The sequence below is a fragment of the Microbulbifer aggregans genome (genome assembly GCF_001750105.1).
GTDB lineage: Bacteria > Pseudomonadota > Gammaproteobacteria > Pseudomonadales > Cellvibrionaceae > Microbulbifer > Microbulbifer aggregans.
Map to the genome: position 1 here is coordinate 3,540,930 of NZ_CP014143.1, position 57,671 is coordinate 3,598,600.

The 57,671-nt window shown below is 60.4% G+C and carries 59 protein-coding genes (2 of these 59 cut by a window edge); 21 read left to right on the plus strand and 38 right to left on the minus strand.

Annotation, left to right across the window (positions count from 1 at the left end; genetic code table 11):
- The 15 genes from prfB to ffh all read right to left on the minus strand — a co-directional run.
- A protein-coding gene (gene prfB, locus AUP74_RS15500) for a peptide chain release factor 2 (protein ID WP_145924428.1) occupies positions 1-289 on the minus strand; the annotation gives its coding sequence in 2 pieces (ribosomal slippage) (positions 1-216 and positions 218-289; 1,095 coding nt in all) (it extends 807 nt beyond the left edge of the window).
- Between the two features lie 133 nt (positions 290-422).
- Complete coding sequence (locus AUP74_RS15505) at positions 423-866, minus strand: hypothetical protein (RefSeq protein ID WP_145924429.1); 444 nt, start codon at positions 864-866, stop codon at positions 423-425.
- Between the two features lie 90 nt (positions 867-956).
- A complete protein-coding gene (locus tag AUP74_RS15510; RefSeq protein ID WP_069948347.1) occupies positions 957-1,445 on the minus strand; it encodes a hypothetical protein in 489 nt (162 codons plus the stop codon).
- A gap of 36 nt (positions 1,446-1,481) precedes the next feature.
- Complete coding sequence (locus AUP74_RS15515) at positions 1,482-2,120, minus strand: LysE family translocator (RefSeq protein WP_069948348.1); 639 nt, start codon at positions 2,118-2,120, stop codon at positions 1,482-1,484.
- Complete coding sequence (locus AUP74_RS15520) at positions 2,120-3,028, minus strand: DMT family transporter (RefSeq protein WP_069948349.1); 909 nt, start codon at positions 3,026-3,028, stop codon at positions 2,120-2,122. Before AUP74_RS15520 ends, AUP74_RS15515 begins: the two co-directional genes overlap by 1 nt.
- Before the next feature lie 152 nt (positions 3,029-3,180).
- Entirely contained in the window at positions 3,181-4,908 is a 1,728-nt protein-coding gene (gene recJ, locus AUP74_RS15525; protein ID WP_069948350.1) for a single-stranded-DNA-specific exonuclease RecJ, read from the minus strand.
- Between the two features lie 67 nt (positions 4,909-4,975).
- A complete protein-coding gene (thrC, locus tag AUP74_RS15530; protein ID WP_069948351.1) occupies positions 4,976-6,373 on the minus strand; it encodes a threonine synthase in 1,398 nt (465 codons plus the stop codon).
- A gap of 98 nt (positions 6,374-6,471) precedes the next feature.
- The gene (locus AUP74_RS15535) at positions 6,472-7,812 is read right to left on the minus strand and encodes a homoserine dehydrogenase (protein WP_069948955.1); all 1,341 of its coding nucleotides are present in this window, start codon (positions 7,810-7,812) and stop codon (positions 6,472-6,474) included.
- A gap of 311 nt (positions 7,813-8,123) precedes the next feature.
- Positions 8,124-8,870 carry a thioredoxin fold domain-containing protein gene (locus AUP74_RS15540; RefSeq protein ID WP_069948352.1) on the minus strand — a complete coding sequence of 249 codons (747 nt, stop codon included), beginning with the start codon at positions 8,868-8,870 and terminating at the stop codon, positions 8,124-8,126.
- 129 nt (positions 8,871-8,999) lie between these two features.
- Positions 9,000-9,902, minus strand: a complete 903-nt coding sequence (xerD, locus tag AUP74_RS15545; protein ID WP_069948353.1) for a site-specific tyrosine recombinase XerD — start codon at positions 9,900-9,902, stop codon at positions 9,000-9,002.
- A 109-nt stretch (positions 9,903-10,011) separates the two neighbouring features.
- Positions 10,012-10,362 carry a 50S ribosomal protein L19 gene (gene rplS, locus AUP74_RS15550; protein ID WP_069948354.1) on the minus strand — a complete coding sequence of 117 codons (351 nt, stop codon included), beginning with the start codon at positions 10,360-10,362 and terminating at the stop codon, positions 10,012-10,014.
- 80 nt (positions 10,363-10,442) lie between these two features.
- Entirely contained in the window at positions 10,443-11,210 is a 768-nt protein-coding gene (gene trmD / locus AUP74_RS15555) for a tRNA (guanosine(37)-N1)-methyltransferase TrmD (protein ID WP_069948355.1), read from the minus strand.
- Between the two features lie 4 nt (positions 11,211-11,214).
- Positions 11,215-11,754 carry a ribosome maturation factor RimM gene (rimM, locus tag AUP74_RS15560; RefSeq protein ID WP_069948356.1) on the minus strand — a complete coding sequence of 180 codons (540 nt, stop codon included), beginning with the start codon at positions 11,752-11,754 and terminating at the stop codon, positions 11,215-11,217.
- Between the two features lie 28 nt (positions 11,755-11,782).
- Complete coding sequence (gene rpsP, locus AUP74_RS15565; protein ID WP_069948357.1) at positions 11,783-12,022, minus strand: 30S ribosomal protein S16; 240 nt, start codon at positions 12,020-12,022, stop codon at positions 11,783-11,785.
- A 149-nt stretch (positions 12,023-12,171) separates the two neighbouring features.
- On the minus strand, positions 12,172-13,584 hold the full coding sequence (ffh, locus tag AUP74_RS15570) for a signal recognition particle protein (RefSeq protein WP_069948358.1): 1,413 nt from the start codon (positions 13,582-13,584) through the stop codon (positions 12,172-12,174).
- 176 nt (positions 13,585-13,760) lie between these two features.
- Between ffh and AUP74_RS15575 the strand changes: the two genes are divergently transcribed.
- A complete protein-coding gene (locus tag AUP74_RS15575; protein WP_069948359.1) occupies positions 13,761-14,561 on the plus strand; it encodes a cytochrome C assembly family protein in 801 nt (266 codons plus the stop codon).
- 81 nt (positions 14,562-14,642) lie between these two features.
- Positions 14,643-15,914, plus strand: coding sequence for an HlyC/CorC family transporter (locus AUP74_RS15580; protein WP_069948360.1), 1,272 nt, complete (start codon positions 14,643-14,645; stop codon positions 15,912-15,914).
- Between the two features lie 42 nt (positions 15,915-15,956).
- Here the strand turns inward: AUP74_RS15580 and rnhB are convergent, their stop codons facing one another.
- The 15 genes from rnhB to rpsB all read right to left on the minus strand — a co-directional run bounded on the left by rnhB (position 15,957) and on the right by rpsB (position 31,054).
- Positions 15,957-16,571, minus strand: a complete 615-nt coding sequence (gene rnhB, locus AUP74_RS15585; RefSeq protein WP_069948361.1) for a ribonuclease HII — start codon at positions 16,569-16,571, stop codon at positions 15,957-15,959.
- Entirely contained in the window at positions 16,568-17,725 is a 1,158-nt protein-coding gene (lpxB, locus tag AUP74_RS15590; protein ID WP_069948362.1) for a lipid-A-disaccharide synthase, read from the minus strand. The genes rnhB and lpxB overlap by 4 nt, the downstream gene beginning before the upstream one ends.
- Positions 17,726-17,762: 37 nt before the next feature.
- Positions 17,763-18,542: an acyl-ACP--UDP-N-acetylglucosamine O-acyltransferase gene (gene lpxA, locus AUP74_RS15595; protein WP_069948363.1), complete on the minus strand. Its 780-nt coding sequence runs from the start codon at positions 18,540-18,542 to the stop codon at positions 17,763-17,765.
- A 106-nt stretch (positions 18,543-18,648) separates the two neighbouring features.
- Positions 18,649-19,086 carry a 3-hydroxyacyl-ACP dehydratase FabZ gene (gene fabZ / locus AUP74_RS15600; protein ID WP_069948364.1) on the minus strand — a complete coding sequence of 146 codons (438 nt, stop codon included), beginning with the start codon at positions 19,084-19,086 and terminating at the stop codon, positions 18,649-18,651.
- A 126-nt stretch (positions 19,087-19,212) separates the two neighbouring features.
- Positions 19,213-20,268: a UDP-3-O-(3-hydroxymyristoyl)glucosamine N-acyltransferase gene (gene lpxD, locus AUP74_RS15605; protein WP_069948365.1), complete on the minus strand. Its 1,056-nt coding sequence runs from the start codon at positions 20,266-20,268 to the stop codon at positions 19,213-19,215.
- 17 nt (positions 20,269-20,285) lie between these two features.
- The gene (locus AUP74_RS15610; protein WP_069948366.1) at positions 20,286-20,801 is read right to left on the minus strand and encodes an OmpH/Skp family outer membrane protein; all 516 of its coding nucleotides are present in this window, start codon (positions 20,799-20,801) and stop codon (positions 20,286-20,288) included.
- A 76-nt stretch (positions 20,802-20,877) separates the two neighbouring features.
- Positions 20,878-23,445, minus strand: a complete 2,568-nt coding sequence (gene bamA, locus AUP74_RS15615; protein ID WP_069948367.1) for an outer membrane protein assembly factor BamA — start codon at positions 23,443-23,445, stop codon at positions 20,878-20,880.
- Positions 23,446-23,513: 68 nt separating this feature from the next.
- Complete coding sequence (gene rseP / locus AUP74_RS15620) at positions 23,514-24,869, minus strand: RIP metalloprotease RseP (protein WP_069948368.1); 1,356 nt, start codon at positions 24,867-24,869, stop codon at positions 23,514-23,516.
- An 86-nt stretch (positions 24,870-24,955) separates the two neighbouring features.
- Complete coding sequence (gene ispC, locus AUP74_RS15625; protein ID WP_226999822.1) at positions 24,956-26,173, minus strand: 1-deoxy-D-xylulose-5-phosphate reductoisomerase; 1,218 nt, start codon at positions 26,171-26,173, stop codon at positions 24,956-24,958.
- 30 nt (positions 26,174-26,203) lie between these two features.
- Positions 26,204-27,049 carry a phosphatidate cytidylyltransferase gene (locus AUP74_RS15630; protein WP_069948369.1) on the minus strand — a complete coding sequence of 282 codons (846 nt, stop codon included), beginning with the start codon at positions 27,047-27,049 and terminating at the stop codon, positions 26,204-26,206.
- 30 nt (positions 27,050-27,079) lie between these two features.
- The gene (gene uppS, locus AUP74_RS15635) at positions 27,080-27,835 is read right to left on the minus strand and encodes a polyprenyl diphosphate synthase (protein ID WP_069948370.1); all 756 of its coding nucleotides are present in this window, start codon (positions 27,833-27,835) and stop codon (positions 27,080-27,082) included.
- On the minus strand, positions 27,835-28,392 hold the full coding sequence (frr, locus tag AUP74_RS15640; RefSeq protein WP_069948371.1) for a ribosome recycling factor: 558 nt from the start codon (positions 28,390-28,392) through the stop codon (positions 27,835-27,837). The genes uppS and frr overlap by 1 nt, the downstream gene beginning before the upstream one ends.
- Complete coding sequence (gene pyrH, locus AUP74_RS15645; RefSeq protein WP_069948372.1) at positions 28,389-29,126, minus strand: UMP kinase; 738 nt, start codon at positions 29,124-29,126, stop codon at positions 28,389-28,391. The genes frr and pyrH overlap by 4 nt, the downstream gene beginning before the upstream one ends.
- 193 nt (positions 29,127-29,319) lie before the next feature.
- Positions 29,320-30,183 (minus strand): translation elongation factor Ts, encoded by an 864-nt coding sequence (tsf, locus tag AUP74_RS15650; RefSeq protein ID WP_069948373.1) that lies wholly within the window; start codon positions 30,181-30,183, stop codon positions 29,320-29,322.
- 121 nt (positions 30,184-30,304) lie between these two features.
- Complete coding sequence (rpsB, locus tag AUP74_RS15655; RefSeq protein WP_069948374.1) at positions 30,305-31,054, minus strand: 30S ribosomal protein S2; 750 nt, start codon at positions 31,052-31,054, stop codon at positions 30,305-30,307.
- Positions 31,055-31,370: 316 nt separating this feature from the next.
- Between rpsB and map the strand changes: the two genes are divergently transcribed.
- The 8 genes from map to AUP74_RS15695 all read left to right on the plus strand — a co-directional run bounded on the left by map (position 31,371) and on the right by AUP74_RS15695 (position 41,624).
- Positions 31,371-32,141: a type I methionyl aminopeptidase gene (map, locus tag AUP74_RS15660; RefSeq protein WP_069948375.1), complete on the plus strand. Its 771-nt coding sequence runs from the start codon at positions 31,371-31,373 to the stop codon at positions 32,139-32,141.
- Between the two features lie 111 nt (positions 32,142-32,252).
- Complete coding sequence (locus tag AUP74_RS15665) at positions 32,253-34,976, plus strand: [protein-PII] uridylyltransferase (protein ID WP_069948376.1); 2,724 nt, start codon at positions 32,253-32,255, stop codon at positions 34,974-34,976.
- A gap of 32 nt (positions 34,977-35,008) precedes the next feature.
- Positions 35,009-36,181 (plus strand): succinyldiaminopimelate transaminase, encoded by a 1,173-nt coding sequence (gene dapC, locus AUP74_RS15670; protein WP_069948377.1) that lies wholly within the window; start codon positions 35,009-35,011, stop codon positions 36,179-36,181.
- 46 nt (positions 36,182-36,227) lie between these two features.
- Positions 36,228-36,902 carry an endonuclease III gene (nth, locus tag AUP74_RS15675; RefSeq protein WP_069948957.1) on the plus strand — a complete coding sequence of 225 codons (675 nt, stop codon included), beginning with the start codon at positions 36,228-36,230 and terminating at the stop codon, positions 36,900-36,902.
- Entirely contained in the window at positions 36,899-37,255 is a 357-nt protein-coding gene (locus tag AUP74_RS15680) for an ArsC family reductase (protein ID WP_069948378.1), read from the plus strand. Before nth ends, AUP74_RS15680 begins: the two co-directional genes overlap by 4 nt.
- Positions 37,255-38,286, plus strand: coding sequence for a 2,3,4,5-tetrahydropyridine-2,6-dicarboxylate N-succinyltransferase (gene dapD, locus AUP74_RS15685; protein ID WP_193427341.1), 1,032 nt, complete (start codon positions 37,255-37,257; stop codon positions 38,284-38,286). Before AUP74_RS15680 ends, dapD begins: the two co-directional genes overlap by 1 nt.
- 137 nt (positions 38,287-38,423) lie before the next feature.
- Positions 38,424-39,557: a succinyl-diaminopimelate desuccinylase gene (dapE, locus tag AUP74_RS15690; RefSeq protein ID WP_069948380.1), complete on the plus strand. Its 1,134-nt coding sequence runs from the start codon at positions 38,424-38,426 to the stop codon at positions 39,555-39,557.
- A gap of 96 nt (positions 39,558-39,653) precedes the next feature.
- Entirely contained in the window at positions 39,654-41,624 is a 1,971-nt protein-coding gene (locus AUP74_RS15695; protein ID WP_083261045.1) for an alpha/beta hydrolase family protein, read from the plus strand.
- A 90-nt stretch (positions 41,625-41,714) separates the two neighbouring features.
- On the opposite strand, the gene AUP74_RS15700 is transcribed toward AUP74_RS15695, so the two are convergent.
- The 3 genes from AUP74_RS15700 to AUP74_RS15710 form a co-directional block, all read right to left on the minus strand.
- Positions 41,715-42,107: a hypothetical protein gene (locus AUP74_RS15700; protein ID WP_069948381.1), complete on the minus strand. Its 393-nt coding sequence runs from the start codon at positions 42,105-42,107 to the stop codon at positions 41,715-41,717.
- 5 nt (positions 42,108-42,112) lie between these two features.
- Complete coding sequence (locus AUP74_RS15705) at positions 42,113-42,664, minus strand: flavodoxin (protein WP_069948382.1); 552 nt, start codon at positions 42,662-42,664, stop codon at positions 42,113-42,115.
- Between the two features lie 219 nt (positions 42,665-42,883).
- Positions 42,884-43,378: a Spy/CpxP family protein refolding chaperone gene (locus AUP74_RS15710; protein WP_069948383.1), complete on the minus strand. Its 495-nt coding sequence runs from the start codon at positions 43,376-43,378 to the stop codon at positions 42,884-42,886.
- Positions 43,379-43,554: 176 nt separating this feature from the next.
- On the opposite strand from AUP74_RS15710, the gene AUP74_RS15715 reads away from it, so the two are divergent.
- From AUP74_RS15715 to AUP74_RS15725, 3 genes are all read left to right on the plus strand, one after another.
- Positions 43,555-44,262, plus strand: coding sequence for a response regulator transcription factor (locus tag AUP74_RS15715; RefSeq protein WP_069948384.1), 708 nt, complete (start codon positions 43,555-43,557; stop codon positions 44,260-44,262).
- The gene (locus AUP74_RS15720) at positions 44,262-45,638 is read left to right on the plus strand and encodes an ATP-binding protein (RefSeq protein WP_069948385.1); all 1,377 of its coding nucleotides are present in this window, start codon (positions 44,262-44,264) and stop codon (positions 45,636-45,638) included. The genes AUP74_RS15715 and AUP74_RS15720 overlap by 1 nt, the downstream gene beginning before the upstream one ends.
- A 90-nt stretch (positions 45,639-45,728) precedes the next feature.
- Positions 45,729-46,451 carry an SRPBCC family protein gene (locus tag AUP74_RS15725; protein ID WP_069948386.1) on the plus strand — a complete coding sequence of 241 codons (723 nt, stop codon included), beginning with the start codon at positions 45,729-45,731 and terminating at the stop codon, positions 46,449-46,451.
- Between the two features lie 65 nt (positions 46,452-46,516).
- Here AUP74_RS15725 and rluB read toward each other — a convergent pair whose 3' ends face one another.
- From rluB to AUP74_RS15750, 5 genes are read right to left on the minus strand one after another with little or no spacing between them, the layout of a single operon-like run.
- A complete protein-coding gene (rluB, locus tag AUP74_RS15730; RefSeq protein WP_069948387.1) occupies positions 46,517-47,371 on the minus strand; it encodes a 23S rRNA pseudouridine(2605) synthase RluB in 855 nt (284 codons plus the stop codon).
- On the minus strand, positions 47,371-48,510 hold the full coding sequence (gene scpB, locus AUP74_RS15735; RefSeq protein ID WP_069948388.1) for an SMC-Scp complex subunit ScpB: 1,140 nt from the start codon (positions 48,508-48,510) through the stop codon (positions 47,371-47,373). Before scpB ends, rluB begins: the two co-directional genes overlap by 1 nt.
- Positions 48,511-48,562: 52 nt before the next feature.
- Complete coding sequence (locus tag AUP74_RS15740; RefSeq protein ID WP_069948389.1) at positions 48,563-49,630, minus strand: segregation and condensation protein A; 1,068 nt, start codon at positions 49,628-49,630, stop codon at positions 48,563-48,565.
- Positions 49,631-49,688: 58 nt separating this feature from the next.
- Positions 49,689-50,312: an L-threonylcarbamoyladenylate synthase gene (locus AUP74_RS15745; RefSeq protein WP_069948390.1), complete on the minus strand. Its 624-nt coding sequence runs from the start codon at positions 50,310-50,312 to the stop codon at positions 49,689-49,691.
- Between the two features lie 43 nt (positions 50,313-50,355).
- A complete protein-coding gene (locus tag AUP74_RS15750) occupies positions 50,356-51,429 on the minus strand; it encodes a PHP domain-containing protein (RefSeq protein ID WP_083261046.1) in 1,074 nt (357 codons plus the stop codon).
- 17 nt (positions 51,430-51,446) lie between these two features.
- Between AUP74_RS15750 and AUP74_RS15755 the strand changes: the two genes are divergently transcribed.
- From AUP74_RS15755 to AUP74_RS15790, 8 genes are all read left to right on the plus strand, one after another.
- A complete protein-coding gene (locus AUP74_RS15755; protein WP_069948391.1) occupies positions 51,447-52,163 on the plus strand; it encodes a VC0807 family protein in 717 nt (238 codons plus the stop codon).
- Between the two features lie 43 nt (positions 52,164-52,206).
- Positions 52,207-52,506 (plus strand): YciI family protein, encoded by a 300-nt coding sequence (locus tag AUP74_RS15760; RefSeq protein WP_069948392.1) that lies wholly within the window; start codon positions 52,207-52,209, stop codon positions 52,504-52,506.
- 40 nt (positions 52,507-52,546) lie between these two features.
- Entirely contained in the window at positions 52,547-53,233 is a 687-nt protein-coding gene (locus AUP74_RS15765; protein ID WP_069948393.1) for a TIGR04211 family SH3 domain-containing protein, read from the plus strand.
- Positions 53,234-53,298: 65 nt separating this feature from the next.
- Complete coding sequence (locus AUP74_RS15770; RefSeq protein ID WP_069948394.1) at positions 53,299-53,883, plus strand: peptidylprolyl isomerase; 585 nt, start codon at positions 53,299-53,301, stop codon at positions 53,881-53,883.
- Between the two features lie 3 nt (positions 53,884-53,886).
- Positions 53,887-54,645, plus strand: coding sequence for a pyridoxine 5'-phosphate synthase (locus AUP74_RS15775; protein ID WP_069948395.1), 759 nt, complete (start codon positions 53,887-53,889; stop codon positions 54,643-54,645).
- Positions 54,646-54,703: 58 nt separating this feature from the next.
- Positions 54,704-55,642 carry a Rossmann-like and DUF2520 domain-containing protein gene (locus tag AUP74_RS15780; RefSeq protein WP_083261047.1) on the plus strand — a complete coding sequence of 313 codons (939 nt, stop codon included), beginning with the start codon at positions 54,704-54,706 and terminating at the stop codon, positions 55,640-55,642.
- Positions 55,639-56,406, plus strand: a complete 768-nt coding sequence (locus AUP74_RS15785) for a TrmH family RNA methyltransferase (RefSeq protein ID WP_069948396.1) — start codon at positions 55,639-55,641, stop codon at positions 56,404-56,406. The genes AUP74_RS15780 and AUP74_RS15785 overlap by 4 nt, the downstream gene beginning before the upstream one ends.
- A gap of 223 nt (positions 56,407-56,629) precedes the next feature.
- Positions 56,630-57,671: the 5' portion of an OmpA family protein gene (locus tag AUP74_RS15790; RefSeq protein ID WP_069948397.1), read on the plus strand. The gene runs 29 nt beyond the window's last position; 1,042 of the gene's 1,071 nt are visible here — the first part of the coding sequence; the start codon lies at positions 56,630-56,632; its stop codon lies off the right edge, out of view.

Genomic DNA, 57,671 nt, shown 5'->3' on the forward strand with positions numbered 1-57,671 from the left:
GTCCACGGAGTCTTCGTCATTCTCCTCCACGGCCATATCCAGCAGCTCGCGGCAATCCGCGATCCCTGAATCCAGGTTCTCGATGGTGGTAACGACAGCTTCCAGAGAGGCACGCTCACGGCCCAGCTCCTGGGCGCGGTCCGGATTGTCCCAGACGGAGGGCTCGGCCAGTTCCAGCTCGACTTCGGTCAGTCGCTCTTTCTTGCTGGCGTAGTCAAAGATACCCCCTAAGAACGCCTGTGCGCTCTTCGAGGTCTTTCAGCTGGTTCAGGAGAGGGTTGATTTCCATGATCTCTCGGCTTCCGGGCAAATTTAAGGCGGCGCGCATTCTACCGTAGCGCGGCGGGGTACTGCCAGTGGCGGCATACGGCCGGGGTCTGCGCCCCGGCCAGGCTCGGGAAGCGAGGTGACGTCCTGCTGGCTCAATTCTCGCCGCTGGGGCAATCCTTGCTCTGGTATTGCGCCTGCTGGGCGGGATCGAAACCAAGCTGCAGGGCGGCATCCAGGGATCTCTTGTCGATCAGGTGTAGGTGAATGTCACCGGTCTTGCCGCCACAGACGGCGGGATACATACGGTCTGTGCGGACGCCGCAGCGGGATTGATGGATTGTCACTCCCTCTGCTGACAGCCGGGAGCTGCTCTCTGCGAGGGTTGTGCCTCCCCCTTCACACTGCAGGCTGCCCCGGCTCTCGAATACCCAGATCAGCTCCTCCGCCCTGGCAGGAGGCTGTTCCTCTTTTTCCTCAGGCTTTTCAGGCGTTGCGACCTGCTCTTCCCTGGCAGGTTTCTCGACCTCTTTCGGCCCACAGGCCGTCACGCCCAGCACCACAGCCAGCAGCATCAGTAAAAGAGTGTTCCTAGTCACTTGCGCTTCCTCCATAAAGCCAATTCATCAAATCCCTCGGGAAGCCCGAAGCCCGTCAATGCGCCCGCCGCCCTGTGATGATTCACTGGACTATTCAGGGGACTCGGGAGTGGAAGCCCCGGAGCCATCCTTCGGGCACTCCACCTTCTGGTGTTGAATCTGTTCTGCCGGGCCATACCCCTCCGACAGGGCAGCATCCAGCGCATGGCCCCGTATCAGGTGCAGCAGGATGTCCCCTGTAGGCTCGCTGCAACCGGACGTGTAAACCACGTCAGTGCGCAAGCCGCAGTGGGACTGGTGCACGGCCACGCCCGCACCCTTCAGCTTGGTAACACTCTCCTCGAGTGACATATCGTCACCGTAGCACTGCTTGGCGCGGCGGTGCCGAAATACCCAGATCAGTGGTTCCTGGTCACCTGATGCCTGAGCAGCTGGTTCGTCCGTTGATTCGGCAACTGGCGCCTTCGCTTGTTCCGGGCTACCTGAGGCTTGCTCTGCGTCTTTCTCGACGCGCTGCTCACACCCCACCGCGCCCAGAGCGAGAATCAGTGCCAGAAAAATCAAAGATGTGCGTTTCATGTGTGAGCTTCCTCCGTGAAGCTTGTGACGGCCCGATCAGCCAAAGGCCAACCAGGCTCCTACCGACAGCATCAGTGTGCCGGCAACGCGGTTAACCAGGCGGACGTTTTCACCCCGCTCCAACAGGCGACTCAGGGTGCGACCGCCAGTGGCGTAGATCAACATGCACAGGGTTTCCAATAGCAGAATGATAGCAATCAGCACCGCAAGCTGGGGCGCCAGGGGGCGGTCATCGCTGATAAACGGCGGCAACAGGGCAATAAAAAACGCCCAGCCTTTGGGATTGGCCACCGCAGTGAGGAAACCCTGCAGCGCCAGCGCGGAGCGCGCAGGCGGTGGCCCTTTTGCCCGCTCATCTGGTGCCACCATCACCATGCGCCCACGGGCGCGCCACATCTGCACACCCAGCCACGCAAGATAGGCACCACCGGCATACTTGAACAACTGAAAGGCTTCGGGATAACGGAGCATCAAGGCGGCGATACCCAGCACCGCGGATACGGCCACCAGGGCCACACCGGCGAGCTCCCCAAGCATCATCCAGGCAGTACGACGGACCCCAACAGTCATGCCCAACGTCAGGGCCAGGGTCATACACATGCCCGGGGTGATCGAGACAAAGAAAAAGGTCGGCACGAACAGCGCCAAAACGGACAGGTCGATTACCTCCAGCATCAGTGGTGACTCCCCGCATGGGCACCGTAGCGACTGAGCAGCATCCCCGCCAGCATCAGGCTGCAGCCGATCAGCTCCTTCAATGCGAGCACCTCATTGAGGATCAGCCAGCCCGCAACCAGTGCGAATACCGCCTCCAGGCTCATGATTACCGTCGCATGTGAAGTCGCCGCGTGACGCAGGCCCAACAGCTGGAAAGTAAAAGCAACCGCGGTGGAGAAGATCATCATGTAGGCAATCGGCCAGGCGGCATCCACTGCACCCTGCAAGGAGGCGTCCTCAACAATCAGCGAGGCAATTGCCGACAGGATACCGCAGCAGAGAAACTGCACCACCGCCAGGCGCAGCGCGTGGAATCCGCGCACCAGCCGGTCGGCCGTCAACACCTGGATGGCGAAAGCGAAAGCACCGGCAAACACGAGCAAGTCGCCGATAAGCTGTGCTTCTTCGGTGAAATCACTGAGCCAGTAGAGCCCCAGTAAGGCGATGGCGATACCGCCCCAAGTCCAGCGATTGGTCGGCTTGCCGAGGGAGAGACCGATTACCGAAACCAGCAACATTTCCATTCCGGAAATAAATCCAGCCCGCCCGGCGCTGGTGTAGACCAGCCCCCCCTGCTGTAACGCGGCCCCCAGGAAGAGCCAGAACCCGAGGATGGCGCCACCGCCGAAGCAGTCCCGCCAGCGACTGCGGATCGGCACACCGGGTTGCGGGGTAGCCACTTCGCGGCGTGAAGACAGCCAGTAGACGATCGGTATCAGGATCAATCCGCCCAGGATAAATCGCCAGGCATTGAATGCCAGCGGTGGCAGGTGGTCCATGGCAATCTTCTGGGGCACAAATGCCAGGCCCCAGAAAAACGCAGCCAGCAACAGCAGCAGCTCCGCTCTTGCCTGTTCTGTTTTCATGATCAGTTCCAGATTTTTAACGTTACAACAAAAGAAGGGTCTCGCCGGGGCAGCAAATAACTGCCTCCAGTTTGCGCAGGGGGATTCGGCAAGCTTCGTGCCTGTATCCGCGAGAGAGCGAGCAACCACTCACCCTCCGCGGGGTAAGCCCCTCAAGCAGGCTCCAGGTAATTCACCAGCAACTGCAGCGATTCCCTGCCACGAAACTCGTTGATATCCAGCTTGTAAGCCAGGCGCACGCGCTCTGTGGGCTGAGGCCACTGGTCCGTATCCACATTGAAGGCGATGGCATCCAGGGCCTGCTGCGGACTGGACTCCGGCGCCACCACCATTTTCAGGTGCCGCTCACCGACGATGCGCTGCTGCAACAGCAGAAACTCGCCATCGAAAGTAGGCTCCGGGAAAGCCTGCCCCCAGGGCGCCAGTGCACGCAGCGCTGCTGCCGTCTGCAGGGTGAAATCCGCAGGCTGTAACGCGCCGTCCGAATCGATCACCGCCTGCAACTGCGCCTCGGTGAGACGCGCACGCACTGCCGCTTCGAAGGCCTCCGTAAACGCCGGCAGATTGTCCCGTGGCAAACTGAGGCCGGCCGCCATGGCGTGGCCGCCAAACTTGGTGATCAGGTCAGGGCGGGTGGCCGCGACATCACTCAGGGCGTCGCGGATATGCAGGCCCGGGATCGAGCGGGCCGAGCCCTTGATCAGGCCGTTGTCCCCCTCGGCAAATGCAATGACCGGGCGGTGGAATTTTTCCTTGATGCGGCTGGCGAGAATACCCACCACCCCCTGGTGCCACTGCTCGTCATAGAGACACAGGCTCCAGGGAACCTCACCCTCCAGCTGCAGTTTCTCCAGCGCCGCCATGGCCTCCCGCTGCATACCCTGCTCGATGGCCTTGCGGTCCCGGTTCAGCGCATCCAACTCCGCGGCCAGTTCCCTCGCCTCGCTGGGGTCCCGGGTCATCAGACAGCGGATGCCGGTGCCGATATCGTCCAGGCGACCGGCGGCGTTGATACGCGGACCGAGGATAAAACCAATATCGGTGGTGGACAGTCGCCGCTGATCCCGCCCCGCCACCTCGAGCAGCGCCTCGATACCCGGTCGACAGCGGCCGGCGCGGATACGGGCAATGCCCTGATGCACCAGGATGCGGTTGTTGCGATCCAGCGGGACCAGATCCGCCACGGTGCCGAGCGCCACCAGATCCAGGTACTCCGCCATATTCGGCGGTGCGATGCCGGATTCCGCAAACCAGCCGCCCTGCTCCAGTGCGCTCTTCAAACGGCTGAGCAGATAGAAAATCACCCCCACTCCGGCCAGATTCTTGCTCGGGAACTCACAGTCCGGCTGATTGGGATTGACGATGGCATCGGCATCCGGGAGTTCGCTGCCGGGCAGGTGATGGTCGGTAACCACGACTTTCATACCGGCAGCGCGGGCCGCGGCCACACCGTCGATACTGGAGATTCCATTGTCCACGGTGATCAGCAGATCCGGTCCGTAGTCCTTCGCCACCTCGACGATTTCCGGGGTGAGGCCGTAGCCGTAATCGAAGCGATTCGGCACCAGGAAATCCACACCAGCGGCGCCCATGGCGCCCAGGGCCAACACGGCCAATGTGCTGCTGGTAGCCCCGTCAGCGTCGAAGTCACCCACAATGAGGATTTTTTCTCCGGCACGCACGGACTGTTCGAGGATACGCACAGCATCGGAGAGGCCGCGCATTGCCTCAGGAGCGTGCAGCCGGTTGAGCCGGTGATCCAGCTCCTCTTCACTGGTAACACCGCGCCCCAGCAGCACGCGCTGCAGAATTTCGGGAGTGTCAGAAGCAAAACGGCCAGTGGACAAGTCCACTGGCCGTCGCTGAATTTTTGTGTTCATCTCGCTCAGCTTATCGGTTGTACCGAGGGGCCCGCTGGCCGCTCACTCAGCGAATTGAGTGACCGGCTCAGCCTGCCCCCAGTGCCGTCGCCATAAAGTCATGAACCTTGGCCAGCTCGTTGGGCAGCACTTTCATGCGCTCCTCACGCTGGAACAGGTCCTGCATATGCGCAGGCAGGGGGATCTGTTTGGTTGGCAGCGCACGGGCTACCGCATCCGGGAATTTTGCCGGGTGCGCGGTAGATAAGCAAACCATCGGCTGCTCTTGTGAGCGGCGCACCTGTCGTGCCGCCTCCACGCCGATGGCGGTGTGGGGGTCGAGGATGTAACCGCAAGATTCGTAGACTTCCCGAATAACTGAGACTGTGCGCTGATCGTCCACAGTCCAGGAGGAGAAGACCTCCCGTGCTCTCTTCAACGCATCCTCGCTCAGGTGCATGGGTGCAGAGCGGTCAGCAAGCAGATCGGCTACCGCCGCGCCGTCGCGGTCGTAGAGGTCAAAGAGCAGCCGTTCGAAATTGCTCGACACCATGATATCCATGCTCGGCGACAGACTGTGCACCAGCTCTTTTGGCGTGTGGTCGTTGCCACTGATGCAGCGATGCAGGATGTCATTGGCATTGGTGGCAATCACCAGCTGATCGATCGGCAAGCCCATCTTGCGGGCCAGGTAACCGGCAAAGATATCGCCGAAGTTGCCGGTCGGCACCGAGAAATTCACCGTACGGTCCGGCGCACCCAGGCTCACTGCTGAGTAAAAATAATAAACGATCTGGGCCATGATCCGGGCCCAGTTGATGGAGTTCACCGCTACCAGCCGGCGCCCGTCCGGCAGGAAAGACTGATCGGCAAAACTGGCTTTGACCATATTCTGGCAATCGTCGAAGTTGCCTTCGAGGGCGATATTGAAAACATTGTCCGACAGCACCGTGGTCATCTGGCGCCGCTGCACCTCAGATACCCGGTTGTGGGGATGCAGGATAAAGATATCGATATTTTCACAGTGACGGCAGCCTTCGATGGCCGCGGAGCCCGTATCCCCCGACGTCGCCCCCATGACCACTACCCGCTCACCGCGCTTCTTCAGCAGGTGATCAAACAGCTGGCCGAGGAACTGCAGGGCGAAGTCCTTGAATGCCAGCGTCGGCCCCTGGAAGAGCTCCAGAATCCATTCGCCGCTGCCGGTCTGCACCAGCGGTGCCACCGCGCCGTGGCGGAAATTTCGGTAAGCGCGCTCAATGATTCCGCGCAGCTCCTCGTCCATAAGCTCGCCGCCCACGAACGGCTGGATGATGCGGAATGCCAACTCGCGGTAGTCCAGACCGGACATCGCGCGGATCTCTTCGACGGAAAAACTCGGCAGGGATTCCGGCACATAAAGGCCGCCGTCGCTGGCGAGTCCGGCGAGGACGGTATCGGAAAAAGAGAGCGACGGCGCACGGCCGCGGGTACTGATAAATTTCACGGTGGTTCTGCTAGCTGGTTGGAACAGGAAACGGGGCTTGTGAGGGGATAAGGGAAGCCCGCATCAGCAGGGCATCCCCATCATCGGGTCAACGTGCCTCAGCCCAGCGGCTCGACTCGAATACGCACGACTTCACCCTCGACAGTATCCAGGGCCTCGATCTGGCTGACAGCCTCCCGCAGCCGCGCCTCTTTGGCACGACTGGTGAGAATGACGACCGGCACCAGCGCCTCGCCCTCGGCGGGCTCGTGCTGGATCAGCGCTTCGATACTGATGCCCTGGTCACTGCAGATCTTCGCCACCTGCGACATAACGCCGGGTTTGTCATGTGCGGAGATCCGCAAGTAATAACTGGTCACCACTTCGTCCATCGGCAGTACGCAGTTCTGCCCCTGCCCACCGGCGGCCACGCCTGCGAGGGGTACCCGCTGGTCGGGAGTGGCCTCGAGGGTACGGGCCACATCGACAATGTCGGCGATCACCGCCGATGCTGTCGCCTCGGCCCCTGCGCCCGCGCCGTAATAGAGTGTCGGCCCCACGGCATCACCGCTGACCATCACGGCATTCATTACGCCGTTGACGCTGGCAATCAGGCGGCGCTGGGGAATCAGGGTCGGATGCACCCGCAACTCGACGCCCTGCTCTGTGCCGCGAGCAATGCCCAGGTGCTTGATGCGGTAGCCCAGTTCGTCCGCGTAGCGAATATCCTCGATGGAGATCCCGCTGATGCCCTCGGTATAGACCTTGTCGAACGCCAGCGGCATGCGGAAAGCCAGTGATGCCATGATCACAAGCTTGTGAGCCGCATCAATACCTTCAACATCGAAGGTGGGGTCGGCTTCGGCATATCCCAGTGCCTGTGCCTGTGCCAGGGCCTCCTCGAAGGTGCGCCCTTTCTCCCGCATCTCTGTGAGGATGTAGTTGCCGGTGCCGTTGATGATCCCGGCGAGCCACTGAATACGGTTGCCGACAAGCCCCTCGCGAAGAGACTTGATGATAGGAATGCCACCGGCCACAGCGCCCTCGTAGGCGATGGTCACACCTTTGCTCGCTGCAGCCTCGAACAACTCATTGCCGTGCTCGGCAATAAGGGCTTTGTTGGCGGTGACGATATGCTTGCCATTTTCGATGGCAGTGAGGATCAGTTCGCGAGCAACAGTAGTGCCGCCGATGAGCTCCACCAGAATATCCACCTCGGGATTGGTGGCTACGTCGAAAATCTCCCGGGAAACCTGCATCTGGCTGGTATCGCAGGCGGGGTTATCCCGCCGGGCACCGACCTGCACGATCTCCACCGGGCGGCCGCAGCGCGCGGTAATTTCCGCAGCATTACGGCTCATCACATTGACCGTGCCGCTTCCCACGGTGCCCAGGCCACAGATGCCAACACGTACGGTGCGCCTCGGGCTATCCGGACTTTCCTGTGATGCGTATTGAATGGTTTCTTCGACGGTTGCGCTCACAACTTCCCCCCGCGCAAACGGCTTCCCTCTCCCGCCGGATCTGCCGCTATTGATAAGTAGCGGGGCCACAGCCGGGATTGCAGCCAGGTAACAGCGCAATAAATGATTTTAAAAACAGAAAAAGGAAGTCAACCTTACTGACTGGAAGGGCAAAATGTCAATAAAATTGCGCAGTTAGGACAGGGGCACACCGGCGGCTCGCGGCTCATGTCTTCAATGCGACAAGAGAGGCAGCCGGCGACCAGGAAAGGGGAATGCCCGGACGGTATCACCGCCCGGGAAAGACATCAGATACCGAGGGCTTTTACCAGGGTATCCGGCGGCAGGTAGCCGGGGACAACGGTACCGTCCTCCATCACAATAGTCGGGGTACCGCGGACATCAATCGCGTCATTACCCAATTGGTATTGGGCGGCCACCGGGTTGTCCTTGCAGACTTTCAGCGGCACATTCTCGCGGTTCTTCAGTGCGGTCAGGGTCTTGTTCGGATCATCGGCACACCAGGCGGTGGCGACCTTGCGGTACCCGACCGAGTTCAGCCCCGCACGCGGGAATGCCAGATAACGCACCTCGATACCGCGCTTGTTGAGCTCCGGCACGTCATTGTGCAGCTTGCGGCAATAACCACAGTCCACATCGGTAAACACATAAATATGTGCCTTCTTTTTCCCTTTCGGGGAGAAGACGATCATGTCATCCAGGTTCTGCGTGGCCATTACCTTGGCCCGCTGTCCGGCACGGCGCTGCTCAGAGACGTTCACCAGGCTGCCCGCCTCTACCTGATAGAGATCACCAAAAATGAAGTGCTTGCCGTCCTCTGACACGAACAGCGTGTTGCCACCGTCCACTTCCACCTCATAGACCCCCTTCATCGGGCTCTCTAGGACTTCGCCGTAGGTGGCCTTGGGATTGCCTTCCTTGAGGCGCGCCTTGATCGCCTTGGCGGTCTCCGCATCGACCTCCGCATGGGCGGCACCGCCGAGCAGGGCCAGCACCGTGCCGACCAGCACCAGCGGCTTCTTGACATACTTCATTCTGGATAGCTCCTCTTTCGATTCATGGCTTCGACGTTGCCGCCAGCACACAGTTCCCGCGAGTATGGCATCAAACGGCGCCCTTTGTCGCCGCTGACGCCGAACTCCCTGCACCATACAGTCACACAATCATCCGCGGGGGTGATGCTCCCGATGCAGGGACTTGAGACGGGCCTTGGCCACCTGGGTGTAAATCTGGGTTGTGGAGAGATCCGTGTGCCCCAGCAATAACTGCACAACGCGCAGGTCGGCACCGTGATTCAACAAGTGGGTGGCAAAGGCGTGGCGCAGGGTGTGTGGCGAGAGCGGCTTTTCAATACCAGCAACCTTCGCCCAGTGTTTGATTCGATACCAGAAGGCCTGACGGGTCATTGACTGTCCAGCCCGGCCAGGGAAACAGACGTCGCTCTGCCCGAGCGGGAGCAGCAATGGGCGGGTTTCGCTCAGATAGCCCTGCAGCCAGGACTGCGCCGTTTCCCCCATCGGCACCAGCCGCTCCTTGCGACCCTTGCCCGTCACCCGGACGACACCCTGGCGAAGATTGACCTGCGACACCCGCAGGTCCACCAGCTCTGTCACCCGCAGACCACAGGCATAGAGCAGCTCCAACATGGTCCGGTCCCGCATGCCCAGTTCCGTCTCGACATCCGGTGCCTCCAGGAGGGCCTCCACATCGGCCTCCGACAGGGATTTCGGCAGGGGTTTTGGCAGTCTGGGGTTTTCTACCAGGGCGACAGGATCCTCCTGAATCAACCCCTGCCGGAGGCAGTACTGGTAAAACCCTCTGAGCGCCGCCAGGGCGCGGGCGGTGGAGCGGGCAGAGATCCCCTCCCGGTGACGATCGGCGAGAAACCGCTGCACATGCTCGCGCCCGACCGCCAATAGCCCGATGCCCACCGCTGCGCAGAATCCGGCGAAGGTCCGCAGATCACGCCCATACGCAGCGCGCGTGTGCTCACTGGCGCCGCGCTCGGCCCAGAGCATATCCAGCCAGCGCGCGATGTAAGCTTCCTGTTGCTGTAAGTCCTGCATCGGCCTATTTAACCACATCCTCCGGTGTGCAAATCGACAAGCACTTTTCACCGGCAAAAAAAAACCGGAGCTCTTGAGCTCCGGTTTTTTTGCATCGCGCGGGAGAAGCTTAGTTAAGCTTCTCTTTAATACGCGCCGCTTTACCAGTCAGGTTGCGCAGGTAGTACAGCTTGGCCTGACGCACGTCACCGCGACGCTTGACAGAGATGCTGTCAACCAGCGGGCTGTGAGTCTGGAAGGTACGCTCTACGCCCACGCCGTGGGAGATTTTGCGCACGGTGAAGGAGGAGTTCAGGCCGCGGTTACGCTTGCCGATCACCACACCTTCGAACGCCTGCAGACGCTCGCGGTTACCTTCCTTTACCTTTACCTGAACGATAACGGTGTCGCCCGGGGCAAAGGCAGGAACTTCGCTTTTCAGCTGTTCCTGTTCCAGCTGCTGAATGATTTTGTTGGTCATTTGGAATACTCCCAAATAAGAGTTTGTGTAGCTTCACAGCTAGTTCACCGAACTACTCACGCCTCCCGGCGAATTCGGCATCAACTTTCTTCGGAGCTGCGCGCCTGCCGGATTTCCTCCAGCAATTGTGCCTGCTCCTCGCTGAGCGCCAACCCGCTTAAAAGATCGGGCCGCCGGTCCAGCGTGCGCGCCAGCGACTGCTTGAGACGCCAGCGACGAATTCTCTCGTGATTACCGGACAAAAGTACTTCCGGCACCACCCTGCCACGATACTCCTCGGGCCGGGTGTAGTGCGGGCAGTCCAGCAATCCCTGGGCGAAGGAGTCCTCCACAGCGGACTGATCGTGCCCCAGAGCCCCGGGGATCAGTCGCGTAATGGCATCCACCATCACCATGGCAGCAAGTTCGCCACCACTTAAAACATAGTCGCCGATGGACCACTCTTCGTCGATGAGCATCTCGATCAAGCGCTCATCGACACCCTCATAACGACCAGCCAACAACACCAGGTTGCCGGCATCGGAGAGCTCCTCGACTCCCGGCTGATCCAGCTGTCGCCCCTGCGGGGACAGGTAGATGGACCGCGCGGGTTCACCGCCCTCTTCCGCCCAGGCTCGCGCTTCGCTGAGAGCCTGGTATAGAGGCTCCGCCAGCATCACCATGCCCGGACCGCCTCCATAGGGGCGATCGTCCACAGTGCGATGGCGGTCACTGGTGAAATCCCTGGGATTCCAGCAGCGCACTTCCAGCAAGCCGTCTTTGACAGCGCGGCCACTGATGCCGTAGTCAGTCAGTGCCGCGAACATCTCCGGAAAGATGGTCACAAGCGCAATTCGCTTGGCGCCCATCAGCTCAGAAGTCCGGATCCCAGTCGACGGTGATCACACCGGCTTCCAGGTCGATATCAGTGACGAACTCCCCGGGAATATAGGGGATCAAGCGCTCGCGCCGGTCACTGCCACCGCGCACCACCAGAACATCGTTGGCGCCGGTTTCCATCAACCGTGCCACTTTGCCAAAGTCGTGCTCGGAGCCACCAAAACGACTGATCACCTGCAGGCCTTCCAGCTGGTGCCAGTAGTATTCGCCCTCCTGCAAGGAAGGCATCTCCGCTCGGGAGACGGCGACATCCCGCTGACAGAAGCGGGCAGCCAGATCGCGATCATCCACATCCTTGATGTGCACGATCAACCCCTTGCCATGGCGTTTACCGCCATCGATAGCCAGGGGCTCCCAGCCACTTTCGCCCCGCAGCCACCATTTCTGGAACTGCAGGATATTGTCCATCGGGTCGGTAAAGGAGTGGACCTTGACCCAACCCCGGACCCCATACACAGCGGTAATACGCCCAACTGTGACCAGTTCTCCGGTTTCGGGACTGTTATCAGCCACAGGCGTACTCGCTCGCAGGGACAATAAATTAAGCGGCTTCTTTCAGCAGCTTGCTGACGCGATCAGAAACCTGCGCGCCCTGGCTTACCCAGTAATCAACGCGCTCACGGTCGATGCGCAGACGCTCTTCCTGACCACGGGCAACCGGGTTGAAGAAGCCAACGCGCTCGATAAAACGACCGTCGCGGGATTTGCGGCTGTCAGTGACTGTCAGGTGATAGAACGGGCGCTTCTTAGCACCGCCACGAGCCAAACGAATGGTTACCATGTAGCTTTCCTGTAGTTTCAATACTGGGCAGTCGCGATCGGCGACCACCTACAACAACTTTGCCGGTAGCTCACCCGGCTGAAAGGCGGCGTATTCTAATGTACCGCCTGAATTTTGTATAGCGTGTAATTGAACGGTTTTTCCCGCCCTTATTTCTTGCGGAAACCCGGGGGTAAACCGCCGGGCATACCGCCGAGACCACCCATGTCACCGCCGCCCATGCCGGGCATTCCGCCCATACCGCGCATCAGCTTGCTCATGCCGCCGCCTTTGAGCTTCTTCATCATCTTGCCCATCTGCTTGTGCTGTTTGAGCAGGCGGTTCAGGTCCTGGATCTGGGTGCCAGAACCCGCCGTAATACGGCGTTTGCGGGAGCCGGTCAGGATATCCGGGTTACGGCGCTCGGCAGGCGTCATGGAGCTGATAATGGCATCCATACGCTTGAACTCCTTACCCATATCGGCCTGTTGAGCCATCTGGGCCATGTTGCCCATGCCGGGCATCTTCTCCAGCAGGGAGCCAAAGCCGCCCATATTTTGCATCTGTTGCAGCTGGTCGCGCAGATCCTCGAGATCAAAGCCCTTGCCCTTCTGCACCTTTTTGACCAGCTTTTCAGCCTTGGTCTTGTCGATCTTCTGCTCGGCCTCCTCGATCAGGGAGAGCAGGTCACCCATACCGAGGATGCGCGAGGCGATCCGGTCAGGGTGGAAGGTTTCCAGGGCATCGGTCTTCTCGCCGACACCGATAAACTTGATCGGCTTGCCGGTCACATGCCGCACAGACAACGCAGCACCGCCGCGGGCATCACCGTCCGCCTTGGTGAGGATGACACCGGTGAGCGGCAGGGCCTCATCGAAAGCCTTGGCGGTATTCACCGCGTCCTGACCAATCATGGCGTCGATTACGAACAGGGTTTCAGCGGGATCGAGGGTACCGTGCAATTCACGGATCTCATCCATCAGCTGCTCGTCGATATGCAGGCGGCCGGCGGTATCCACGATCAGGACGTCGGCAAACTGCTTCCGCGCAGCATCCATCGCGCTCTTGGCGATATCCAGCGGCTTCTGCTCCGGTGTCGAGGGATGGAACAGTGCATCCACCTCCCCTGCGAGCGTCTCCAGCTGCTTGATGGCCGCGGGACGATAGACGTCCGCACTCACCACCATCACCTTCTTTTTCTCGCGGGTCTGCAGGTACTTGGCCAGCTTTGCCACACTGGTGGTTTTACCTGCACCCTGGAGGCCAGCCATGAGGATCACGGCCGGCGGCTGCACAGCCAGGTTCAACGGCGTCGCCGCTTCACCCATCACTTTGACCAGCTCGTCCTGGACGATCTTGACGAACTGCTGGCCCGGGTTCAGCGCCTTGCTGACTTTCTGACCTACCGCAGCGGTGCGCACCTGCTGAACGAAGGCCTTGACCACAGGCAGCGCCACGTCCGCCTCCAGCAGTGCCTTGCGCACTTCCCGCAGGGTATCGCGGATGTTGTCATCCGTGAGGCGGGCCTTGCCGGTGACTTTCTTGAGCGCCGACGAGAGGCGGTCACTGAGATTGTCGAACATAGATACGTCTCGGTATTTCTGGTGACGGCTTTACTGCGCGCCGTCGGTGCGGTCTCTGAGGCGCGGCAGTATAGCTCAGGAGGGGGTGCGGCAGAAACTCCCGCGGGGCGGGCTTTCCTGCCACCGCGGCCTGTGACACACTGCCGCCCTATCGCAAACGAGACACGGACTTATCGATGGCGGCTCTGGCCCACTGGACGGCAATCTTCCTCTACCTGGCGACCACAGTCGTGGCCGCGCTGGCAGTCTCGCAAAAGCGCCAACCCGACAACCGCCTGCTCTTGGGGCTGCTCACTGGTGCGCTACTGACCCATGGTGCCTCGCTGGTCAACACCCTGATCTCCCCCGCCGGCTACCGCTTCGATTTTACCGCCATGCTGTCGCTGGTCGCCTGGACGGTGAACCTGCTGATTCTGATCCTGGCGATCAAGCGCCCCTTGCACCTGCTAATCCTGATTGTCGGGCCCCTGGCTGCCCTGGCTGAGCTGGCCGCAGTCAATGGCTGGGGCGGAAGCGTTCCCCGCGAACAGCTCTCCGCTGGCGTGGCCGTGCATGCCCTGCTCTCCATTTCTGCCTACGCGCTGCTGACTCTAGCCACTCTGCAGGCCATCTACCTCTACTACCAGAACCAGCAGCTGCACAATCACCGCCCGGGCGCCATCAGCCGTTTCCTGCCACCGCTGCAGACCATGGAATCGCTGTTGTTCGGCCTGATCGCCTTCGGCCAGCTGCTGCTCACCGCATCGCTAATCACCGGCTTCCTGTTTCTGGATGATCTCTTCGCCCAGCATCTGGTGCACAAGACAACCCTGTCGATCCTCGCCTGGCTGCTGTACAGCATTCTGCTGTGGGGCCACTGGAAATGGGGCTGGCGCGGTAACACGGCGGTACGCTGGACACTGGCCGCGTTTGCCGCGCTGCTGCTGGCCTATTTCGGCAGCAAACTGGTGCTCGAGGTGATCCTGCAGCGCAACTGACAGACTGGGGCGGCCGGCTGCACTTGCGACTGCCGGAATTCTGTTTCACTATCCCCGTTCGTCCATAGATAGAGTTCCACCTTGAACGACATACCGCCCGGCCTGGTGTTCGGCCTGCTGGCCCTGCTAATTGCCATTTCCGCTTTTTTCTCCAGCTCCGAAACCAGCATGATGACGCTGAATCGCTACCGCCTGCGCCATCAGGCCAAGAGCGGGCACCGCGGCGCCAAGCGGGCGATGGAACTACTCTCGCGGCCGGACAAGCTGATTGGGGTGATCCTGATCGGCAACAACCTGGTTAACGTCCTCGCCTCCATGATCGCCGGCGCCATTGCCACCCGGCTGTATGGCGACGCCGGCCTCGCCTACGCCGGTATCATCCTGACCCTGGTGATTTTGATTTTTGCCGAAGTCACCCCGAAAACCATCGCCGCCCTGCACCCGGAGAAAATCGCGTTTCCCGCCTCGGTCGTTCTCAAGCCCCTGCTGTGGTTGCTGGCCCCGGTGGTCTGGTTGGTCGGCAGTATTTCCAACGGCCTCGCCCGATTGGTGGGCGTCGAGGCGACCGCCGGCTCCGACGCCGAGCACCTGGCACCGGAAGAGCTGCGCACGGTGGTATTCGAGTCCGGAGCGCTGCTTCCCAGCAAGCACAAAGGCATGTTGCTGAACGTGCTCGACCTGGACCAGGCCACGGTGGAGGACATCATGATCCCCCGCAATGAGGTGGTCGGTGTCGACCTGGAAGACACCGGCGACGAGATCCTGCAGCAGCTGGCGGAGAGCAGTTATACACGCCTGCCGGTCTTTCAGGGAGATATCAACCGGGTGGTGGGTGTCCTGCATCTCCGACGGGCTGCGCAGATCCTGAGGGGCGGCCCGCAGGAATTCAGTACAGACCTCCTCAAGAGCTACACCGACGAACCCTACTTCGTACCCGAGGCGACCCCCCTGCCCACGCTGCTGATGAACTTCCAGAAGCAGAAGCGCCGCATGGGTCTGGTGGTGGATGAGTATGGCGAGGTCATGGGGATTGTCACCCTGGAAGACCTGCTGGAGGAGATTGTCGGCGATTTCACCGCGAGTCCGGTACCCAGCGAGGACGAGGAGATTACCGCGCTCGGCGATGGCTGGTACCTGATCGAGGGTGGCACCTCAATCCGCGACATCAACCGCACCCTGCACTGGGAGCTGCCCACGGACGGCCCCAAGACCTTCAACGGGCTGGCCATGGAGCACCTGGAAAGCATCCCCGACGGCAATATCAGCTTTTACATCCTCGACTACCTGGTAGAGATCGTCGAAGTCTCCGACAAGATGATCACCCGCGCCCGGGTGCGCAAGATGGGTCAATAAGCTGGAAGCCTGCCGGCACCGGCAGGCAGTTCGAGCGATCGCTCAGACCAGATCCATGGAAAGCTGTTTGACGGGCGCGAAGCTCTGGCGGTGTATCGGACTCGGCCCCAGCCTCTCCAGCGCCGCCATGTGCGCTTTGGTCGGGTAGCCCTTGTGACCTGCCAGGCCATAGCCCGGATAACGCGTATCCAGCTCTACCATTTCCCGGTCCCGGGTCACCTTGGCCAGAATCGAGGCGGCACCGATCGCGGCCACCCGCCCATCTCCCTTCACCACGGTATCGCAGGCATAGGACCAGTCCGGCTTGCGATTGCCGTCCACCAGCACGAACTCCGGCTGCACAGAGAGCTGCTCCACCGCGCGGCGCATGGCCAACAGGCTGGCCTGCAGGATATTGAGCCGGTCGATCTCTTCGACTGTCGCCCTGGCAATGGCGAAGGACAGAGCCCGCTCGCGGATCTCATCAAAAAGGCGCTCGCGCTTTTTCTCGGTCAGCTTCTTGGAATCCGCCAACCCCTCGATGGGCCGCGCCGGATCGAGGATGACGGCAGCCGCCACCACGTCACCGGCCAGCGGGCCGCGACCGACCTCATCGACACCGGCGAGCAGATTGCCCTCATAGGGACAGACATAGGGAGGAAGTTCGACTTTGCTCATTGCTTTGGTTTGATCAGTGCGCAGACTGCATCTGCCGCCCTTGCGGAGGCGTTGCGACGCAGCTGCTGGTGAATATCGTTAAACTCCCGCTGCAGCTGATCGCGCAGCAGGGGATCCTGGAAAAACTTCAGCAGCTCCGCACCGAGACTTTCGGGTGTTGCGGCGTCCTGAAGTATCTCTGGTACCAGCTCCCGGCGCGCCAGCAGGTTGGGCAGGGAAACCCATGGGGTCTGCAGCAACCGCGAGAAGATGGCGTAGGACATCGCACCCATCTTGTAGGACACCACCATCGGCTTCTTCAGCAACAGGGTTTCCAGAGTCGCGGTCCCGGAAGCGATCAGCACCGCGTCACATGCCGTCAGCGCTTCGTGCGAGCGCCCGTCCAGCAATGTCAGCGGCAGCTCCGGAAAATCTTTGAGCAGGGCCTGGATCTCCGACAGGCGGGCGTCGTTAGCGGCAGGTAAAACAAACTTGAGATCCGGCTGCCGCTGATGGCACCAGCGCGCTGCCTGCAGAAACAGGGGACCGAGATAGCGCACCTCACCGCCACGGCTCCCCGGCAAGAGCGCCACAATCCGGTCTTCCACATCAAAACCGAGTTCCTCGCGGGCCCCTTCCACGTCCGGGGCCAGCGGCAGGTCATCTGCCAATGGATGCCCCACAAAACTGACCGGCACCCCGTGCTCCTGGTAAAAATCCGCCTCGAATGGGAGCAGGGTCAGCATATGGTCCACGGCGCGGGCGATCTTTTTTATCCGCCCCTTCCGCCACGCCCAGACAGAGGGGCTGACGTAGTGCACCGTCGGAATGCCGGCGGCCTTCAGGCTTTCCTCGAGACCGAGATTGAAATCGGGGGAGTCGATACCGACAAAGACATCCGGCGGATTGGCGAGAAAATGCTGACGCAGGCGCTTGCGGATGCCGAGCAACTCCGGCAATCGCTTGAGCGGCTCCACCAGCCCCATCACCGACAGACGCTCCATCGGGAACAGGGACTTGGCGCCGAGCGCAAGCATGCGCGGACCGGCGATGCCCTCTACGATCACCTCATCGAAGCGCTCCTGCAGCGCCGCCACAAGGCCGGCGCCGAGAATATCACCGGAGGCCTCGCCGGCCACGATACCGATTCGCAGACTGGTTTTGTTCTCGCTCATGGGCGGGTCTTGTGTTCAAACAGGGGGAGGGAGCGCCTCAGCGCACGATACCGCGACTGGAGGACTTGAGTGAATCGATCCAGGGCTGCACGACAGCCGACTGCTCACGCAGTTCGATCAGGGCTTCCAGCGCCTCCTGCAGCGTCAGTCCGCGGCGGTAGACGATCTTGTAGGCCTTGTTGATAAGGGAAATATCCTCGCGGGAGAAGCCGCGGCGGCGAAGTCCCTCGGCATTGATGGTTTTCGCCTCGGCGGGGTTACCCGCGACCATCACGTAGGCCGGGACATCCTTGCCGATAGCGGCGCCCATCCCGGTAAATGCGTGTTCACCGATGGTGCAGTACTGGTGTACGAGACTAAAACCACTGAGGATGGCCCAGTCCCGCACTTCTACATGGCCCGCCAGGGCCACATTGTTCACCAGAATCGTATTGTTGCAGATCACACTGTCGTGACCCACATGGGCGTAAGCCATGATCAGGTTGTCATTGCCGATGGTGGTCTCACCGCGATCCTGTACCGTGCCGCGGTGAATGGTGACTCCCTCACGAATGACATTGTTGTCGCCCACCACCAGCGTGGTGTCTTCGCCCTGATATTTCTTGTCCGGGGTATCCTGACCCACCGAGGAGAACTGGTAGATCCGGTTGTTACGGCCGAGCTTGGTCGGGCCGGAGAGCACTACGTGGGAACCGATTTCACAGCCGTCGCCGATCTCGACCTTGGGGCCGATAATGCTGTAGGGACCAATGCGCACCCCGGTACCAATCACTGCCGAGTCGTCGACAATTGCCGTGGGGTGTATTTCTGTCTGCATGTTGCGTCCCGTTCCTCGAATCTGAAAAATCCGGCTACTTTAAACGCACTTGGGGAATAAAGGAACCGGATCGGTCACGGACTGCCGGCTCCCCCAGCGGGTGTGATCAGACCTGCTTTACCGCACAGAGCACGTTGGCAGTCGCCGCCAGCTCACCCTCTACGGTGGCCTTGCAGGCAAACTTCCAGATACCGCGTCGTTCCGAAACTACTTCCGACTCCAGCGTCAGCTTGTCGCCAGGCACAACCTGACGCTTGAAGCGCACATTATCGATGCCACCAAATAAGTAAAGGTAGCCATCTTCCGGCTTTTGGCCCAGCGTCTTGAACCCGAGGATTCCGGATACCTGCGCCAGCGCCTCGACAATCATCACACCTGGGAAAATCGGCACCTCGGGAAAATGCCCATTGAACACTTCCTCATTGATGGAAATATTCTTGTATCCCTTGATGTATTTGCCCTCTTCCAGCTCTACGACCCGGTCGACCAGCAGGAAAGGGTAGCGGTGCGGCAGGTATTGACGAATCTCGCGAACGTCCATCATTTGAAATGTCCCCAGAAATACATTCGGGGCGAAAGATACTGCCTCGAGGTTAAATCACATTAACGTGAGACAGGACTCTCGCCCCGAAAAAAATAGCTCGTAAAGATAGTAGCTTCGCCGGCCGGGTCAGTCGCCTTCACCGGAGCTGGCATTGGCCAACTGCTTCTCGAGATCGCGCAGGCGCTTGGCCATCTCATCCAGCTGCGCAAAACGCACCGCACTGCGGCGCCAGCTGCGACTGTCAGAGAAAGGCGTACCACTGGAGTAGGATCCGGCCTTGGCGATGGACTTGGTTACCAGCGTCATGGCGGTTACGTGGGTTTTATCCGCCACAGTCACGTGGCCGACCACCCCGGCACCTCCAGCAATGGTGCAGTGCTTGCCGATCGTGGCGCTGCCCGCCACCGCCGAACATGCAGCAATGGCTGAGTAGTCACCAATTTGGACATTGTGCGCGATTTGCACCTGGTTGTCGATCTTCACCCCGCGCCCAATCACAGTATTACCAAGGGCTCCGCGGTCAATACAGGTACAGGCACCTATCTCCACCTCATCACCGATCTCGACACCGCCGAGCTGGTGAATCTTGGTCCACTGGCCTCCACTGGGGGCAAAGCCAAAACCATCGGCACCAATCACCGCGTGACTGTGAATGATGCAATCACTGCCAATAGCACAACCGTGATACACGGTTACGTTGCCGTGAAGTCGCGTGCGCGCACCGATGACACTGCCCTCTCCGACCACGCTGTTGGGACCAACTACCGCACCGGCGCCGATTTGCGCGTAGGCCTCAACCACAGCACCGGCAGCCACGCTGGCCGTGGGATCTACCTCGGCTTCAGGGTGGACGCTGGCTGCGGGATGCACGCCGGCGGCAGGTGTCGGAGTACGGTCGTAAATTGCGGTAGCCCGTGCGAAGGCATAATAGGGGTTGGCCACCACCAGGGCAGATACCGGACAAGCGTCCGCCATGTCCTCTGTCACCAATACGGCACAGGCACGGGTTTCAGCCAGGAAGCGCCGATAATTGGCACTGGCCAGGAAGCTGACTTCGGTGGGAGTGGCGTCCTGCAGGGTATTCAGGCCGGAGGGAAGCAGCTCGGCAGAGGCGCCCTCTGCCAGCCGCAAATCTGCGCCCAGCTGTTGCGCCAGCTGGGCGAGGGTCAGATTGTCATTCATCAAGGGACTGTTGCTGTTTACTTGTCGGCGTTCATGCGCTCGACAACCAGCGCGGTCAGGTCAACTTTCGGGCCGGCAAAGTACGCGGAGTTGGCATCCAGAACCAGGTCCAGCTGCTGCTCTTTGATGATCGTCTCCAGTGCGGTCTTGGCCTTCGGCGCCATGGTTTTCTGGATATCCTGACCCACCTGGGCTTCCATTGCGCGCAGTTTTTTCACCGCGGTTTCGAAGTCGGAACGCTTGAAGTTCATCTTGCGCTGATGCTCGGCCTTCTGCTCCTCGGACCAGGTCACGCCGTTCTTCTGCGCGTCCTCGGCCAGCTTCTGCACCTCAGCACGAATAGATTCAGCGCTGCCCTGGAGCTTGGAGTACTCGGAGCTGGTCTTGAGCGAATTCACCTTAGACTTGGCAGCCTCGGTGCTCATGATCGCCGCCTGCAGGTTGAATACAGCCACTTTGGTCTGGGCCAGCGCGGGAGCGGAAGCCAGGAAACCGGCCAGCAGTACTGCGGTAATCTTTAAGGTTTTAAGCACGTCGTATTCTCCGTTTTGCTCTATTTATCGTTAGTGTATTTACGTTCGCTGCCGCCTCTTGCGGAGCACATGCATTTTAGAAGCTGTTACCCAGAGTAAACTGGAACACTTCCACTTCATCCTCGTCGTTCTTCTCCAGCGCCTTGGCGACAGAGAACTGGAGCGGACCGAAGCCGGTGATCCAGGTCAGGCCGATACCTGCCGACACGTTGATGTGATCGAGGCCCACATCGTAACAGTTGAGCTGGCTCTCGCCACAACTGGTATCGAAAGTGTTACCGGCGTCGATAAAGAAAGTCGACTGCATGGAGCGCTGATCCTTCACAAAGGGCAGCGGGAAAATCACTTCCGCACTACCCTCGACCAGGATATTGCCGCCGAAAGGTTGCGGTTCGCGCTGATTATTAATCACCTCGAGCTGATCGGTATCGGCGTTCAGCACATAACAGCTTTCGGTGATCACGCCGTTTTCAGTACCACAGCTCACCAGCCGGTAGGGTGTCGCGGGTGTAGAGCGCGGCCCCAGGGTATTGCGCTCGAAGCCGCGCACGGAACCGAAGCCACCGGCATAGAAGTTCTCAAAGAATGGCAGTTCTGGCGTGTCACCAAAGCCATCCGCATAACCGAGACGGGTGCGCAGACGCAGGGTCAGGTCCTTGGTCAGCGGACGGAAATACTGCGCCGTATAGATGAGCTTCGAGTACTCGAGATCACCACCCGGTACCGCCACTTCGAAGGAAGCGCGCTGCGAGGCGCCACGGGTGGCGAGGATGCCGCGGTTCAGCGTGGAGCGGGCATAGGAAGTGGTGACAGTGAAGGAGTCGAAGGTATCACCGTACAGATCCACGAAACCGTTCAGGTCGGTGTTCAGCAACTCCGGCTCAACTAGCTCACCCAGGCTCAGGGACTCACCCGCCTCGGCCGCCGCCAACAGCTCTTCCTGCGACGCTTCCAGGTCAGTGGAGAGGATGAAATCCTCTACCCCTTCGATCGGCCGTGGCGTCTCACTGATTTCCTTGACGGAGTTACGGCTGTTGCCCAGTTCCAGGTGGGTAAAACCGAAATTCAGGCCAACGCGAGAGATCTCGGAGATCGGGTAACCAAAGCTGAGGCCAGCACCATAGGTGGTGGTGTTGTAGCTGGCGAGGTTGATCTCGGAGTAGTCGCGCTCCTGATAGAAAATATTGAAGCCGCGGCTCACACCATCGGGGGTGAAATACGGATCGGTATAGGAGAAATTGGCTACTGTCTGGTAGCGAGAGGTATTGATCGCCACGCCAACGGACTTACCAGTGCCGAGCCAGTTGTTCTCCTGAATGTTGGCGCCGAGGACCAGACCACTACCCTGGGCGTAACCGACGGTACCGCCGATGGTACCGGAGGGCTGCTCCTCAACGGTGTATTCCACATCGATCTGATCGGAAGTACCCGGAACCTCTGCGGTCTCAACCTGCACTTCCTTGAAGTAACCGAGGCGCTCCAGACGAACCTTGGACTGCTCGATGCGGGCCGAAGACGCGGAAGCCGCTTCCATCTGACGCATCTCGCGGCGCAACACTTCATCAGAGGTACGGGTATTGCCGCGGAAGTTGATGCGGCGCACATAGGCGCGCTTACCCGGGTCGATAAAGAAGGTCACCTTGACCGTCTTGTCGTCCTCGTTGGGTTCGGGCATACCATTCACTTCGGCAAAGGTATAACCCTCGTTACCCAGGCGTTTGGTGATGTAATCGGAAGTGGTGGTCATGAGTACCTGGGAGAAAGTCTGCCCCTCCCGTACCAACAGCAGGCGCTCGATCTCCTCTTCCGGCACCACCGGGTCGCCAGCCAGATCCACCTCACTCACGGTGTACACATCACCTTCATTGACGTTGATGGTGATGAAAACACTGCGCTTGTCCGGGCTCAGGGACACCTGGGTCGACTCAATGCGGAATTCGAGATAACCGCGGTCCAGGTAATAGGATTCCAGACGCTCCAGGTCACCGGTCAGTTTTTCCCGGGAATACTTGTCGTCGCTGCGCAGCCACGAAAGCCAACCTGTGGTCTGCAGCTCAAAGATTTCAGCCAGCTCCTCGTCGGAGAACGCCCTGTTGCCGACGACATTGATGTGTTTGATGGCAGCGACGGAGCCCTCGTCCACCACTACTTTCAATTCCACCTGATTGCGGGGCAGCTCTTTGACTTCGGTCGTGACGCTGGCGCCGTAGCGACCCTGCGCAACGTACTGCCGCTGAAGTTCCTGGGCCAGGCCTTCAAGAGTTGCGCGCTTGAAAATCTGCCCCTCGGCGAGACCGTTCTCCTCCATGCCCTTCAACAGGTCTTCACTCTTGATCGCCTTGTTACCGGTGATCTCGATCTTGGAGATTGCCGGACGCTCGCGCACAGTGATAACCAGCACACCGTTTTCACGGCCAATCTGGATATCCTGGAAGTAACCGGTCCGGAACAGCGCGCGGGTCGCACTCTGGATCTCCAGGCTTTCGATCTGATCACCGACACGTACCGGCAGCGCTGCGAAAACGGAGCCGGCGGACACCCGCTGCAGGCCCTCCACACGGATGTCGTTGACCACGAACGACTGGGCCACGGCACTGATGGGAAGAGCCAGGCCCAGCGAGGCCGCTTTGAGGAAATCTTTCATTGAATAAATCCGAGTTTCTTATTCGCAATTCCAGTTGGGTGACCGGACCCCTCCGGCCCAAAGCGCCGCTATAGGCGCAGGATATCGTTGTACAGGGCAAGCCCCATGATGCCGAGCACCAGAATCATGCCTACCTGAAGCCCGATCATCTGCACCCGTTCAGAGACGGGAGAGCCCTTGATCGCCTCAATACCGTAGTAAAGGAGATGTCCCCCATCGAGGACAGGGATAGGCAACAGGTTGAGCACCCCGAGGCTGATACTGAGCAGCGCCAGCAGTGACAAGAAAGACTGCCAACCCGCCTCCGCCGAGGTGCCGGCCACTTTAGCAATGGTGATTGGGCCACTCAAGTTCTTGGTGGAGAGCTCGCCGAAGATGAGCTTTTTCAGGCTGTTGAGAGTAAACAGGGTCTTGTCCCAGGTCTCCCCCAGCCCCTTCATCGCCGCGCCGACAAAACCGTAATGGAAGGTACGGACCCGGTCTTCGGGCCAGGTCTCCACAACCGGCAGCACACCGATACGACCAATCACCTCACCACTCTCAAGAGTGACGGCCTCGGGCTTCACTGGCACCAACAGCCGTTCGCCATCGCGATCCACTTCCACTTGCAGGACCTGTCCAGCCGCTGCCCGTACATGTTGAGTCCAGGCTTCCCAGCTTTCAAAACGCTCGCCGTCAGTAGCGAGTACGGTGTCGCCGGCTAGCAGCCCTGCCCGCTCGGCAGCGCTGTCCTCGGTGACCCGGGACAGGGTCAGGGTGACAGAGGGAGTCCAGAGCGTCAGGCCAATCTCGGCCAGCGGATCTGCGACCTCCTGACCGGCGAGCCAGCGCTCGATATCCGCCGAGGAGTGGTATTCCAGGTCGGAATCCGGGTAGCGCACGGTAAATTCGATCGTGCCGGAATCCCCGAGGCGATTGGCAAGTCGCCAGTTCAACGCCTGCCAGGTCGGCGTGGACTCGCCGTCAACAGCGACAATCTCTTGCCCCGCGTCCAGACCAGCGCGGGCGGCAATACTGCCGGGTTCAACCTCATCCACGACCGGCACCGGGCCAGCCGTACCACCCATGAACACGACCCAGAACAGCACGATCGCCAGCAGGAAGTTTGCCGCCGGGCCGGCCGCTGCGATGGCAATGCGGGCCCAGACACTCTTGCGGTTAAACGCCTGATCCAGCTGGTCCGCGGGCACCTGCCCTTCGCGTTCATCCAGCATCTTCACATAACCGCCCAGGGGAATGGCAGAAATGGTGAATTCGGTACCGTGACGGTCGTAGCGAGACAGAAGGCGACGACCAAAGCCAATGGAAAAGCGCAATACCTTTACACCGCACAGGCGTGCAACCAGGAAGTGACCGGCCTCATGGAAGGCGACCAGTACACCGAGAGCCACCAGGGCCCAGATTACTGTCTGAATAAAGTCCATAAACTGACTACTAATTCACCTAATTGGGTCAGCGGAGAACACCGACGGGGCGCCCATCATAACGCACCCGGGAACAGATAAGCGGCTCAGACCGACCCGAGAAAGCCACGCGCCAGCGCGCGGGCTTCCCGATCCGCACTTTCGACTGCCTCCAGACCCGTCAGTTCAATGACCGGGGTGTTTTTCATGACTCGCTCAATCAACCGGGAAATACCGGTGAACGAGAGCCGGCGGTCAAGAAATGCCTCCACCGCCACCTCATTGGCAGCATTCAGTACCGTGGGCGCACTGCCCCCGGCGTCAATGGCCTCCCGGGCCAGGCGCAGGCAGGGAAAGCGCTCGGGATCGGGCGCCTCAAAGTCCAGCCGGCCCTGCCTGATCAGGTCCAGCGCCGCCACACCGCTGTCGATGCGCTGTGGAAACGCCAGTGCATGGGCGATAGGCGTGCGCATATCCGGGTTGCCCATCTGGGCCAGGAGGGAGCCGTCCCGGTACTGCACCATGGAGTGGACGATGCTCTGCGGGTGCACCACCACCTCGATCTGCTCCGGACGGGCATGAAACATGTAGCAGGCCTCGATGAATTCGAGCCCCTTGTTCATCATGGTGGCGGAATCCACCGATATCTTGCGCCCCATGGACCAGTTGGGGTGCGCACAGGCCTCTTCGGGAGACACCTCATGCAGCGCCTCCGGCGCATGCTCACGAAAAGGGCCGCCGGAGCCGGTGAGGAGGATCTTCTCCACACCCGCGGCCTCGAGATCACCACAGGGGTGCGGCAGGCATTGGAAGATGGCATTGTGCTCGCTGTCGATCGGCAGCAGCTCCGCACCGCTCTCGGCCAGGGCCTCCATAAACAGCGGCCCCGCCATCACCAGGGACTCTTTATTGGCGAGCAACACTTTCTTCCCCGCCCTCACCGCGGCAAGGGTCGGCCGCAGGCCGGCTGCACCGACGATTGCTGCCATCACCGCATCCACCTCCGGTGCTGCAGCCACACGGCACAATCCTTCGACGCCTGTAATCACTTCCGTGGAGAGATCATTGATCGAGAACAAATCGCGCAGCTCCGCCGCGCGGGCCTCTGGCACCACGGCATATCGGGGCTCAAAGCGCCGGCACTGCTGGGCAAGCTCAGCGATCCGCTCGCGGGCGGTCAGAGCAAAGACGGTATAGCGCTGGGGATGGCGCGCCAGCACATCCAGAGTGCTGACGCCGATGGATCCGGTGGAACCCAGGACGGTAACGGATTGTTGCTGCGAAGCTGGCATAGGCTCGTTCAGTACCTCTCGGGCCTCTGTCATCCGGACCCTTGCTGCGGGTTGCGGAAGTCGTTACAGGTATTTGGGCAGCTCGCTGGCGAGTGCGGCCATGGTAAACACCGGCAGGGCTGCAGAAAGACTGTCCAACCTGTCGAGGATACCGCCGTGACCGGGCAGGATACGACTGCTGTCCTTGATACCTCGATGGCGCTTGAACATGCTCTCCACCAGATCGCCGATCACTGAGGCGACGGCGGTAACGAGGATCCCGAAGGTGAACAGCAGGCTGTTTTTCATGGGCAGCGACAAGGCGATGGATACCACAATGGCAAGGATCAGGCAGGCCGCCAGACCGCCGAAAAAGCCCTCCCAGGACTTGCCTGGACTCACCTCGCGGGCCAGCTTGTGCTTGCCGAAGCGGCGGCCGACAAAGTAGGCACCGACATCCGCCGCGACCACCACAGCCACGACGAACAGCACCAGCCAAGCGCCGTGATCCTGTCCACGCAGAATCACCATCGACAGCCAGGCCGGAACCAGAACCACCAGCCCGATCAGGCCCCGTACCCAGCGATTGCCCCACAACATGGCACTGGCGGGATAGCTCTGCACCCACAGGAAAGCGAGCGCCCACCAGCCACAGGCCACGGCCAGGACTTCCTGCGCGCGGGAAGTGTCCGGGTTGGCGAAGTCCATGGCGAAAACATACTGCGCAACACCGATAAGCGCCACGCCGAGCGCCGCCAGGAACACGAAGCGGAGCGCCCGATTCAGATTGGAGAGATTGGCCCACTCCCAGCCGCCGAGCAGAATGACCACCACGGTGGCCACTGTAAACGACTGGATGGGGAGGAGAAACAACGCCCCGAGAAACAGAGCCACCAATACCAGCGCGGTAATTATTCTTTGTTTTAGCACCGTCAAACCCTTTTTTTGATTCTCCCGGCGTCAGGCCTGTACTGCCAGCCCGCCGTCATTGCGACCGCCAAAGCGGCGATCCCGGCGCTGGTAGGCCTCGATCGCCATATCCAGCTCGGCCGTACCGAAGTCGGGCCACAGTGTATCCGTGAAATAGAATTCACTGTAGGCCGCCTGCCATAAAATAAAATTGCTGATGCGTTGCTCGCCACTGGAACGGACGAGCAAATCCACCGGCGGCAAGTCCGCCAGAGTCATGTATGCTGCCAGCGAGTCCTCGGTGACGGAATCAGGCGAGCGGCTGCCTGCAGCCACCTCTTCCGCCATCTGGCGGGCTGCCCGAGCAATATCCCAGCGGCCACCGTAGTCGGCGGCAATCACCAACGTGCCGCGCTCACCGCCGGCCGTCACGGCCTCGGCCTCGGCAATGGCCTTTTGCAGGCGCGGGGAAAAGCGATCCCGCCTGCCGATCACCCGCAGCCTCACCCCTTCATCCCGCATCCGGCGCGCCTCGCGGCCGAGATAAGAGTGGAACAGGCTCATCAGCAGCTCCACCTCTTTCGGTGGTCGCTGCCAGTTCTCGCTGGAGAAAGCGAACAGCGTCAGCACTTCCACCCCCCGCTCCCGGCAGGCGGAGAGCAGATCGCGGATGCGCTCGACGCCGGCCTTATGGCCGGCAGAGGGGGACAGACCGCGACGAGCAGCCCAGCGACCATTGCCGTCCATAATGATGGCGATATGGCGCGGCCCCGCCGGCAGTTCTTCCCCGGTACCTCTGGAAGACATCAGATTTCCATCAGGTCTTTTTCTTTGGCCGCCAGGGCCTGGTCCACGTCGGCCACAAACTTGTCAGTGATCTTCTGGATCTCATCCGCAGCGCGACGCTCCTCGTCCTCGGAGATCTCCTTCTCCTTCACCAGGGCTTTCACTTCCGCCAGGGCATCGCGACGGATATTGCGGATAGAAACGCGCGCAGTCTCCGCTTCACCCTTGGCTTCGCGGATAAAGTTCTTGCGGGTTTCCTCGGTGAGCATCGGCATGGGAATGCGAATGACGGCACCAGCGGTGCTGGGATTGAGCCCCAGATCCGACTTCATGATCGCCTTCTCGATCTCCGGCACCAGGTTCTTTTCCCAGGGAGTCACGGAGAGAGTGCGCGCGTCCTCGACGTTGACATTGGCCAGCTGTGAAAGCGGCGTATCGCTGCCGTAGTAGGAGACGCGGATGCCATCGAGAATGCTCGGGTGCGCGCGGCCGGTACGGATCTTGTTGAAGTTGGTACCCAGCGCGTCGAGCGCTTTGCTCATGCGGGTTTTTGCATCTTTCTTGATGTCTTCGATCACTGTTTCACTTCCTCTTCAATTAGCGTGCCCTCTTCGCCGCCCACAACAATATTGAGCAGCGCGCCGGCCTTGTTCATGCGGAAGACCCGCACGGGCAGGTTGTTATCCCGGCACAGGCAGATTGCGGTTAAATCCATTACCCCGAGCTTCTTGTCCAGAACCTCGTCGAAGGTGAGGCGGTCGTAACGGGTAGCCGTGGGCTCGAGCACCGGATCGGCGGAATAGACACCGTCCACCTTGGTGGCCTTCAGGACCAGCTCGGCTTCAATCTCAATGCCGCGCAGGCAGGCGGCAGAGTCGGTGGTAAAGAAGGGATTGCCGGTGCCGGCGGCAAAAATCAGCACTTCGCCCCGCTCCAGGTAGCGAATGGCGGCGCGGCGATCGTAGTGATCGACGATACCGCTCATCTGGATCGACGACATGACCCGGGAGGAGATATTAGAGCGCTCCAGCGCGTCGCGCAGTGCCAGGGCATTCATCACGGTGGCCAGCATACCCATGTGGTCGCCGGTAACCCGGTCGAGACCAGCCGCGTGCAGGGCAGCACCGCGGAACAGGTTGCCACCGCCAACCACCAGACCCACCTGCACACCGATACCTACCAGCTGGCCGATTTCCAGGGCCATCTTGTCCAGAACTTTGGGGCTGATTCCAAAGCCCTGATCCCCCATCAGCTCCTCTCCACTGAGCTTGAGCAGGATTCGCTTGTACTTGCGGTCTTTTATTCCGGGCATTCTCGGGTCCTCTGTGGCGCAATCGGGCACTGCCGCCGAACATTACAACAATTTCGGTCATTTACACAGAGGGGTGCCCCGACAGCACCCAGTATGAGCACTGCCAGCGGCACCCCGTCCGGTCAGCCGCCGCCCGGCGGCTGAACACCGTATCCCGCCCCGACTGGGGCGGTCACGGCTAATTGCAATCGAATCAGGAAGAGCCCTTGACCTGCGCAGCCACTTCGGCAGCGAAGTCCACCTCTTCCTTCTCGATACCCTCGCCCACTTCGAAGCGCACAAAGGAAACAACATCGGCACCAGCGTCCTTGGCCAGTTTGCCAACGGTCACGTCCGGGTTCTTGACGAACGGCTGCTCAACCAGGCTGTTTTCTTTCAGGAACTTGTTGATACGGCCACCCATCATCTTCTCGACGATCTCAGCGGGCTTGCCTTCCATATCCGGCTGGGCCTTGATGATTTCCTTCTCTTTTTCCAGCACGTCGGCCGGCATGTCTTCCGGCTTGTTCACCTGCGGGTTGTTCGCAGCAACGTGCATGGCCACGTCGCGGGCAAGCTCAGCGTCGCCACCGCTCAGGGCAACCAGACAGGCGATGCGGCTGTTGGAGTGTACGTAGGAGCCAACTACCGGCGCTTCAACCACCTGAATGCGGCGCACACCGATGTTTTCACCAATCTTCTGCACCAGAGCTTCGCGAGCGGCTTCCAGCTCGCCTTCCATCAGCGCAGCAACGTCTTCCTGGCGCTCGGAGAATGCCTTCTCGACAACCTTCTCTACAAATGCCTTGAAGTTGTCATCGCGGGCAACGAAGTCGGTTTCGGAGTTGACTTCAACCAGTACACCGTAGCTGGCATCGTCGGCCACTTTAGTGGCAACCACGCCGTCAGCAGCGGTACGACCGGCTTTCTTGGCAGCCTTCAGGCCGGAGGCCTTGCGCAGGTCTTCGATCGCTCTTTCGATGTCGCCATCCGCCTCGGTCAGTGCCTTCTTGCACTCCATCATCGGCAGGCCAGTGCGCTCGCGCAGTTCTTTTACCATAGACGCGGTAATCGCCATGATTCAATCCTCGGGGTTCTGTCACTAAAAATTAGAAAAAAGGGGCCGATGCATGGGCCCCTTTCCGAGTTCGCAGCGCAAGCATTCACTGCTGCGCTGCTACGCCCTGCGATTCTCTCAATTAAGAGTCCGCAGCGGCTTCGTCGTCGCTCGCTTCGACGTACTCATCCTTCGCGGTTGCGCCGCCCGCTTCGGCGGTGCCAGCGATCACAGCGTCAGCCACAGCAGTGGTGTACAGCTTGATTGCGCGGATGGCGTCGTCGTTACCCGGGATCACGTAGTCAACGCCAGCCGGATCACTGTTGGTGTCCACTACGCCGATGACCGGGATACCCAGCTTGTTGGCTTCCTGGATCGCGATGCGCTCGTGCTCGACGTCGATCACGAACAGCGCGTCCGGCAGGCCGCCCATATCTTTGATACCACCGATGGAGCGCTCGAGCTTGTCCATGGTGCGAGTGCGCATCAGCGCCTCTTTCTTGGTCAGCTTCTCGAAAGTGCCGTCCTGGGACTGAGTCTCCAGGTCACGGAAACGCTTGATGGAAGCACGGATGGTCTTGTAGTTGGTGAGCATGCCACCCAGCCAGCGGTTGCTGACGTAGGGCTGGCCGGAGCGCTCAGCCTGTTCCTTGATGGACTTGGAAGCGGCGCGCTTCGTACCAACGAACAGGATCTTCTTCTTCTGAGCAGCCATACCTTTGATCACCTGCAGGGCTTCATTGAAAGCCGGCACAGTGTGCTCAAGGTTGACGATGTGAATCTTGTTGCGGGCACCGAAAATGTACTGATCCATTTTCGGGTTCCAGTAGCGGGTCTGGTGACCAAAGTGGACACCAGCCTGCAGCATATCGCGCATGCTGACTTGCGGCATAACTAAACCTCAATATCGCGGAAGCCGGCCGAATGGTTTTGGCGACAACTTCCCGGGTTATATCCTCCACACACCCCATGCACCAATCCCGCGAGGCGGGACACCCAGGCGCATGTGCCGGTGTGTGTGTGACGTTTTGGCATTCGCTAAGGACCAGAGCGGCCCGAAGCGGCGCGCTTTATACCACATACCGGCACGCACTGAAAGCGCCGCACGCGACCCGAACCGCCATTTAATGCCCGGCGATGCCGAATCCGCTACAATAGCGCGCCCCGCGGGCCGAGCCCGCCGCCGTGCAACCAATTCAGGGAATCCTATGACCTCAAGCATCAAGACGCCGGAACAGATCGCCAAAATGCGCACTGCTGGCCGCCTGGCCGCGGAAGTACTGGAAATGATAGGCGAGTACGTGGTCCCCGGGGTCACCACCGAGGAACTGGATCGCCGCTGTCATGACCATATAGTCAACAAGCAGCAGGCTATCCCGGCCTGCCTCGGCTACCGTGGTTTCCCCAAGTCCATCTGCACCTCCGTGAACGAGGTGGTCTGCCACGGCATCCCCGCCGAGAGCAAGGTGTTGAAAAAGGGTGACATCATCAATATCGATGTCACCGTGATCAAGGATGGCTGGTACGGCGACACCAGTAAGATGTACTTCGTGGGCGAAGCCGCCCCCCATGCCGAGCGACTGGTCCGCATCACCCAGGAGTGCCTCTACAAGGCCATCGAGATCGTGCGCCCCGGTACCACACTGGGCGACATCGGCCATATCATCCAGCAGCACGCGGAAAAGAATTACTACTCGGTCGTGCGCGACTTCTGCGGCCACGGCATCGGCGATGTCTTCCACGAGGACCCGCAGGTCCTGCACTACGGCAAACCGGGAACCGGTGAGGTATTGCAGGAAGGCATGACCTTTACCATCGAGCCCATGATCAACGCCGGCAAGGCCGGAACCCGTGTGCTCGGCGACGGCTGGACCGCGATCACCAAGGATCGCCGCCTGTCCGCCCAGTGGGAGCACACCATGGCGGTGACCAAAGATGGCGTTGAAGTCCTGACTGCGCGGAGCGAAGAAAGCTTCTGACCTCTCGCTGCCGGGGGCACCGCTTCCCCCGGCTGAGAGACCATCTAACGCTGAGTGCGACAGCAGACATCCAGCCACCGTGCCAGCCCGGTACACAGCAACGGGAAGACAATGCAGCCGGCCAACATCCCTTACTTCGAACGCCCTCTGTTCTTCTTTGACCAGGCCCGCTTCCGCCGCGCACTGAGCGAGGGCACCAAGCCCCCGCTTGAAATCTTTAAGGACGCCGTGGGTGCCGCGGACCACCAGATGGCCGAGCGCTTCCGTGAAGGTGAGGATGTGCGCACACTGGTGCACGAGCGCGCGCTGTTCGTCGACTGCCTGCTGCACTACGCCTGGCACCAGTACGACTGGCCCGAGGGCATCACCCTCCTGGCAGTTGGCGGTTACGGCCGCGGAGAGCTGCACCCCCACTCGGACATTGACCTGCTGATCCTCACCAGCGACTCCTCAGCCCCGCACACGATCGAAAACATCGAGCGCCTGGTCGCATTTCTCTGGGACCTTGGCCTGGATATCGGCCATTCGGTGCGCTCCGTCGACCACTGCATCGAGCTCGCGGCGGAAGACATTACTGTCGCCACCAACCTGATGGAATGTCGCACCGTTGTCGGTGATGAGCGCCTTTACACTGTACTGAACGAGCGTATGGCTCCAGAGAATCTGTGGCCCGCCGAAGAGTTCTTCGCGGCAAAGTCCGCCGAACAGCGCGATCGACACAGCCGCCAGCGGGACACCGAGTACAACCTGGAACCCAATATCAAGAATGCGCCCGGTGGCCTGCGGGACATCCAGACCATCGGCTGGGTGGCTAAGCGCTATTTCCGTGTCCGCACATTGAAGCAACTGCAGGGCAAGGGCTTTTTCACCGAGGAGGAGTTCGCCATCCTCCAGTCCGGAGAGGATTTTCTCTGGCGGGTCCGCTACGGCCTGCACCTGCTGGCCGGACGCGCCGAGGAGCGACTGCTGTTCGACTATCAACGAGAACTGGCAAAGCAGTTCGGCTACCAGGACAGCGGTACGCAGCTGGCCGTGGAGCAGTTCATGCACAGTTACTACCGCATCGTCATGGCGCTGCGGGAGCTGAACGATGTGCTGCTGCAGTTCCTCGATGAGGCCATCCTGCAGCGGGGTGAGCGACAGTCGGTCACGCCGATCAACGAGCGTTTTCAATTGCGGGATGACACCATTGAGGTCACCCAGACCAACGTCTTTATCGAGCAGCCCTCCGCCCTGCTGGAAATTTTCGTGCTGATGGCGGAAAACCCGGATATTGAGGGCGTGCGCGCCTCTACTATTCGCCTGATCCGCGAGCAGCGCCACCTGATCGACGACCGTTTCCGCAAAGATTCAGTAAACGCGGACCTGTTCATGCAACTGCTGCGCTCACCGCGTGGGCTGTCCACCCAGCTTACGCGCATGACTCGCTACGGTATTCTCGGACGCTACCTGCCGGAATTCGGTCGCGTCACAGGGCAGATGCAACACGACCTGTTCCACATCTATACCGTCGATGCCCACACCCTGCAGGTGGTGCGTAACATGCGCAGCTTCCGCAGCCCCGAAGCGTGGCAGAAATTCCCCATCGCCGCGGAAATCATGGCGCGCATGCGCAAGCCGGAACTGCTCTACATCGCCGGCCTCTACCACGATATCGCCAAGGGGCGCGGTGGCGACCATTCCAAACTGGGAGTGGTCGACGCCGATGCATTTGGCCGGCGCCACAACCTCTCCTCGCGCGACCGCCGCCTGGTCTGCTGGCTGGTGGAAAAACACCTGTTGATGAGTTTCGTTTCGCAGAAACAGGACATTTCAGACCCCGAGGTAGTGCACGATTTCGCCCGTGAAGTGGGAGACCGGGAGCACCTGGACTACCTCTATGCGCTGACCGTGGCCGACATCAACGCCACCAACCCCGAACTCTGGAACAGCTGGCGCGCAAGCCTGATGCGTCAGCTCTACGAAAGCACCCATCGGGCTCTGCGCCGCGGCTTGGAAAACCCTATCGACCGTGAAGAGATTATCGAGGAGACCCAGGCCCAGGCCCGCAGCCGCCTGCTCGATATGGGGCTGGACGGCGAGGCCGTCAGCGAAATCTGGGCACAGATGGGCGAGGATTATTTTGTCCGGGAGAGCGCCGACAACATCACCTGGCACACTGCAGCCATTCATCAGCTGCACTGCGCCAACGAAAAGGGCGATCCCAATGACACATTGGTGCTGACCCGAAATTCCGGCCCCGGTGAGCACGACGGCGCGACTGAAGTTTTCGTCTATACGCCCGATCGCGCCAACGTCTTCGCCGCGGTGGTCACCGGCCTCGACATGCTCAACCTGAACATCCACGACGCGCGCCTGTACAGCTCCGCATCGGGCTACACACTCGATACGTTCTATGTGCTGGACGAATCCGGACAGCCGCTGCTGGACGAACCGGGACGCCTGGAGCAGATCCGGGACACCCTGCAACAGGAGCTATCGCTAGTGGAAGATTACTCAAAAGTCATCAAGCGGCGCACACCGCGACGCCTGAAGATGTTCGAACTCGCCAGCCGCGCAACCCTGACCACCGAGCCCGGCGATCAGTACAGCACACTGGAGATCATCAGTGCGGACCGCCCCGGCCTGCTGGCACGTATCGCGCGAATATTTATCGCCCACGATCTGAGACTGCACAACGCGAAGATCTCCACCCTGGGTGAACGGGTGGAGGACGTGTTCCACATCACGGATGCCGACGGCGAGCCACTGCTGGACGAATCGGCAAATCGAGAACTGGAAGAGGCCATCTGCCGCGAGCTGGATGCCCACCAGGTCAAAGACCAGGCGCACTGAAAAATACCAAGCCGTTAAGGATCGGACGCGGGATGAATAATCGACTGGAGCTGTTGCAGCCCTACCCCTTTGCCAAGCTGGCCTCACTGAAAAAAGAAGTGACGCCTGTGGACAAGCCCCATATCGCCCTGTCGATCGGTGAGCCCAAACACACACCTCCCGCATTCGCTGCGGAGGCGCTGGCCGCAAACCTGGACAAGCTCGCCGCCTACCCCGCGACCAAGGGCATCGACGCGCTGCGCAATGCCATCGCCGAATGGCTGCGCCATCGCTTCCAGCTGGCTGACGTCTGCCCCGACACCCAGGTGTTGCCGGTCAACGGTACCCGGGAAGCGCTCTTCGCTTTTGCCCAGGCCGCCGTCTCGCCCGGTAGCAGGGTGGTCATGCCGAATCCCTTCTACCAGATCTACGAGGGCGCGGCCCTGCTGGCGGGCGCAGAGCCCCATTTCGTCAATTGCTGTGCAGATAATGGCTTCAAACCGGACTTCGACGCTGTGCCGGAGCAAGTCTGGCAGGACTGCGAGCTGCTCTACCTGTGCACCCCCGGCAACCCCACCGGTGCACTGCTCACGTCCAACGACCTGAAAAAATTACTCGCTCTTGCAGACCGTTACGATTTCAGCATCGCTTCCGACGAGTGCTATTCCGAGCTCTACTTCGACGAAACGAAGCCACCGGTGGGATTGCTGCAGGTATGCGAAGAGCTCGGCCGCAATGACTATCGGCGCTGTGCGGTATTCCACAGCCTCTCCAAGCGATCGAACCTGCCCGGGCTCCGCTCCGGCTTCGTCGCCGGCGATGCTGAAATCATGGAGAAATTTCTGCTCTACCGTACGTATCACGGCTGCGCGATGCCGCTACCCACACAGTTTGCCTCCATCGCCGCCTGGCAGGATGAGGAACACGTGCGGCATAATCGCGCGCTCTATCGCGAGAAGTTTGCCTCAGTGCTCGAAATTCTCGACGGCTGCCTGGATGTCGCCCAACCCGAGGCCGGCTTTTATCTCTGGCCCCGCGTAGGTGACGGCGAGACCTTCGCCCGCGAGCTGTTCCGGCAACAGAACATTACCGTTTTGCCAGGCAGCTTCCTCGCCCGACAGGTGGGCGGTGAAAACCCCGGCGCGGAATACGTGCGCATGGCACTGGTGGCGACCCGCGAGGAATGTGTTGAAGCGGCGCGCCGCATCCGACACTTCTGCGGGTGAGGTCGGCCACCCTCTCTCAGACAAAACAACGCAGGAAAGTATCAAGGTGGAGACGGCAGTAAGAAATCTCCTGAAGAAGGAACGGGTGGAGCTTGTCCTCAAGCGCCTGGAGGAGCTCTATCCAGAGACACCGATTCCACTCGACCACAAAGACCCCTACACACTGCTGGTGGCGGTACTGCTCTCCGCACAGTGCACCGATGAGCGGGTCAACCTGGTCACCCCGGCCCTGTGGGAGCTGGCGGACAACCCCGCCGATATGGCGAAGATCCCGGTGGATGAGATCCAGCGGGTTATCCGCCCCTGCGGGCTGTCCCCACAAAAGGCCAAAGCAATCAGCAATCTGTCCCAGATTCTTATCAACGAATATCACGGTCAGGTGCCGGAAAATATGGCCGCCCTGGAAACCCTGCCGGGCGTGGGGCACAAGACCGCCAGCGTGGTCATGGCCCAGGCATTTGGTCATCCGGCCTTCCCTGTAGATACCCATATTCACCGGCTGGCTCAGCGCTGGGGACTGACCAGCGGCAAGAATGTGGCACAGACCGAGAAGGACCTGAAGCGGCTTTTCCCGCGGGAGAAGTGGAACAAACTGCACCTGCAGATCATCTTTTACGGTCGCGAATACTGCACAGCACGGGGCTGCGACGGCACCGTCTGTGAAATTTGCACCACCTGTTACCCGGCACGCAAAAACCCGAAAAAGACGAAGAAGGCATGATTACTCTCTACGGCATCAAGAACTGTGACACCGTCAAAAAGGCCCGCAAGTGGCTGGAAAAGAACGGCGTTGAATACACCTTTCACGATTTTCGCGAAGACGGTATGGAATCCGTGCCAGTGGCAAAGTGGCTGAAAGAATCCGGCTGGGAAAACGTATTGAATCGCCGTTCCACCAGCTGGCGGGCGCTGACCGATGAACAGAAAGAAAAGATGGACAATGCGCTTGCACTGACTCTGGCCACTGAGACGCCGACACTGATCAAGCGACCTGTGACTGAGAGTGCGGGTGAAACACGCTTCGGTTTCAAAGAGAAAGAATTTTCAGAACTGTTAGAGAAGGGGACGAACTGATGAACGCGATGTACAGCCTCGGATTTGGAGTGGGCACCTGCAACCGGAAGGGCGAGTGGCTCGAAGTCTACTACCCCAAACCCATGCTGAATCCCCCGGCGGCAGTCGCCGAAGCGGTTATTGAAGTACTGAAAGCTGGCGACAGCAACGAGGTAATCGCCCTCGATCCGGCGCAGCTCGCCCCACTCGCCGAACGGTTGGATGCCACCGGTGCCACTGAGCAGGCGGAGATCCTGCGCCAGTTTGCCCAGACACAGCGTCCGCTCGTGGCCACCCTGCTATTTACCGACGAAGCGCCACAGTCAGTGCCAGACGCCTACCTGAAGCTGCACCTGCTTTCGCACCGCCTGGTCAAACCCCATGAAACCAAGCTCGACGGCATCTTCGGCAAACTCGTCAATGTTGCGTGGACCAACCAGGGCGCAATCGACCTGGCAGAGCTGCCGGAGCGCCAGCTGGAAGCGCGCCTCAAGGGCGAAGTGCTCGACGTCGCCTGCGTGGACAAATTCCCCAAGATGACCAACTACGTAGTACCGGCGGGCGTGCGTATCGCCCACACCGCTCGCGTGCGCCTCGGCGCCTACCTCGGCGAGGGCACCACCATCATGCACGAGGGCTTCGTCAACTTTAACGCCGGCACCGAGGGCCCGGGCATGATCGAAGGCCGCATTTCTGCCGGCGTTTTCGTTGGTGCCGGCTCCGACCTGGGCGGCAGCAGCTCCACCATGGGCACCCTGTCCGGCGGTGGCAACATTGTGATCTCTGTCGGCGCCAACTGCCTGCTCGGTGCCAACGCCGGCATCGGTATTCCGCTCGGCGATCGCTGCACCGTAGAGGCTGGCCTGTACATCACGGCCGGTACCAAAGTGGCACTGCTGGACGACAGCGGCAATCTGGTGGAGCACATTAAGGCCCGCGACCTGGCAGGAAAATCCGACCTGCTGTTCCGCCGCAACTCCACCAACGGTGCGGTCGAGTGCCTGACCAACAAATCGGCAATCGAGCTGAATGAAGCGCTGCACAGCAACTGATCGTTACTGTGCGCGTGGCCAAGGATGGCCAGCCGGGCCCGAGAATGGATTCGTGTAAATTGCGCCCAAACGTTTGCAGCCCAACCCCCAGTGGCCTGCACGCAGCCAACAGTCAATGTAAAAAGGAATTGCGCTCTGTGACCCCAACCATTCGTCTCGCCAGCGACCTTATTCGCCGCCGTTCAGTCACCCCGGAAGATGCCGGCTGCATGGAGCTGATGTTAGAGCGTCTGGAAAAAATCGGCTTCCAGACCACCCGGTTGCGCCGAGGTGATACCGACAATTTCTGGTCCGTGCGCGAGGGCAAGGGTGAGGGCCCGCTGTTTGCCTTTGCCGGCCACACCGATGTGGTGCCCACCGGACCCGAGGAAAACTGGCAGCACCCGCCGTTTGAACCGGTGATCGAGGAAGGCTATCTGTTCGGCCGCGGCGCAGCCGATATGAAAGGCTCGCTCGCCGCCATGGTGGTGGCCTGTGAAGAGTTCGTCGCAAGCCATCCCGATCACAGTGGTCGCATCGCATTCTTGATCACCAGCGATGAAGAGGGCCCGGCTAACAACGGCACCGTCAAGGTGGTGGAATGGCTGGAAGCGCAAGGGGAGAAAATCGACTGCTGCCTGGTGGGAGAACCCTCCAGCACCGAGCGCGTGGGCGACGTGATCAAAAACGGCCGTCGTGGTTCACTCGGCCTGGAACTCACCGTCTTTGGTGTGCAGGGACATGTAGCCTACCCGCACCTGGCGGAGAATCCCATTCACCGGCTGGCCCCGGCACTGGCGGAGCTGGCCAGCGAAAAGTGGGATCAGGGCAACGACTTCTTCCCCGCAACCAGCTTCCAGGTCTCCAATATCAATGGTGGCACCGGCGCCACCAACGTGATCCCCGGCGAGGTGCAGGTGGTCTGCAACTGGCGTTTCTCCACCGAGACCACCGCCGAACAACTGGAACAGCGGGCGCGGGCGATCCTGGACAAATACGGGCTCAGCTACGAAGCCAACTTCAACCTCTCCGGCCAGCCCTTCCTCACTGCTGAGGGCCCCCTGGTGGAGGCCGCCCAGTCCGCGATTCGCCAGGTGACCGGCAACGAAACGGAGCTTTCCACTGCCGGCGGCACTTCAGACGGCCGCTTTATCGCCCCGACGGGAGCACAGGTAGTTGAGCTGGGGCCGGTTAACGCCACAATTCACAAAGTAGATGAGTGTGTTCGCGCGGCGGACCTCGACCTTTTAAAGGATATGTATCGACATATCCTCATGTGTATTCTCATGTAATCAAAAAATGTGACACAGTTCCGGAGCAGGCCTTTAGGGGCCTGCTGGCCGTCGGCATAATCAAAGGCGAACCCTTTTCTGCACAAGGAACTCGTCGTGCGCCGACCTGCATCTCTGCTCTCTGCCCTGATTATCATATTCTTGCTATTGCCTTCCCTGAGTCCGGCGGCAACCATTCCCCTTAACGACCTCATCCGCCACACCGAGATTCAACAGTTAAAAATCTCTCCAGATGGAAAACATATTGCCCTTCGCAAGCTTCACGAGGGCGAGCACGTACTGGTCTTCATGTCTCTGTCGCCACTGAAAATTACCGGCGGTCTCCGGGGGCGCGGCAAGGAAGAAGTCGGTGAATTTTACTGGGCAAATAACGAGCGTATAGTCGCAGAGCTTCTGTCCCGCCGAGCGGCTCTGGAGCAACCCGTCAACTACGGCTCCCTGTATGCGATCAATGTCGATGGATCACGCGGCAAACTCATTTTTGGCTGGCGCGCAGGTGAAATGCAGACCGGCTCAAAGATCAAAAAAGCAGAGAGCACTCGTGCCCACGCCACAATCATTGACCCGCTGATCGATAATGGCGAAGAAATTCTCATCTCCACGAGCCCCTGGGCCCGCGACTTCGAAAGCCACGGGAGTGTCTACCGGGTAAATATCTATTCCGGCGTACGGGACCGGGTAATCAACTTGCCCCAGATCGGGGGCCGCGCCTATACCGATGGAAATGGCAACCTGATTTTCGCCAACGGAACGGACAAAGAGAGAAATTACGAGCTATTCCGCAAAGCGGAAAATGGCTGGAATCCTATTGAAGACGAGCAGCTCTCCCAGAGCGTCCCTATCGGATTTGACCAGAAGGCCAATGCCGCTTACCTGGTTCGCGACCGAAAGGGGGCAACTGAACAGCTCATCAGAATGGATATGGATTCCGGGCATGTCACTCCCATTTTCCGGCACGAAGACGTAGATATCACCGGGATTATTACTCACCCAGTATCCGGGCAACCCATCGGAGTTAGAGTCGACCCCGACTACCCCGAGGCTTACTTCTTCGATGAGGGGGACGGGTTTGCAGCTTTTTACCGCGGGCTACTCAAGGCATTTGAGGGGCATCGAATCAGTTTCACCAGTGTCACCAAGGATGGCAGCAAGGCCGTACTTCGAGTTTCCGGTGACAGGCTGCCCGGTGACTATTTCCTGCTGGACTTGAAAACAAAACGGGCCGACTTTCTCCTGCCTTCGGCCGATTGGCTGGAGCCAGACAAGCTCAACCCCATGGAAGCGGCTTCTTTTACCTCCAAGGATGGGCTCAAGGTCGGTGTTTACCTGACATTTCCCAGGGGACAGCGGGAAAATTTGCCGATGGTGGTGGTCCCTCACGGCGGTCCGCGTGCGCGGGACTACTGGCAATATGATCGCCAGGCGCAAATCCTCTCGCAAAATGGCTATCTGGTACTCCAGGTGAATTTCCGTGGCTCCACGGGTTACGGGGATCACTTCCTGAAAGCTGGCACACGAGAATGGGGAAGTAAAATCCAGCGCGACATTGCCGAAGCAGCACAGTGGACAATCGACAAAGGCTATGCCGACCCTGAGCGTTTGTGCATCTTTGGTGCGAGTTTCGGCGGATATTCCGCCCTTATGAATCCAATTCGCTATCCCGACCTTTATCAGTGTGCAGCAGGGTATGTAGGTGTTTACGATCTGGAAATGCTTTATGAGCGAGGGGATATCCGTCGGCGGGATCGGGGAGTTTCCTATCTGGAGGAGGTCGTCAGCCGAGACGAAACTTTTTTGCAGGAGAATTCCCCGCTACACAACGTGGACAAGTTGAAGCTGCCGATCTTCGTTGTCCACGGGGCACAGGACGAGCGCGCACCTGTCGAGCACGCTGAAGCACTGATCGAACAACTGGACGCAGCAGATAAACCCTACCAGAGCCTGATACTGCCAAATGAGGGCCATGGCTTTTATGCCGAGGACAGCAATCTACAGCTTTACGGGCAATTGCTAGAATTTCTCGATCAGCACATTGGCGTCGGCTCAACAGAGCGCGCGAAGAAGTAAAAAAAGCGCGATGAACGCAGCAACACTTGAGTAGATAAGCGCAGCTCTCCCGCTCAAGACCGGCTGTATCTGCGACAGAGAGCCTGCCTGTTAGTGCAGGCGCCCCCGGGGGCTACCCGGACTACTACTGCGCGGATGTTCGGGCTTTTTGTCGCTCTCCTCCAACCCATGGGTGAGAACAAAGTAGTAGGCCACCTGTGTCTGGCCCTGCCACTCCACCAGCAGATCGAAGTTGTACTCGCCCTTTTCCCCGGGGCTCACCTGCACAGTGGAGATGTGCTCGGGCTCAATGAAAAGCTCGGCGACCGGACGCTTACCGCGCATGACCTGGACCAGCAGGGTGCGCTGATCCTCCTCGGCGAAGCGCCAGTGGTAGTCGTCATCGTCGTAGATAACGGCATCCGCACTGCCAGCGCGCAGGATGCAGTTCGGATGCTCGGCCAGCCAGGACCAGAATTCCTTGAAGGTCAGGGAGGGTTTCATTGTGGTCAATCGTCCAGCTCCGCAACGCTGTCGGCGCCGCCCTCAAGACCGAACTCCTCGGCAACCTGGCGACACCAGCGGTTCAGGCGGTCACTGGTCAGCTCCTCCTGCTGATCCTCGTCAATACCGAGTCCGACGAACTTGCCCTCGCCTTCAATTTCCGCCTTGGAGGCCTCGAATTCGTAGCCTTCGGTGGACCAGAGGCCAACAATTCTGGCGCCACGCTCGACGATGACATCGTGCAACATGCCCATGGCGTCGAGGAAATAGTCGCCGTAGCCAAACTGGTCGCCGAGCCCGAACAGCGCCACAGTCTTGCCGCTGAAGTCGATCTCCTGCACATCCTCCCAGAATTCCTCCCAGTCAGACTGAATCTGGCCGAAATCCCAGGTGGGGATGCCGAAAATCAGCTGCTGGTAGTTCTCGATCTCAAGTTGGGTGACGTCGGCGATATCGTGCAGATCGACGCGATCTTCCCCCATCCGGGCGACGATACGCTGGGCCACTGTCTCGGTATTGCCCTCATCACTGCCAAAAAACAAGCCGATTTTGCTCACAATTACTCCTCAGTCCGCTCTGCCGACCACCGGCGGCGCGGTATTTTCCCAGCTAAGGCGGACATCGGCAAGGCAGGACACGGTCCGGAGCCGCCATGAGTCACATGATTTGGCGCTTTCACCGGATAGAAAAAGGCCCCGCATGGCGGGGCGCTCAGGGAGACCTCCGGGAATCCGGGGCAGGGATAGCCGGAGTGGGGTCTGGGAGTGGTAGACGGGTTACTGGGTATCAGCGCCCCCCTTGTGCTGCTTGTGCCGTTCGCGCCAGCGGGCTTTGCGCTCGGACTTCATTTCCTCGAGCTTGGCTTTCTGCTCATCGGTGAGAATGGACTCCAGCTCCTCATAACGGCGATGTCTATCCTGCATCTGGCTGACCTGAAGCTGCCCCAGCTCTGCACCCAGTTGATCCAACGTGGCCTGGTCGGCACCGGAGTCAATGGCCTCGCTAATCTGCTTGCGGAGCTCGCGCATCTTCTCGCGTTGCGCCATGCGCTCTTCCTGATTGGCATCACGGTTGGCCTTGAGTTGGGCTTTCTGCCCCTCAGTCAGTTCCAGCCTTTCCGCCATGTGCTCTAGCATCCGCTCGTGGTGCCCTTCTTTCCAGCCCTCGCCCTGCCCTTTATGGTGGTCGGCCAGACTCAATGCTGGAGTCGCGAGCAGGGTTGCAAGCAGGGCGCTGCTGGCCAGCGTCTTCCATCCGGTTGATTTCATCATGGGCTCCTCGTCTGCAAATATTGCCGGTGTTCGTCAGAAGCATATTAGAGTGACGGCCGACGAAGTGGGGATAAGAGCGGTTAACAACTGTTAAGAACGGTAAAAAGCGCATTTTGGCGTCGAAAGACCCGACATTTCATTGCATATAATGAGCCCATAACAGACTGGAGCCACACATGAGCCGCATTCTTCTCGTCGACGATGACCTGGAACTTACCGATCTGCTGCGGGAATTCCTTACCGCAGAGGGCTTCGATGTCACCGTGGCCAACGATGGCGCGAGCGGCCTCGAACTTGCTCAGCGCGAGACCTTTGATGCCCTGGTCCTGGACGTCATGCTGCCGGTTCACTCCGGTTTTGATGTGCTGCGCAAGTTGCGCGAGGAGGCCGGGCCCTCCCGCTCCCTGCCCGTGCTGATGCTCACCGCCAAAGGCGATACGGTCGACCGGATTGTCGGCCTGGAGATGGGGGCCGACGATTACCTGCCCAAGCCCTGCAATCCTCGTGAGCTGGCTGCAAGACTACGCGCGGTGCTGCGCAGGGGACGTATCGAAGCCGAAGACACCGGCGGCACATCGCTCAGCAGCGGGCCCTTGAAACTGGTCCCCGATGAACACCAGGGTTACTGGAGTGAGCAACCACTCTCCCTCACTGGCGCAGAGTTCTCCGTGCTACGGGTTCTGCTGGAACAAGTGGGAGAAGTCGTCAGCAAGGAAGTCCTCACAGAGCAGGCGCTCGGCCGCAGGCTGATGCCCTACGACCGCTCCATCGACGTGCACGTCAGCAATATCCGCAAGAAACTGTCCGAGCAGGGAGCCAGCCGGGACCTCATCATCAATATTCGCGGCGCCGGCTACAAGTTAACCAAGAGCGGCCAAGCCTGATGCGCTCCCTGTTCTGGAAAATGTTCTTCGGTGCCTGGATCACCGCCGTGGTCATGGTGGTGGCCACGGTCTACGTCACCCAGGTCCGCGAGGTGGGCGACCCGCGCCTGGAGGACCGCTGGGAATCCGCCGCCCTCTTCCGCCAGCTCTCCCGCAATCTGCGCATGACCCGCCGCCACGGACCAGAGAGCTTCCGTTTCTGGCTGGAGCGGCAGCCTCCCGAAGCGCGCGACCGGATTTACGCCATCGACCGCAGCGGTGCCGAAATCCTCGGTCGCGCCATCCCCCGCGATATGGCGCCGCTGTTCCAGGTATTGAGCTTCCGCAACCGCGAGGATCACGGGCTGGTCAATAACAAGCCCACAGTGGCTTTTTTTATGCCCCAGCGGGATGGTGACAGCCTGCGGGTAGCCTTTATTGCCGGCAGCAGCAAGGAGGAACTGCTGCTCCGCTTTATCCTGCGCAACTTCTGGCCGATGCTGCTGTTGTCGGCGCTCGCGTCCGGTATTGCCTGCTACTGGCTTGCGCGCTACTTGAGCCGGCCCCTGGACAAGTTGCGGGCGGCGACCCGGCGGGTTGCCGCCGGGGAGCTGGATTACCGTGTTAGCCCCGCACTGGCCAGACGCGGGGACGAACTGTCCGAGCTGGCAGAGGATTTCGATTCCATGACCGCCCAGCTGCAGTCTTCCATGGCGGAGCAGCGCCGCCTGATCAAGGATGTGTCCCACGAATTACGTTCTCCCCTGGCCCGCCTGCAGGTCGCTCTGGGGATCGCCCGACAGAAAAGCGACGGCAGGCTGGACGGCGAGCTGGACCGGATCGGTAAGGCGGCCGACTATCTGGAAGACATCATTGCGGACGTGCTGTCGCTGCCGGTGGCCGGCGCCGACCAGCGGCCGCTGGACGACGTGGTGGAAGTTGGGGCACTACTCAACGCCCTCACTGAAGACCTGGGCCCTGAAGCGCGGGCGAAAAACCTGCAGGTGCGGCCACAACTGGCAGAAGAAGAATTGCTGGTAGCCACGCGGGGCAGTTCCCTGACCGCCGCGCTGGAAAACATTTTGCGCAATGCGATCAAATACAGCCCGGCTGGCAGCTCGGTCACCGTGATCGCCGGCAGCGACGGGCAGCTCTGCAAAATACAGGTGATCGACTCCGGCAGCGGGGTCGAAGAGAGTGAGCTGCAGGCAATTTTCCGGCCTTTCTACCGCACCGACAGCGCCCGGACCCGTGACAGTGGCGGCGTGGGCCTGGGCCTCGCCATCGCTCAACGCACCATCAGTCATCACGGTGGCGAAATATCAGCACGCAACGTTGCCGAAGGCGGACTGTGTGTGGAGATTTCGCTACCACTGCTGTCACTGGGCGAGCACTGAGCCTCGCCGCCGTTGCACATCCCAACGCGATCAAAGATCATTGCAACAAGGCTGCGGTCTGAGCCAAAACTTCAATAAAAGGGCTCCGTTATGCGCTGGATTCTCTACATCCTGATATTTATCGCTCTGCTCATACTGGCGGGATTCCTGCTGCCGCGGGAAATCATTGTCGAACGCAGCGTTTACATCACCAAGCCCCCCGAGTCGGTCTTCAGCTACGTTAACAACCTGCGCAACTTCAACAGCTGGTCCCCCTGGTACCAGCTGGACCCGACGACGGAGTACGAGTACAGCGGACCGGAATCCGGCATCGGGGCAACCATGAGCTGGCAGAGCGAAAACCCGAGCGTTGGCACCGGCTCTCAGACCATCGTCACCAGCCAGCCCAATTCACTGGTGCGTATGGACCTGAACTTCGCCGCACAGGGTCAGGCGACTTCAGAAATCCGCTTGCAGCCCCAGGGCAGCGGCACCAATGTTACCTGGTGGTTCAGCACAGACCTGGGTGGCAGCCCCATTGCCCGCTGGTTCGGCCTGATGGTCAAGCGGATGATCGGCCAGTCTTACGAACAGGGTCTGCAAAAGCTGAAGAATCTGGTGGAGTCCGAGGCGTCAACTTCCACTGCGGAGATGGAGGAAAGCTCCCAGGAGGACAACGGCTCAGATACCGAGTTGCCACTGGAAGGTTCAGAAGGTGCGGACGACATGGAGACCGATCCCGGTGACGTGGATCCGGGTATACAGGGAGAAGTGCTTGACGGTGAGGTGCTAGAGGAAGAAGCCGAAGAGCCGGTCGAGGAGGAGACAATCTGATCCTCCCACATTACCGGTCAGGCCGGATGCTTCCGCCTGACCGTTTCCGGCTCCGCCGCTGAGGCTCAGCCTTTTGGTGGCTTGCGACGGGCCGGAGGCTTTCGCAACTTGCGCCGTTGGCGCTGCAGGTTCTGACGCTCGGCCTGTGTCAGAGGGCGCTGACCCAGTTTGGGCATGCCGGCGGTAACGCAGAGATCGTCGATCTCCTTGGGCTCCATTTCAATCCACTGGCCCACGCGAACGTTGGAGGGAATGAACACACTGCCGTAACGCACCCGCTTCAGGCGGCTGACACGAACGCCCTGGGATTCCCACAGGCGACGTACCTCCCGATTGCGCCCCTCCATCACCACGCAGTAGAACCAGCGGTTGTGGCCCTCTCCGCCGCTCTCGACGATGTCGGTAAAACGTGCGACGCCATCCTCCAGCAGCACGCCCTCGAGCAGGTGCTTTTTCATCTCGTCGGTAACCTGCCCCTGAATGCGCACCAGGTATTCGCGATCGATCACCGAAGAGGGGTGCATCAGCCTGTTTGCCAGCTCACCGCTGTTCGTAAATAGCAACAGGCCGCTGGTGTTGAAGTCCAGGCGGCCGACGGAAATCCAGCGGCCGGACGGCAGCTTTGGCAACCGATCGTAGACAGTCGGGCGACCCTCAGGATCATGCCTGGAACAGATCTCTCCGACGGGCTTGTTGTACACAATGACCCGGCAGCGGTTTTCCTCTGCGGCAGGCAGGCGGCGGCCATCTAACTCGATATGATCCTCGCCGGTTACCCGCTCACCGAGCTCCGCGACCTGGCCGTTGACCGTCACCCGGCCGGCCTCGATGGCGCGCTCCATTTCACGCCGGGAGCCCACTCCCGTACGCGCCAGTACCTTCTGCAGTTTTTCCCCTTTCGGGGCAGTCTCTTCACTCATCAGGTTGCTGGTTCCAATTCTTTCCGCTGCTGCTCGGTTTCTTCATCGGCGGCTTCACTCTGCTCTGTCAGCTCGGGGGCGTCTTCAGTCTCTTCGACTGGCATTACTTCCTCATCAGAGAAAAGGCTTTCACTGATACTCCCGGATTCAGACACGGACTCCGCCTCAGGGCTTTCGGTCTCGTCAGGGTCAGCGGACTCGGTTCCCGCACCGGTGGCTTCCGCAGCGCTCTCCACCTCGAGGGATTCCCCGGCCGGCAAATCCGCTTCATCCGCGAGCGGCATATCACCGCCCATCGGTTCCAGTGCTTCGGGCTCAGCTACGACGGGCTCGACAGAGAGATCTGCTTCAGCCTCGGTATCGGCAACATTCGCTGTTTCGTCGAGTTCGGCGCTGCCCCCGATCTCGATGCTTTCGCCACTAGCCTGCCCGACAACCTCGTCAGCAGCTTCACTGACAGCCTCTTCAGCGGCTTCTCCGGTGATTTCTTCGGCGCTGTCATCGACACTCTGTTCCGCTTCCCCCTCGCTCTCGTCACTGCTCTCAGGACTGCCTGCGTCGACGCCACCTGGCTGCTGATCCAATTCCAGCGCCTGGTTGAGGCTGTCGATATCGCGGATCTCCGCCAGGGTCGGCAGATCATCCAGGGTGCGGAGGTTAAAGTAGTCGAGGAATTCCTTGGTGGTCGCGTAAAGAGAGGGCCGGCCCGGTACATCCCGCTGCCCCACCACCTTGATCCAGCCGCGCTCGGACAGGGTTTTGACGATGTGCGAACTCACCGCCACCCCGCGAATTTCCTCGATATCGCCACGCGTGATCGGCTGCCGGTAGGCAATAATCGCCAGGGTCTCCAGCGTTGCGCGGGAATACTTCTGCGGCTTCTCTTCCCACAGGCGGTTGACCCAGGGCGCCAGGTCCTCGGGCACCTGAAAACGCCAGCCGCTGGCCACCTCACGCAGCTCAAAACCGCGCTCGGCACAGCTCTCGGCGATCTGCTGCAGGGCCTCGCGCAGGGCGGCCTTGTCCGGGCGTTCGCCCTCGTCGATCAGGGACAGCAAGCGGTCCTCCGACAGGGGCTGGCCCGATGCCAGCAGGGCGCCCTCAACGATGCGGCGCAGTAATTCCGGGGCAATAGTCATTGCTTCACTCTGATTCACGGTTGGCCACACATACACGTGACCGAAATTGTCTTTACTCTACGACGGTATCCTGGGGAGCAGCAGCTGAACCCTGCGGCTCGATGGCATCGTCAACCGGCTCCAGCAGTTCTTCCTGCGGGTCCTCCGCAGCGCTGAAATCCTCGCTATCACCGATTTCCTCCCCGCCTTCGACCTCCTGGCCGCCAGCACGCACGTGAATGGGGCCGAAAGGCTCATTCTGGATCAGCTCGATCAGGGATTCCTTGACCAGTTCCATCACCGCGAGGAAGGTCACCACTACCCCGAGGCGCCCCTCTTCCTCCTTGAATAGGCTGACGAACGGCACAAACTGGCGGTGGCGGATACGGTCCAGCACCTGGGTCATACGCTCTCGGGTGGAGAGTTTCTCGCGCGACACCTGGTGGCTCTCGAACATGTCGGCACGGCGCAGCACTTGTGACAGCGCCACCAGCACTTCCTGCAGGGAAACCTCGGGGTCCGGACGGGTGATGTTGCGGTCCGGGGCCTCGGCGCTAGCCTGGTGGATATCGCGCCCCATCCGGGGAACCTCGTCGATATCTTCGGCCGCGGTCTTGAAGCGCTCGTATTCCTGCAGGCGACGGATAAGCGCCGCGCGGGGATCCTCGCCGTCCTCTTCCTCGGATTCGGGTGGCCGCGGCAGCAGCATGCGGGACTTGATCTCCGCCAGCATGGCGGCCATGACCAGGTATTCCGCCGCGAGCTCGAAACGCATCGCCGTCATCATCTCCACATAGCCCATGTACTGACGAGTGATGTCGGCGACATTGATCTGGAGAATATCGAGATTCTGGCGGCGGATCAGGTACAGCAGCAGGTCCAGGGGCCCCTCAAAGGCCTCCAGGATTACTTCCAGAGCATCGGGTGGGATGTACAGGTCAGCGGGCAGCTCGGTAAACGCCTCGCCCTGCACCATGGCAAAGGGCATTTCGCCCTGACGGGGCCCATCGGCAGCAGCTGCGCCGGATTCCGGTTCCGCAACATCGTCCCCAGCTTCGCCACCGGCAGCCCGCTCGGCGGCCTCGGCCACGTCTGCGAGAATCTGCTGCTCTGCCTCGGCTAGTAACTCTTCACTGGACACGCTGCCCTACCCTCGAAATACAAACGCGCGATTATACACCGCTACCTCGACAGCGTCCTCAGCTGATGATCTCGTCGATCGGCCCACAGCCCTGTCGAATCAGCTCCGGCTCGTCCCCGGTCAGATCCACCACGGTCGTGGCCTCCAACCCACAGAAGCCCCCGTCGACAATCAGCTCCACCTGGTGTTCCAGCAGGTCACGAATCTCGTAGGGATCCGTCAGTGGTTGTGACTCGCCGGGCATGATCAGACTGCAGCTCATCAGGGGCTCGCCCAGCTCCTCGATCAGGGCCTGCACGATGGCGTTATCCGGAACGCGGAGCCCGATGGTCTTGCGCTTGGGGTGCACAAGCCGGCGCGGTACTTCGGCGGTGGCCGGCATGATAAAGGTATAGGGACCAGGGCTGTGGGCCTTGAGCAGGCGGAACATCTGATTGTCCACCTTGGCATAGCTGGCCAGCTCCGAGAGGTCGCGACACATCAGGGTGAAATTGTGTTGTTTGTCCAGCTGGCGCAGGGCGCGGATGCGCTCCAGCGCCAGCTTTTCCCCCACCCGGCAGCCAATGGCATAGGCAGAGTCCGTGGGAAAGACGATGACGCCCCCGGATGCGACGATATCTGCGGCTTGCCGGACCAGACGCGCCTGTGGGTTGTCCGGATGAATCTGGAAGAACTGCGCCAAAGTGACCCCCTGAGAATTCCCTCAGCCAGAGCCCGGACCGGCTTCAGTCGGGCGTTGCGGCCGTTTCGTTGGCGCTAGTTTGCCACAGATTCCAGACCGGCTCGACGTCCGCTGGCAACTGGACGCAACCCAGCTCCCGCCAGGGCTGGTCCGGCTGGTGAAAGTCGCTGCCCACAGAGCTGAGCAGGGCCCCCGGCACCCCTGCCTCGGCGGAAGCCTCCGCCATAAGCCGCACCACTTCCCGCGTCTGCACCGGATTCTGCCGCCCACAGAGGAGCTCCACCCCGTCGCCGCCGGCGGCACGAAACGCAGTCATCAGGCGGAGCAGTCGGGTTCGGGTCATTCCGTACTTGAGCGGGTGGGCCAGCACGGCATAGCCGCCGGCACCGTGAATCTCCGCCACCGTCTCTTCCAGTTGCGGCCACTCGACGGTCACATCACCACATTTGCCAGCCCCGAGGTAACGCTTGAATGCTCTGGCTGCATCCTCCACATGGCCGGCCTCGACTAGCCAGCGGGCAAAGTGGGGCCGCCCGAGTACCCCGTCGCCCGCCAGCCGCCGGGCGCCCTCCAGGGCACCGGCAAAGCCCCGCTTCTCAAGGCGTTCGGCAATGCGCTCGGCGCGCTCGGCCCTCAACAGATCCCGCTGCTGGATGGCTTGCTGCAAACGGGATGACTCGGGGTTCACGTCCAGCCCCACCAGATGAACGAGCTGCTTGCCCCAGCGACTGGAGAACTCGATACCGGGCACCAGGGAGATACCCTGCTCAGCCGCGGCCGCCCGGGCCTCGGGGATTCCGGCCACGGTATCGTGATCGGTCAGGGACAATAGGGTCACGCCGCGGGATTTCGCCCTCGACACCAGCTGTGCAGGACTTAAAATACCGTCCGACGCCGTGCTGTGGCAGTGCAGGTCGACCAGACCTGTTAATGCAGTCGGCGGCAGGGCTTTCACATCGGCCTCCCTTTTCTCAGCGGCGGATCGGACATCCGCGTTGAACCAACGGGCAAAAAAGCTGTCATAGCTGCGCCCGCAACCGTCGGCGGCATTGGCCACCGACACCGGCACCAGCAGGCAGGAAAAGCCCGGCTGCTGTCGCGCCTCGACCGCGGGCATTATCACCGGAACCGAGCATGACCGAAACCAATCCGACCACCGCTGTGCAGCAACCAAAGCGGGAGAGCCTGCTCCTGAACCTGCTGCTCAATATCGTTATTCCCACGCTGATCCTGACCAAGCTGTCCGGCGATGACTGGCTGGGCACCAAGCTGGCGATCGTAGTGGCACTGGCGTTCCCGCTCGTGTACGGCCTGCGCGACTTCTCCCAGTCCGGCAAGGTCAATTTCTTCTCCGCGCTGGGCATTATCAGCATCCTGCTCACCGGTGGTATCAGCCTGCTGGAGCTGGACGCCAAATACATCGCCATCAAGGAGGCGGCTATCCCGGGTCTTCTGGGCCTGGCCACGCTGGGTTCGCTCTACACCCGCTGGCCGCTGGTGCGGACTTTGTTGTACAACGACCGCATCCTCGATACGGCCAAAATCGCCCGTGCACTGGAAGGCCGCGGAAACCTGACCGCCTTCGATCGCGCCCTGCAGCATGCCTCCTGGATGATTGCGGGATCTTTTTTCCTGTCTTCCGCCCTGAACTATATCCTCGCCAAAGTGCTGTTGCAGAGCCCGCCCGGCACCGAGGCCTTCAATGCGGAGCTCGGCAAGATGACCGCGCTCAGTTTTCCGGTAATCGCCCTGCCGGCCACCATCATCCTGATGGGCGCACTCTTTTTCCTGTTCCACCGTATCGGCAAGCTCTCGGGCTTGAAGCTCGAAGAAGTGATCGTGGTGAAGTAATTTTTCGACAACCTTTCTCATTACATAAGAGCATAAATTAACCATGTGGTATGCCATTATCAGTGAAGATGTGAGCGACAGCCTGGCAAAGCGCAAGGGGGCCCGACCAGATCACCTCGCTCGCCTGAACCGACTGAAGGATGAAGGGCGCCTGCTGGTAGCGGGTCCGCACCCCGCCATCGACAGCGAAGATCCCGGCGAAGCGGGCTTTACTGGCAGCCTGGTAATTGCCGACTTCGCTTCCCTGGAAGAGGCGAAGTCCTGGGCAGATGCCGACCCTTACGTCGCTGCCGGCGTCTACGCCAACGTCACCGTCAAGCCCTTCAAGGCCGTACTGCCCTGACCCGCACCGAACCGCAAATCGATAAAAACGCTGTATTCAAATGATGAAAACACTGACTGGACTCGCCATCGCCGCGCTCCTCGCGACGAGCCTCAATACATTCGCTCAAAGCGGTAGCACCCGCTATATCACCGACCAATTGCATGTTCCCCTACGCTCCGGCAAGGGCAATGAATTCCGTATCCTCCACAGCGGACTGCCGAGCGGTACCAAACTGGTATTGCTGGAAGACGCCCCGGAAGACGGCTGGGCGCGTGTGCGCACCCCCACCGGTGAAGAGGGCTGGGTACGCCGCCAATACCTGGTCAGTGAAGCCACTGCAGAGATCAAGCTACAGCGGGCCGTGGCCAACCTGGAGCGCTTTGAGAAAATGGAGGGCAACCTGGGTGGCGAGGTCCGTCGCCTGGAAGGTGAAAACCAGGAACTGAGCAACAAGCTGACCAGTGCGGAAGAGAAAGCCGACCAGCTGACCACAGAGCTCAAAAACCTGAAAACCCTGTCCGCTGACGCCGTGGCCCTTAACGAACGCCACCAGAAACTGCTTCATCAACATGAACTGCTCAAGCAGAAACAGATCATGGCAGAGGCGGAAATCCAGCGCCTGTCGGCCAGCGAGCAACACAAGTGGTACATGTATGGCGCAGTGTCTGTGGCCGCCGGTGCTATCCTCGCCATGATCGCGCCCCACTTCCGTCGCCGCCGCCGCAACTCCGAGTGGGCCAACTAATCCGCTTTTAAGGCATCATTGCGCCCCCGCTAAGCGGGGGTGTATCCAAGGACAGGGAAAACAATATGCGTCTCTTCTGCGCTCTTCTCCTCGGTGTTTTTCTGGCACTTCCCGCCATGGCGGCCAATCCCAAGGTAGACCTGAAAACCGACCTCGGCACCATTCGCATTGAGTTGTTTACCGAAAAAGCACCGGGCACGGTGAACAACTTTCTCGGCTATGTGGACAGCGGCTTTTACGACGGGGTGATATTCCACCGCGTCATTCCGGGCTTTATGGCCCAGACCGGCGGGCTGACTTTCGACTTCCAGAAAAAAGAGACCGGGGAGCCGATTGCCAACGAATCCGCCAATGGGTTACGCAACACACGCGGCACCCTGGCCATGGCGCGCCACAGTGACCCGAACACTGCCACCTCACAGTTTTTTATCAATCTGGCGAACAACAGCCATCTGGACGCCAGCGAGGAAAAACCGGGCTATACCGTATTTGGCAAAGTCATCGAAGGCATGGAAGTAGTGGATAAAATTGCCGCAGAGCCGCAGGGGCTTTACCGGGCCTACCCCAATGCCCCCAACGTTCCGGTCAGAATCCTCAAGGCCGAACGCCTCGCTGACACAATGAAAAACCAGCAGTCAAAAGAGGGGTGAGCCGTGATTGCACTGAGCGTCAACCTGAACAAAATCGCCCTGATCCGCAATTCCCGCGAGGGTAATTTCCCGGACGTCGTGGCCCACGGCCGCACCTGCCTGGAGACCGGTGCCCAGGGAATCACCGTGCACCCGCGGCCGGACCAGCGTCATATTCGACCCGGCGATGTGCGCGACCTCGCCAGGCTTTGTGCCGGATTCGAAGGCATCGAATTCAATGTGGAAGGCAATCCGTTCGCCGGGCCCATGGACGATTACCCAGGACTGATGCCGCTGGTACTGGAGACGGCACCGGATCAGTGCACACTGGTACCAGACAGCAATGACCAGCTCACCTCCGATCACGGCTTCGACCTGAAGCGCGATGGCAGCCGACTGGAACCGATCATCCAGCAGCTCAAGGATGCCAATATCCGTGTCAGCCTTTTCATGGACCCGGATCTGGAACAAATCAGCCTGGCGCGGGAAGTGGGCGCCGATCGAATCGAGCTGTACACCGGCCCGTATGCAGAGGCAGTGGCGCAGCAGAGTGATCAGCTCGATGCGGTTTTTGCCGCGCACTGTGCAGCCGCGGAACACGCCCGCACACTCGGGCTCGGCATTAATGCGGGCCACGATCTGAACCTGATCAACCTGCCCCGCTATCGCACCCTGCCGGGCCTACAGGAAGTTTCCATCGGCCACGCATTGACAGTGGATGCCCTGAACATGGGCCTCGCGAATGCCGTTTCCGCCTATCTCAACTGTCTGAGCGGCAATTGACCCCTGGCGGGCACCGCCCGCCTTACCTCCTCCCCTCTCTGAAATACCGACGGCAGCGATGGAAAAATTTTCAACGCCCCTCCGTGAAGGTGGGCATTCACGAGATACATCGGCAACCAAGAGCCTGAATATCATCGGAGCCGGAAAGCTCGGTCGCACTCTTGGTCGTCTATGGCAGGAGCGGGGTGTATTCGACGTCCGAGCGGTGTGCAACCGCTCCCTGCACAGCGGCAAAGCCGCCGTGGACTTTATCGGTGCCGGTAAAGCCTGCGCTTCGATCGACGCAATGCCCACCGCCGACTGCTGGCTGATCGCGTCAGCAGATGGCCAGATCACTGAGCTGGCAACAGCACTGGCGGCCCACCTCGAGACTCTGTCCGCCGGCTCAAACGCACCCGTGGTTTTTCATTGCAGCGGCGCGTTGAGTTCGGAGATCCTGAGGGCCTGCCACCCGGCAAACGTCGCCAGTGCCCACCCGGTGCACAGCTTTGCTGATCCCGTCCGCTCGCTGGAGGCCCTGGCTGGCAGCACCGTAGCCATCGAGGGTAATGACGCTGCTGTCACTGTCTTGCGCGCTGCATTTTCCGCTCTGGATTGCCCAACAGTCACCATCTCTTCCGAACAGAAAACCCTCTATCACGCCGGCTCGGTCTTTGCCTGTAACTACTTGACCGCACTGATGGATCTCAGCCTGCAGTGCTTCGCAGGGGCAGGCATGCAGGAAGAAGAGGCTCTGGCACTGCTGCGACCGATTGTCATGCAGACTGCCCGCAACAATATGGATCTTGGGCCCGGGGCATCCCTGACCGGGCCGATCGCCCGCGGCGACGCGACCACTGTCGAAAAACAGCTCGCCGTACTGACAGAGACCTCGCCACTGCTGGCAGAGAACTATCGCCAGCTGGGGCTCGCCTGTGTAGAGTTGGCTCGCCGTGGCCCGCTGGCTGACGACGCAGCCGAAAAACTCGAGGCCATTTTGAACGGAAACCCGCAGTGAAAGACTCCCCCGAATACCTGCAAAAGCGCGCTTTTTACGACAGCCTGCTGACCATCTATGGCCGCAAGCCAGTGCTGGAAGCCCTGGAAGACCTGTCCCTCCCCGTGCACAAGCTGCACCTCGCCACCAGCAACCGTCGGGACCAGCTGATCGCACGCATGGAACAACTGGCCAGTGAGCGACAGATTGAAGTTGCCCACTGGGACCGCAAAGGACTGTCACGTATTTCGAAAAACGCGCGCCAGGATCAGGGAGTGGCGCTGGATCTGGCGTTGCCACATTACGGCACCGCTGATCGGTTTCTGGCAGAGGAGCAGGCCAGCTACGAGCTTCTCGCCCTGGATGGGATCACCAACCCCCAGAATCTCGGCATGATCATCCGCTCTGCCTGTGCCGGAGGTATCGACGCCATCCTGTTGCCGCGCAAGGGATGTGCGCAGATCGATCCACTGGTCATCAAGGCCAGCACCGGAACCCTGTTCAAGACTCGCATACTCCGCTGTGATTCCCTCGCACCGACTCTGGAAAAGTTTCGCTCTGCCGGTGCCGAAGTGTGCGGGCTGTCTTCCCATGCCGAGGAGACGCTCTCGAGCGTAAGCGGCAATAAGCCCACCATTTTTGTGCTTGGCAATGAGACTCGCGGCGTCGGGGAGTCAGTCGCCAGGCAGTGCACCCGCCTCGTTCGCATCCCCATGCAGAACAATGTGGAAAGCCTGAATGTTGCAGTTACCGCCGCACTGATCAGCTTCCGCCACCAGCTGTAGCGCTTTTCAACGCCTCTCTTCGAGGATGTCGCTGTGAGCCGTACTGGCGCGGCATTCCAACGTAATTCCCGCCAAAAAAAGGTTTTCAAGCGCCACGGACTTGGCGCTGACGCCGAATTGGTCTAAATACTCCTTGAAATCCTATTCCAACAAAAAAAGATTACAGGGAAAGTTTTCACCCCTGACGCCCGGAAGGAATAACACAGACAACAAGGATGACCCCATGCGTCGATTTCTCGTTCACTCCCTCGCCCTGTCCACGGCCATCGCCGCGGCACCGGCCGCTCTGGCGGAAGGCCCCGAGGATGGTTACCTGGACCTGATGCCCTACTTCACCCGGGTCGACGGCGACCGCAATACCGAACTGCAGAACGGTGGTCTCCGCGCTGCGTATGGCTGGGGCTGGACCGGCCCCTGGTATTCCGAGGTCCAGGTGTTCGGAGCCATTCTCGAAACGGAAGATGTGTTCGAAACTGATGAGTTTACCGACCAGTCCGATTTCTACATGGCCGGCATCGGCTTTGACACCACCTACCAGTTCGGGGACCGGGACTGGTACACCCCTTACGTGCTCGCCGGCTTTGGTGCCGTCTATGACGACGTGCTACCCGACGATGATGACGAAACCAATGCCTTTATCAACCTGGCGGCGGGCTTCACCACCCAGGAGATCTCCCGACGTGGCATCCGCCTGCGGGCAGAAGTGCGCTACCTGCACGACTTCTTTGAGAACGGCATGAACGACTGGCAGTTTGGCTTCGGCATCAGTATCCCCCTGCGCTGCCCGCCGCCCCCACCACCTCCCGTCTACGCGAAAGCGCCGGAGCCGATCGATCGAGGACCCGTAGAGGTCAACCTTGCTGATTCCGATGGCGACGGGGTTCTGGACCGGGATGACCGCTGTCCCGACACCCTGCCCGGGGCTCAGGTGGACAGCGACGGTTGCGTGATCGCGAACCAGACCATCACTCTGGCGGATATTCACTTCGAAACCGGCTCCACCAACTTGAAACCTGCGGCGCAGGAAGCGCTACTCAACGTGGCCCAGGCACTGCGCAGCCAGCCGGATGCCCGGGTGGAGATCGCCGGCCACACCGACAGCCAGGGCAACGACAATTTCAACCTGCGGCTGTCCCAGCAGCGGGCCGACAGCGTGCGCGCCTACCTGATTCGCAACGGCGTCGCTGCGGAACAGTTGTCCGCTAACGGCTATGGGGAGACGCAACCTGTGGCGACCAATGACACAGCGGAAGGCCGAGCTGCGA

Coding starts and splice junctions, on each gene's coding strand:
- AUP74_RS15510 (WP_069948347.1), bottom strand. CDS start 1,445: ATGAAACGCACATCTTTGATTTTTCTGGCACTGATTCTCGCTCTGGGC.
- AUP74_RS15515 (WP_069948348.1), bottom strand. CDS start 2,120: ATGCTGGAGGTAATCGACCTGTCCGTTTTGGCGCTGTTCGTGCCGACC.
- AUP74_RS15520 (WP_069948349.1), bottom strand. CDS start 3,028: ATGAAAACAGAACAGGCAAGAGCGGAGCTGCTGCTGTTGCTGGCTGCG.
- recJ (WP_069948350.1), bottom strand. CDS start 4,908: ATGAACACAAAAATTCAGCGACGGCCAGTGGACTTGTCCACTGGCCGT.
- AUP74_RS15540 (WP_069948352.1), bottom strand. CDS start 8,870: ATGAAGTATGTCAAGAAGCCGCTGGTGCTGGTCGGCACGGTGCTGGCC.
- xerD (WP_069948353.1), bottom strand. CDS start 9,902: ATGCAGGACTTACAGCAACAGGAAGCTTACATCGCGCGCTGGCTGGAT.
- rplS (WP_069948354.1), bottom strand. CDS start 10,362: ATGACCAACAAAATCATTCAGCAGCTGGAACAGGAACAGCTGAAAAGC.
- trmD (WP_069948355.1), bottom strand. CDS start 11,210: ATGGGCGCCAAGCGAATTGCGCTTGTGACCATCTTTCCGGAGATGTTC.
- rpsP (WP_069948357.1), bottom strand. CDS start 12,022: ATGGTAACCATTCGTTTGGCTCGTGGCGGTGCTAAGAAGCGCCCGTTC.
- ffh (WP_069948358.1), bottom strand. CDS start 13,584: ATGTTCGACAATCTCAGTGACCGCCTCTCGTCGGCGCTCAAGAAAGTC.
- AUP74_RS15575 (WP_069948359.1), top strand. CDS start 13,761: ATGGCGGCTCTGGCCCACTGGACGGCAATCTTCCTCTACCTGGCGACC.
- rnhB (WP_069948361.1), bottom strand. CDS start 16,571: ATGAGCAAAGTCGAACTTCCTCCCTATGTCTGTCCCTATGAGGGCAAT.
- lpxB (WP_069948362.1), bottom strand. CDS start 17,725: ATGAGCGAGAACAAAACCAGTCTGCGAATCGGTATCGTGGCCGGCGAG.
- lpxA (WP_069948363.1), bottom strand. CDS start 18,542: ATGCAGACAGAAATACACCCCACGGCAATTGTCGACGACTCGGCAGTG.
- fabZ (WP_069948364.1), bottom strand. CDS start 19,086: ATGATGGACGTTCGCGAGATTCGTCAATACCTGCCGCACCGCTACCCT.
- lpxD (WP_069948365.1), bottom strand. CDS start 20,268: ATGAATGACAATCTGACCCTCGCCCAGCTGGCGCAACAGCTGGGCGCA.
- bamA (WP_069948367.1), bottom strand. CDS start 23,445: ATGAAAGATTTCCTCAAAGCGGCCTCGCTGGGCCTGGCTCTTCCCATC.
- rseP (WP_069948368.1), bottom strand. CDS start 24,869: ATGGACTTTATTCAGACAGTAATCTGGGCCCTGGTGGCTCTCGGTGTA.
- ispC (WP_226999822.1), bottom strand. CDS start 26,173: ATGACAGAGGCCCGAGAGGTACTGAACGAGCCTATGCCAGCTTCGCAG.
- uppS (WP_069948370.1), bottom strand. CDS start 27,835: ATGTCTTCCAGAGGTACCGGGGAAGAACTGCCGGCGGGGCCGCGCCAT.
- pyrH (WP_069948372.1), bottom strand. CDS start 29,126: ATGCCCGGAATAAAAGACCGCAAGTACAAGCGAATCCTGCTCAAGCTC.
- tsf (WP_069948373.1), bottom strand. CDS start 30,183: ATGGCGATTACCGCGTCTATGGTAAAAGAACTGCGCGAGCGCACTGGC.
- rpsB (WP_069948374.1), bottom strand. CDS start 31,054: ATGCCGCAAGTCAGCATGCGCGATATGCTGCAGGCTGGTGTCCACTTT.
- map (WP_069948375.1), top strand. CDS start 31,371: ATGACCTCAAGCATCAAGACGCCGGAACAGATCGCCAAAATGCGCACT.
- AUP74_RS15665 (WP_069948376.1), top strand. CDS start 32,253: ATGCAGCCGGCCAACATCCCTTACTTCGAACGCCCTCTGTTCTTCTTT.
- dapC (WP_069948377.1), top strand. CDS start 35,009: ATGAATAATCGACTGGAGCTGTTGCAGCCCTACCCCTTTGCCAAGCTG.
- AUP74_RS15680 (WP_069948378.1), top strand. CDS start 36,899: ATGATTACTCTCTACGGCATCAAGAACTGTGACACCGTCAAAAAGGCC.
- dapD (WP_193427341.1), top strand. CDS start 37,255: ATGAACGCGATGTACAGCCTCGGATTTGGAGTGGGCACCTGCAACCGG.
- AUP74_RS15700 (WP_069948381.1), bottom strand. CDS start 42,107: ATGAAACCCTCCCTGACCTTCAAGGAATTCTGGTCCTGGCTGGCCGAG.
- AUP74_RS15710 (WP_069948383.1), bottom strand. CDS start 43,378: ATGATGAAATCAACCGGATGGAAGACGCTGGCCAGCAGCGCCCTGCTT.
- AUP74_RS15715 (WP_069948384.1), top strand. CDS start 43,555: ATGAGCCGCATTCTTCTCGTCGACGATGACCTGGAACTTACCGATCTG.
- AUP74_RS15720 (WP_069948385.1), top strand. CDS start 44,262: ATGCGCTCCCTGTTCTGGAAAATGTTCTTCGGTGCCTGGATCACCGCC.
- AUP74_RS15725 (WP_069948386.1), top strand. CDS start 45,729: ATGCGCTGGATTCTCTACATCCTGATATTTATCGCTCTGCTCATACTG.
- rluB (WP_069948387.1), bottom strand. CDS start 47,371: ATGAGTGAAGAGACTGCCCCGAAAGGGGAAAAACTGCAGAAGGTACTG.
- scpB (WP_069948388.1), bottom strand. CDS start 48,510: ATGACTATTGCCCCGGAATTACTGCGCCGCATCGTTGAGGGCGCCCTG.
- AUP74_RS15750 (WP_083261046.1), bottom strand. CDS start 51,429: ATGCCCGCGGTCGAGGCGCGACAGCAGCCGGGCTTTTCCTGCCTGCTG.
- AUP74_RS15755 (WP_069948391.1), top strand. CDS start 51,447: ATGACCGAAACCAATCCGACCACCGCTGTGCAGCAACCAAAGCGGGAG.
- AUP74_RS15760 (WP_069948392.1), top strand. CDS start 52,207: ATGTGGTATGCCATTATCAGTGAAGATGTGAGCGACAGCCTGGCAAAG.
- AUP74_RS15765 (WP_069948393.1), top strand. CDS start 52,547: ATGATGAAAACACTGACTGGACTCGCCATCGCCGCGCTCCTCGCGACG.
- AUP74_RS15770 (WP_069948394.1), top strand. CDS start 53,299: ATGCGTCTCTTCTGCGCTCTTCTCCTCGGTGTTTTTCTGGCACTTCCC.
- AUP74_RS15780 (WP_083261047.1), top strand. CDS start 54,704: ATGGAAAAATTTTCAACGCCCCTCCGTGAAGGTGGGCATTCACGAGAT.